The 57671-nt window shown below is 64.4% G+C and carries 41 protein-coding genes (2 of these 41 running past the window's edge); 32 read left to right on the forward strand and 9 right to left on the reverse strand.

Features of this window, described 5'->3' with window-relative positions:
* From L4X63_RS18095 to L4X63_RS18115, 5 genes are all read left to right on the forward strand, one after another.
* Nucleotides 1-1145, forward strand: the 3' portion of a protein-coding gene (locus tag L4X63_RS18095) for a glycosyltransferase family 4 protein (protein WP_250680053.1). It extends 16 nt beyond the left edge of the window; only the last 1145 of its 1161 coding nucleotides appear in the window; the start codon falls outside the window, past its left edge; it ends in the stop codon at nt 1143-1145.
* Between the two features lie 34 nt (nt 1146-1179).
* The gene (locus tag L4X63_RS18100) at nt 1180-1932 is read left to right on the forward strand and encodes a glycosyltransferase family 2 protein (RefSeq protein ID WP_250680054.1); all 753 of its coding nucleotides are present in this window, start codon (nt 1180-1182) and stop codon (nt 1930-1932) included.
* A gap of 22 nt (nt 1933-1954) precedes the next feature.
* Nucleotides 1955-3304, forward strand: a complete 1350-nt coding sequence (locus L4X63_RS18105) for a protoporphyrinogen/coproporphyrinogen oxidase (protein WP_250680055.1) — start codon at nt 1955-1957, stop codon at nt 3302-3304.
* 65 nt (nt 3305-3369) lie between these two features.
* The gene (locus L4X63_RS18110) at nt 3370-4659 is read left to right on the forward strand and encodes a nucleotide sugar dehydrogenase (RefSeq protein ID WP_250680056.1); all 1290 of its coding nucleotides are present in this window, start codon (nt 3370-3372) and stop codon (nt 4657-4659) included.
* Between the two features lie 76 nt (nt 4660-4735).
* Nucleotides 4736-5818 carry a glycosyltransferase family 9 protein gene (locus L4X63_RS18115; RefSeq protein WP_250680057.1) on the forward strand — a complete coding sequence of 361 codons (1083 nt, stop codon included), beginning with the start codon at nt 4736-4738 and terminating at the stop codon, nt 5816-5818.
* A 141-nt stretch (nt 5819-5959) separates the two neighbouring features.
* Here L4X63_RS18115 and L4X63_RS18120 read toward each other — a convergent pair whose 3' ends face one another.
* The 5 genes from L4X63_RS18120 to L4X63_RS18140 form a co-directional block, all read right to left on the reverse strand.
* Nucleotides 5960-6865, reverse strand: a complete 906-nt coding sequence (locus tag L4X63_RS18120) for a GGDEF domain-containing protein (RefSeq protein ID WP_250680058.1) — start codon at nt 6863-6865, stop codon at nt 5960-5962.
* 1 nt (nt 6866) lies between these two features.
* Entirely contained in the window at nt 6867-7571 is a 705-nt protein-coding gene (locus tag L4X63_RS18125) for a chemotaxis protein CheC (RefSeq protein WP_250680059.1), read from the reverse strand.
* Nucleotides 7568-7945 carry a response regulator gene (locus L4X63_RS18130; protein WP_250680060.1) on the reverse strand — a complete coding sequence of 126 codons (378 nt, stop codon included), beginning with the start codon at nt 7943-7945 and terminating at the stop codon, nt 7568-7570. Before L4X63_RS18130 ends, L4X63_RS18125 begins: the two co-directional genes overlap by 4 nt.
* Nucleotides 7946-8220: 275 nt before the next feature.
* Nucleotides 8221-8409 (reverse strand): hypothetical protein, encoded by a 189-nt coding sequence (locus L4X63_RS18135; protein WP_250680061.1) that lies wholly within the window; start codon nt 8407-8409, stop codon nt 8221-8223.
* A 290-nt stretch (nt 8410-8699) separates the two neighbouring features.
* Nucleotides 8700-11168 (reverse strand): FAD-dependent oxidoreductase, encoded by a 2469-nt coding sequence (locus L4X63_RS18140; protein WP_250680062.1) that lies wholly within the window; start codon nt 11166-11168, stop codon nt 8700-8702.
* A 410-nt stretch (nt 11169-11578) separates the two neighbouring features.
* Between L4X63_RS18140 and L4X63_RS18145 the strand changes: the two genes are divergently transcribed.
* From L4X63_RS18145 to L4X63_RS18205, 13 genes are all read left to right on the forward strand, one after another.
* Nucleotides 11579-12457 carry a sigma-70 family RNA polymerase sigma factor gene (locus tag L4X63_RS18145; RefSeq protein ID WP_250680063.1) on the forward strand — a complete coding sequence of 293 codons (879 nt, stop codon included), beginning with the start codon at nt 11579-11581 and terminating at the stop codon, nt 12455-12457.
* 61 nt (nt 12458-12518) lie between these two features.
* Nucleotides 12519-13589, forward strand: coding sequence for a zf-HC2 domain-containing protein (locus tag L4X63_RS18150; RefSeq protein WP_250680064.1), 1071 nt, complete (start codon nt 12519-12521; stop codon nt 13587-13589).
* Nucleotides 13590-13650: 61 nt separating this feature from the next.
* Entirely contained in the window at nt 13651-14112 is a 462-nt protein-coding gene (locus L4X63_RS18155; protein ID WP_250680065.1) for a hypothetical protein, read from the forward strand.
* Between the two features lie 124 nt (nt 14113-14236).
* On the forward strand, nt 14237-15946 hold the full coding sequence (locus L4X63_RS18160) for a M48 family metalloprotease (protein WP_250680066.1): 1710 nt from the start codon (nt 14237-14239) through the stop codon (nt 15944-15946).
* A gap of 290 nt (nt 15947-16236) precedes the next feature.
* Nucleotides 16237-17451 (forward strand): S-layer homology domain-containing protein, encoded by a 1215-nt coding sequence (locus L4X63_RS18165; protein ID WP_250680067.1) that lies wholly within the window; start codon nt 16237-16239, stop codon nt 17449-17451.
* Nucleotides 17452-17485: 34 nt separating this feature from the next.
* A complete protein-coding gene (locus L4X63_RS18170; protein ID WP_250680068.1) occupies nt 17486-18424 on the forward strand; it encodes a TP0624 family protein in 939 nt (312 codons plus the stop codon).
* A gap of 120 nt (nt 18425-18544) precedes the next feature.
* Nucleotides 18545-19666, forward strand: a complete 1122-nt coding sequence (locus L4X63_RS18175; protein WP_250680069.1) for a flagellar assembly protein T N-terminal domain-containing protein — start codon at nt 18545-18547, stop codon at nt 19664-19666.
* Nucleotides 19667-19694: 28 nt separating this feature from the next.
* Nucleotides 19695-20960: a CsgG/HfaB family protein gene (locus L4X63_RS18180; RefSeq protein ID WP_250680070.1), complete on the forward strand. Its 1266-nt coding sequence runs from the start codon at nt 19695-19697 to the stop codon at nt 20958-20960.
* Nucleotides 20961-21042: 82 nt separating this feature from the next.
* Nucleotides 21043-22812, forward strand: coding sequence for a transglutaminase domain-containing protein (locus tag L4X63_RS18185; RefSeq protein ID WP_250680071.1), 1770 nt, complete (start codon nt 21043-21045; stop codon nt 22810-22812).
* 142 nt (nt 22813-22954) lie between these two features.
* Nucleotides 22955-24745 (forward strand): transglutaminase-like domain-containing protein, encoded by a 1791-nt coding sequence (locus tag L4X63_RS18190; protein WP_250680072.1) that lies wholly within the window; start codon nt 22955-22957, stop codon nt 24743-24745.
* Between the two features lie 75 nt (nt 24746-24820).
* Entirely contained in the window at nt 24821-25741 is a 921-nt protein-coding gene (locus L4X63_RS18195) for a TP0624 family protein (RefSeq protein WP_250680073.1), read from the forward strand.
* 389 nt (nt 25742-26130) lie between these two features.
* The gene (locus L4X63_RS18200; RefSeq protein ID WP_250680074.1) at nt 26131-26517 is read left to right on the forward strand and encodes a hypothetical protein; all 387 of its coding nucleotides are present in this window, start codon (nt 26131-26133) and stop codon (nt 26515-26517) included.
* Between the two features lie 47 nt (nt 26518-26564).
* Complete coding sequence (locus tag L4X63_RS18205; RefSeq protein ID WP_250680075.1) at nt 26565-29447, forward strand: caspase family protein; 2883 nt, start codon at nt 26565-26567, stop codon at nt 29445-29447.
* 9 nt (nt 29448-29456) lie between these two features.
* Here the strand turns inward: L4X63_RS18205 and L4X63_RS18210 are convergent, their stop codons facing one another.
* Complete coding sequence (locus L4X63_RS18210) at nt 29457-29930, reverse strand: OmpA family protein (RefSeq protein ID WP_250680076.1); 474 nt, start codon at nt 29928-29930, stop codon at nt 29457-29459.
* Nucleotides 29931-30136: 206 nt separating this feature from the next.
* Between L4X63_RS18210 and L4X63_RS18215 the strand changes: the two genes are divergently transcribed.
* From L4X63_RS18215 to L4X63_RS18255, 9 genes are all read left to right on the forward strand, one after another.
* Nucleotides 30137-31012, forward strand: coding sequence for a DUF4384 domain-containing protein (locus L4X63_RS18215; RefSeq protein WP_250680077.1), 876 nt, complete (start codon nt 30137-30139; stop codon nt 31010-31012).
* Nucleotides 31013-31129: 117 nt separating this feature from the next.
* Nucleotides 31130-33484: a GNA1162 family protein gene (locus L4X63_RS18220; protein WP_250680078.1), complete on the forward strand. Its 2355-nt coding sequence runs from the start codon at nt 31130-31132 to the stop codon at nt 33482-33484.
* Between the two features lie 148 nt (nt 33485-33632).
* On the forward strand, nt 33633-34679 hold the full coding sequence (locus L4X63_RS18225; RefSeq protein ID WP_250680079.1) for a FecR domain-containing protein: 1047 nt from the start codon (nt 33633-33635) through the stop codon (nt 34677-34679).
* The gene (locus L4X63_RS18230) at nt 34676-36763 is read left to right on the forward strand and encodes a CHASE2 domain-containing protein (protein ID WP_250680080.1); all 2088 of its coding nucleotides are present in this window, start codon (nt 34676-34678) and stop codon (nt 36761-36763) included. The genes L4X63_RS18225 and L4X63_RS18230 overlap by 4 nt, the downstream gene beginning before the upstream one ends.
* Nucleotides 36764-37026: 263 nt before the next feature.
* On the forward strand, nt 37027-37785 hold the full coding sequence (locus L4X63_RS18235) for a 3',5'-cyclic-nucleotide phosphodiesterase (protein ID WP_250680081.1): 759 nt from the start codon (nt 37027-37029) through the stop codon (nt 37783-37785).
* 27 nt (nt 37786-37812) lie between these two features.
* Nucleotides 37813-38592 (forward strand): ABC transporter permease, encoded by a 780-nt coding sequence (locus L4X63_RS18240; protein WP_250680082.1) that lies wholly within the window; start codon nt 37813-37815, stop codon nt 38590-38592.
* A gap of 5 nt (nt 38593-38597) precedes the next feature.
* Nucleotides 38598-39254 carry an ATP-binding cassette domain-containing protein gene (locus L4X63_RS18245; protein WP_250680083.1) on the forward strand — a complete coding sequence of 219 codons (657 nt, stop codon included), beginning with the start codon at nt 38598-38600 and terminating at the stop codon, nt 39252-39254.
* Complete coding sequence (locus L4X63_RS18250) at nt 39247-40233, forward strand: MlaD family protein (protein WP_250680084.1); 987 nt, start codon at nt 39247-39249, stop codon at nt 40231-40233. Before L4X63_RS18245 ends, L4X63_RS18250 begins: the two co-directional genes overlap by 8 nt.
* On the forward strand, nt 40226-41398 hold the full coding sequence (locus tag L4X63_RS18255; RefSeq protein WP_250680085.1) for a tetratricopeptide repeat protein: 1173 nt from the start codon (nt 40226-40228) through the stop codon (nt 41396-41398). Before L4X63_RS18250 ends, L4X63_RS18255 begins: the two co-directional genes overlap by 8 nt.
* A 24-nt stretch (nt 41399-41422) precedes the next feature.
* On the opposite strand, the gene L4X63_RS18260 is transcribed toward L4X63_RS18255, so the two are convergent.
* Complete coding sequence (locus L4X63_RS18260) at nt 41423-41881, reverse strand: type II toxin-antitoxin system HicB family antitoxin (RefSeq protein WP_250680086.1); 459 nt, start codon at nt 41879-41881, stop codon at nt 41423-41425.
* A gap of 372 nt (nt 41882-42253) precedes the next feature.
* On the opposite strand from L4X63_RS18260, the gene recC reads away from it, so the two are divergent.
* From recC to recD, 3 genes are all read left to right on the forward strand, one after another.
* Nucleotides 42254-45448, forward strand: a complete 3195-nt coding sequence (gene recC, locus L4X63_RS18265) for an exodeoxyribonuclease V subunit gamma (protein ID WP_250680087.1) — start codon at nt 42254-42256, stop codon at nt 45446-45448.
* A 175-nt stretch (nt 45449-45623) separates the two neighbouring features.
* The gene (gene recB, locus L4X63_RS18270) at nt 45624-49235 is read left to right on the forward strand and encodes an exodeoxyribonuclease V subunit beta (protein ID WP_250680088.1); all 3612 of its coding nucleotides are present in this window, start codon (nt 45624-45626) and stop codon (nt 49233-49235) included.
* A 4-nt stretch (nt 49236-49239) separates the two neighbouring features.
* On the forward strand, nt 49240-51087 hold the full coding sequence (gene recD, locus L4X63_RS18275; protein WP_250680089.1) for an exodeoxyribonuclease V subunit alpha: 1848 nt from the start codon (nt 49240-49242) through the stop codon (nt 51085-51087).
* Nucleotides 51088-51238: 151 nt separating this feature from the next.
* Here recD and L4X63_RS18280 read toward each other — a convergent pair whose 3' ends face one another.
* Nucleotides 51239-51766 (reverse strand): DUF3332 domain-containing protein, encoded by a 528-nt coding sequence (locus tag L4X63_RS18280; RefSeq protein WP_250680090.1) that lies wholly within the window; start codon nt 51764-51766, stop codon nt 51239-51241.
* A 75-nt stretch (nt 51767-51841) separates the two neighbouring features.
* Nucleotides 51842-53083 (reverse strand): OmpA family protein, encoded by a 1242-nt coding sequence (locus L4X63_RS18285; protein ID WP_250680091.1) that lies wholly within the window; start codon nt 53081-53083, stop codon nt 51842-51844.
* A gap of 194 nt (nt 53084-53277) precedes the next feature.
* On the opposite strand from L4X63_RS18285, the gene L4X63_RS18290 reads away from it, so the two are divergent.
* Nucleotides 53278-54525 carry an exonuclease SbcCD subunit D C-terminal domain-containing protein gene (locus tag L4X63_RS18290; protein ID WP_250680092.1) on the forward strand — a complete coding sequence of 416 codons (1248 nt, stop codon included), beginning with the start codon at nt 53278-53280 and terminating at the stop codon, nt 54523-54525.
* A protein-coding gene (locus L4X63_RS18295; RefSeq protein WP_250680093.1) for an AAA family ATPase crosses the window boundary here: on the forward strand, nt 54522-57671 show its 5' portion. 564 nt of this gene lie beyond the right edge of the window; 3150 of the gene's 3714 nt are visible here — the first part of the coding sequence; the start codon lies at nt 54522-54524; its stop codon lies off the right edge, out of view. The genes L4X63_RS18290 and L4X63_RS18295 overlap by 4 nt, the downstream gene beginning before the upstream one ends.

The following is a 57671-nucleotide window of genomic DNA, read 5'->3' on the forward strand; positions in this document are numbered from 1 at the left end:
TCTTTCTCGGCATCGAGCCGACCTGGGGGGGGGCCTTCCAGTACAACCAGACCGTCCTCGACGCCCTGGCGCAGCTTCCCGCCGACCGCTACCAGGTGATCGCCGGGGTCTCCCATCCCTCCTGGGAGCCGTATCTCAAGCGGTACCCGTTTAAGACGGCGCCCATCCCGCTCGGCTACTGGGGGCGGATCTTCGGCCAGCTTCTGCACTACAGCTTTCTCGGTACCCCGCTATGGCGGCGTCTGGCCCCGCTGTGGAACCCGACCGTGCGCGCTTTTTTAAGGCAGCGGTGCGATCTCTGGATCTTCCCGTCCCAGGACCCCTGGGCCTACCTGGTGCCGGTTCCCGCTCTGGCCACCATCCACGACCTGATGCACCGCTACGAGCGGCGCTTCCCGGAGATCGGGAGGGCCAAGGAGTTCTCCTGGCGGGAGTGGCACTACGGTAATACCTGCCGGTGGTGCCGCGGCGTGCTGGTTGATTCCGAGATCGGCAAGGCGCAGGTGATTGACTCCTACGGCATGGATCCGGCCAAGGTGCATGTGCTTCCCTTCATTGCGCCCGCCTACCTGGAGGGGGGAGTCGAGCCGGAGTGCGAACTCCCGGAGAAGTTTCTCTTTTATCCCGCCCAGTTCTGGCCGCACAAGAACCACGAGGGGCTGATCCGGGCCATCGCCCTGTTGAAGGGGCGTTTTCCGGACATCAAGCTGGTGCTGGCCGGCGCCAAGAAGCGGCTCTATCCATCGCTGGTGCAACTGGTACGCGAGCTGGAACTGACCGGCCAGGTCATTTTCCTGGGGTACGTACCGGACGATCAGATGGCGGGAATCTACCGCCGTGCCCGTGCCCTGGTCATGGCCTCCTTTTGCGGCCCGACCAACATCCCCCCTCTGGAAGCGATGAAGATGGGGTGCGCGGCCGCGGTTTCCGGCGTGTACGGGATGCCCGAGCAGACCAAGGGGGCGGCCCTGCTGTTCGATCCCTCTTCGGTAGAGAGCATGGCCGCCGTTTTGGGGAGGCTTTGGCAGGACGACGGACTCTGCCGGGAGCTGGGTGCCCGCGGCATCGAGGTGAGCCGCGAGTGGACCGCCACAGAGTTCAACGCGAGAGTGGCCGCCATCGTGGCCGAAGTTGTCGGAGGCTAGCATAGGGGCCGACCTTACCGATTTTCGAGGAAGTATGCCGTCCATCTCGCTGATCACCATTTGCCGTAACTCCTCGGCCACCATCCGCCGGACCATCGAGAGCGTCCTGGCCCAGGAGTGGAAGGGGACGCTCGAGTACATCGTGGTCGACGGTGGCTCGACCGACGACACCATGGAGATCGTCCGCTCTTACGGCGACCGGATCTCGAAGTGGGTGAGCGAACCCGACCGCGGCATTTCCGACGCCTTCAACAAAGGGATCGCGCTGGCTACCGGCGACCTGGTCGGCTTCATCAACTCGGACGACATGCTCCTCCCCGGAGCGCTCGCCAGGGTCAGCGGCTACTTCGAGGAGCACCCCGAGACCGAGGTACTGCACGCCGACCTTCTCCTCTACGACGGTGAGTTTCTTCTGAAGAGGCTCGCCCCACCGCGCTACTGGTGGCTCCCGTGGCGGATGATCCTTTTCAACCACCCGACCTGCTACGTACGGCGCGAGCTCTTCGACCGCTTCGGGCTTTTCGACCTGAGCTACCGCTTTTCCCACATGGACTTCGAGCTGTTCCTTAGGTGGCAAAAGGGTGGGGCGGAGATCCGCTACCTTCCCGAGGTGCTGGTCCGGATGCAGGCGGGGGGCGCCAGCGGGCAGCACATCTACCAGGGCTTCAGCGAGAATGTCCGGGCGCTGAAGGCCCACGGCTACAACATGCCGCTCGCCTGGCTCCAGTTCTTCGCGAAGCATCTTGCCCAGCGGATACTGGACCTGCGGGGGCGGCTCGGCATCTGATGAAGAGGCACAGGTAATTCCGATGAAGATCGTCATCCTCGGCGCCGGCCCCTGCGGGCTGGGCGCCGCCTACCATCTCGACAAAATCGGCCACCGCGACTGGGTGCTCTTCGAAAAGGAGCCCCACGTAGGCGGGCTTTCGGCCTCCTTCGTGGACGGCGCCGGGTTCACCTGGGACGTCGGCGGGCATGTCCTTTTCTCCCATTATCCCTACTTCGACGAGGCAGTCGCCGAGGCTCTGGGGGATGCTTACCATGAGCACCAGCGGGAAAGCTGGGTCCGCATCCTCGGCACCTGGGTTCCCTATCCCTTCCAAAACAACGTCCGCTACCTCCCGGATGAGGCTTTGAAGGAGTGTGTGGAGGGGCTTCGTTCGCTCTCCGGCTCTCCCAACCTGGCCGCCAACTTCCGCGAGTGGATGGATGCGGTCTTCGGTGCCGGCATCGTGAAGCACTTCATGGAGCCGTACAACAAGAAGGTGTGGGGGACGCCGCTCGAGCAGATGAGCAAGGGGTGGATCGCCGAGCGGGTGAGTGTGGTGGACCTCGCGCGGATCGAGCGGAACATCTCCCAGGGGATCGACGACCTGAGCTGGGGTCCCAATAACACCTTCAAGTTCCCGAAAAGAGGGGGGACCGGGGCCATCTTCCGCGGCATCGCGAAGCGCTTCGCCGACCGCGTCCACCTCGGGAGGGAAATGGTTGCCCTCGATAGCGCCGCCCGCGAGATCACTTTCGCCGATGGGCGCGTCGAGCGCTACGACATCCTCATCAACACCTCCCCGCTCGACCTTCTCGTGGCCGCCTTGAGCGATGCACCGGAGCGCCTGCGCGAAGATGCGGGCGGGCTCGTCCACAACGGCGGGCTCATCGTGGGGGTGGGGATCGAAGGGCGCCGCAACGATTCGAAATGCTGGATGTACTTCCCTGAGAGCAACTCCCCCTTTTACCGGGTCACCAACTTCCACAACTACGCCGCCGCCAACGTCCCCGACGGGGATACCTCCCGTTATTTCTCGCTCATGTGCGAGACCACCTACTCGCCGACCAAGCCGGAGGAGAAGGGGGGGATCGTAGAGGCGACCGTGGCCGGGCTGAAGAACTCCGGGATTTTGTCGGAAGGGGAGGCGGAGCGGGCGGTGAGCCGCTACCTGATCGACATCCCGTATTCGTATCCGGTCCCCACCCTGGGGCGGGACCGGGCGCTGGAGGCGATCCAACCCTGGCTCGAGGAGCGAGGCATCTACTCTCGCGGCCGGTTCGGGGCCTGGAAGTACGAGGTGGGGAACATGGACCATTGCTTCATGCAGGGAGTGGAGGCGGTGGATCGGATACTCTCCGGCTCCGCGGAACAGACCATCAAGGGGGGCTGATGCCGGAGCACGAGGGGCGGCTTGCTGGGCAAGACTTTTGGGATAACAGGAGTGGGAAGCTAAACATGTCTCAGAAAAAGCGCGTAATTTCGGTGGTTGGTTTGGGGTACGTCGGTCTCCCGGTGGCGGTCGCCTTCGGAAAGGTCGGTTTCACCGTTGGTTTCGACATCAATCCCTCCCGCATTGCCGAGCTTAAGAAGGGTTGTGACCGCTGCGGTGAGGTCTCCGCCGCCGAGTTCGCCGATGCGCAGCTCCTTTTCACCGACCGGGTCGAAGACCTCCGCCAGGCCGATTTCCACATTGTGGCCGTGCCGACCCCGGTGGACCGGGCCAAGCAGCCCGACCTGACTCCGCTCCTGCGGGCGGCCGCCACCGTGGGCGAGGCTCTCAAAAAAGGGGATATCGTGGTCTTCGAATCCACCGTATACCCCGGGGTCACCGAGGAGGAGTGCGTGCCGATCCTGGAAAAGGCCTCGGGCCTTACCTGCGGAGAGGATTTCACCGTCGGCTATTCACCGGAACGAATCAACCCGGGGGACAAGGAGCATACCTTCACCCGGATCACCAAGGTCGTCTCCGGCCAAGACGCCGCCACGCTTGAAACCGTTGCCAGGGTATACGAAACGGTGGTCACTGCGGGAGTGTATCGCGCGTCCAGCATCAAGGTCGCTGAGGCCGCCAAGGTGATCGAAAATACCCAGCGGGACCTCAACGTCGCCCTGATGAACGAACTCGCCCAGATCTTCGACCGGATGGAGATCGACACCCACGACGTGCTGGCTGCCGCCGGCACCAAATGGAACTTCCTCAAATTCACCCCCGGTCTCGTCGGCGGCCACTGCATCGGGGTCGATCCCTATTATCTCACCCACAAGGCCGAACAGCTGGGTTACATACCGCAGGTGATCCTGGCCGGGCGCAGGATCAACGACGGCATGGGGTCCTTCATCGCCCAGCGGGCCATTAAAGAGTTGATCGCTGCGGGGCACAACGTCCTGGGATCGACGGTGACCGTACTGGGGCTGACCTTCAAGGAGCAGTGCCCGGACTTGCGGAATTCCAAAGTGATCGACATCGTCCGGGAACTTAGGGATTACGGGGTGACCGTGCAGGTGCATGATCCCCTGGCCGACCCGGAGGAAGCCCGAGCAGCCTTCCAGGTGGACATCGTGCCGTGGGATGCGCTTAAACCCGCCCATGCCGTGATACTCGCGGTTGCCCACCGCCGATACCTTGACCTTACTGTTGAGGAACTGAAGCAGTTGATGACCGAAGGTGGATTGCTGTGCGACGTCAAGGGGGGATGGGACCGGGACCGTCTCGTGTCGGCAGGAGTGCGGCTGTGGCGGCTATGACCGGAAAGCGCACCATTGCCAGCATGATCGACCGTTGGATATCTTTGCCACATCGAGCTTAAGTGAGGGATGACCGTTGAGCCGCATCAAGATTTTGAAGAAAGTCGATGCCGTCCTGGGCATCGTGGGGGCCGCGCTGCTCCCTTCCGCCCGCGAGCGGCAGCACGGAGAGATCAAACGCATCCTGGTGATCCGCCCCGGGGGGATCGGCGATGCCGTCCTCCTGGTCCCGGCGCTAAACGCCCTGAAGAGCCGCTATCCTGACGCCGAAGTTACCGTCTTGGCCGAGCGGCGCAATGCCGCCGCCTTCGCCCTTGCTCCGGCGGTGGCCAAAGTCCTGCTCTACGACGAAGCTTCCCCACTGGCTGAAGCGGTGCGTGGAAGCTACGACCTGGTGATCGACACCGAGCAGTGGCACCGGCTCTCCGCCATCGTCGCACGGCTGGCGGGCGCCCCGGTTTCCGTCGGCTTCGCCACCAACAACCGCAAGCGCCTCTTCGCCCACCGGATCCCGTACTCCCACGAGCGCTACGAGGTGGAGAGCTTCTTCGACCTCCTTTCGCCGCTCGGCATCGAGCAACCCGGCTCGCTGGAGATCCCCTTCCTGACGGTTCCCGAAGCTGCCGCCGCCAAGGCCGCCGATCTCCTTCCTGCCGGCCGGCCGTACCTGGCCATCTTCCCGGGGGCGAGCATCCCCGAGCGGCGCTGGGGGATGGAGCGCTTCCGCCGGGTCGCCGATCATCTCTCGCTGCGGGGATTGAGCATCGTGGTGGTCGGGGGGGAAGAGGATGCCGAGGAGGGGGCCTACATCGTGAAGTGGTGCGGCGGGACCAACCTGGCCGGGAAGACCACCCTGGCCGAGACGGCGGCGGTCATAGCGCGTTCCCTGCTGCTTGTCTCGGGGGATTCCGGCGTGCTGCACCTGGCGGTCGGGCTCGGGATTCCGACCGTATCGCTCTTCGGCCCCGGTATCGAGGCCAAGTGGGGACCCCGGGGGGAGTTCGACCTGGTCCTCAACAAGAAGCTCGCCTGCTCCCCCTGCACCCGTTTCGGCACCACACCCGCCTGCCGCGAAAAGGCCCGCTGCCTGACCGATATCGCTCCCAACGAGGTGGTCGATGCCGTCATGACCGTCCTGGACCGGCGCTTTCCGGCCTAGGCGGCAGTAGGAATATAAAAAAGCCCCATTTCGGCCGGCCGAAATTCGGGGTTAAGTTCACGTAATAACTCGTTTTATTTTCAAAAATGGTACCATTTTTTAATGTGAGAAAGGGGGAGCGCCCCCCCGGTTCAACAGCCTTTACGTCCGTGCAATCACCCGGTTACGGCCCGACTGCTTGGCATCGTAGAGCCCCTCGTCCGCCCGCTTCAAAAGGGTGGCGTGGGTGTCCTCGGGGCGCAGTTGGGCGACTCCCAGGCTGATGGTCACCCGCAACTCCGTGCTCCCCGCCGCGATGGCGAGCCTCTCGACGCTGGTCCGGAAGCGGTCGGCCAGTACGCAGGCGTTTTCCAGAGGGGTCTCGGGGAGGATGCAGCAGAATTCCTCGCCCCCGTAGCGCACCAGGCAGTCCGTCTTCCGGACGGTTGCCATCAGTTTCCCCGCCACCTGGGAGAGCACCTTGTCTCCCGCCTCGTGACCGTGCTGGTCGTTTACCTTCTTGAAAAAATCGATATCGATCATGATGACGCTCAAGGAGCGGTGGTGGCGGTCGTGCCTCTTGCACTCGTCGGGGAGCCGGTGGTCGAGGTAGCGCCGGTTGTAGGCGCCGGTCAACTGGTCGCGGATGTTCAGCTCCCTAAGCCTCTGCTGGGAGATGGCCCGCTCGGTCACGTCCTGCACGGTGATCAAAAGGTGCCCGATCTCCCCGTCCGGTTCGCGCAGGGGGGCGCTCGTGCAGTGCTGCTGCATGAGGTCGAACATGCCGTTGGGGGTGCCGACCACCTTGAACGGGAAGAGGTAGTGATGCAGGGATTGCGGAAAGACGGCGGGAGAGCCGAAGGTCAGTGACATGCGGGCGCCGCGGAGGAACTCCGGGGTGTTCAGCTTCGGGTAGCTCTCGAAGATCGGGGTCCCGGTGATGGCCTCCGCCGCGATCCCGCTGTGGAAGGCCATCCACCGGTTCCAGTAACAGACGCGGAACTCGGTGTCCAAGACGACGACGCCGAGATCGACGATTTCCAGGATCTGGGCAGGGAGTCCCTCCATGTCATCCCTCGTACTGGGAGAGGAACCCGGCCAGGGCCTCTTTCAGCCAGCCGATCGACTCCTGGCTGGTGACCAGGAAGAGGAATCCCTGGACCGACTCCTCGCGGAAGGAGAAATCGGTCTTCAGCACGATGGCCACCGCGTCGGGATTGCACAGGGCGGCGGGGATCGCCTTTCCCTGCGTCTTGGCCACCAGCTTCGCGGGCGAGTAACTCACCTGGTCCCCCAAAAGTTCCGCGAGTTTCCCCACGCAGGCGCCGATCAGGATCCCGCCGGTGGTGAGGAGGGCGTCGCGTTCCACCTCTTCTCGCGCTTCCCCCTCATACAGGGTCTCCTCGTCGCCAAAGAGCGGCACCAGCTGGCCTCCGGCATCGGCCGGAAAGACCAGGAAGGCGCTTCCCTCCATTTTTCCGTAGAACCTCTCCTCCACGATCGAGATCTCCGGTCCCGGCCCCACCATCTGTTCCAGGTAGACGGTGAGCTTCTCACCCTTGAGGAGCTGGACGCAGGGAACGCTCAGGCTGACGAAGATGCTGATCACCTCGGCGAGCGAGGCGGCGGCCCGGCCGAAGGCGATGTTCATCATCTCCTGGAGGGTGTCCCGCTCGTCGGCCGACATGATCCTCTGCTGGCTCTCCTCGCTCAAAAAGAGGTCGAGTTCCGCTGCGTTGGCAAGTTTTATCTCGCTTATGATTGCTTCGCTCATGCCGACTCCTCCACCCTGGTGAGCGCCTCCAGTACGCTCCCCTTGCTGGGGGGCTTGGCGAGGATCATGAAGGCACCCTTATCGGTCACCTCCTGCAGGCTCTTGTCCTGCACGTCGGCGGTGCAGACGATGACCATCGCTTCCGGGTCGAAGGCGCGGATCTCCGCGAGCGCGGTGAAGCCGTCCATCACCGGCATGGTGAGGTCGAGGGTGACCAGGTCGGGTTTGAGCTCCCGGTAGAGGTTGAGGGCCTGCAGGCCATCGCCCGCCTCGTGGAACTGGAACTCTCGCTCCTTGGGAAAGCAGCTTTTCAGCATCTTCCTGGAGATGGGGGAATCGTCAACGATCAGGACGGTCTGCAGCTTCTTGGCCATTTTCGCTCTCCTCTGACAGATGGTGAGATCGACGCCGAACGACGCCCCGAGCTCCCGGGGGGGCGGGGACTGGATGAGGCGCTGCTGCTGTTGGTGCTGCTGGAATGGGAAAGAATGAAGGATTCGTTAGAGGATTATAATATATTTTTCGGCGAGTGCTCGCGGTGGGCCATACTCCTTCCCCCCTCCCGGCTGGAGGAGGGGAGGGGGGAAGAGACGGTGCCCTGACGGCATGCAGTGCTGCAGATGGAGAAGTGGGGCCGAAAAGGGGGGGGCTACTCTTTGTGCTTGGCGCTTTCGCGGAAGAACATGATCAGGAACTCGGCGTCCTTGGGGGAGAGGTTGAACCGGAATATCGCTTCCTGGACCATGGGCGGGACCGGTTTGTCGGGGTACTCCTGGATGTTGCCGGAAACCCACTTGACCGCGCGTCTCAGCTCCTCACCTTCGGGAAGTATGCTCATCTGTTGGCCCCCTCATGAAATTTTGGCCCAGCATAACGCGAAGCGGAGGGAAAAGCAAAAAGGAAAAGGAGCCGGTTTCTTCCTCGCTGGCGGGCGGTCTTCCGTGGCCACCTTCCCCCACCCCCTGGCCCCCTCCCTCCAGGGGAGGGGGAAACGTTCCCCTCTTTGCGAAGGGGCATCGAGGAATTCCGGGGAGGTGTGGAAGTCCCCCCTTTGACAAGGGGGGGACCAGATTCCCCCGGAATTCTTCGAAGTTATCCGGTGGCAGCTGTGCCGGGAGCCGAGATCCCTTAGATGAACAGGTTGTTGTCGGCGTGCTCGGACGCTTCGAGGTAGGCGGCCACGCCGCCGAACTGGACCCCTTCGATCAGCTCCTCGGCCCTGATCCCCATCAGGTCCATCGACATCTGGCAGGCCACCAGCTGGGCGCCTCCGCGGATGGCGAGCTGGATCATGTCCTCCAGGGAGGGGACGTTCTTGTTCTTCATGATCCCGCGGATCAGCTTGCCGCCGATCCCCCCCATGCTCATGCGGGAGAGGGAAAGCTTGCGGCTGCCGCGCGGCATCATCATCCCGAAGGCCGCCTCGATCAGGTTCTTGCCGAGCCCGGAGGAGCTCTCCGGCTTTCTCAGCGCGTTGAGCCCCCAGAAGGTGAAGAACATGGTGACCTTGCGCCCCATGGAGAGGGCGCCGTTGGCGATGACGAAGGAGGCGATTACCTTGTCGAGGTCGCCCGAGAACACGATGATGGTCTTGTCGTTCCCGCCCCGGTTGGTGGTCACCGCCACCTCGTGGTGATGCCCCTTCTCTACCAGCGCGGTGATGGTCCCCTTGCTCGATTCGAGCTTTTTCACCTGGTTGCCGGTCGCCCGGGCCCAGGCTTGCACGTCGCTGTGGAAACCGGGGTCGCTCGCGCTGATCTCGATCACCCCGCCGGGGGCCACCACGTCCATCTCCTGCTTAAGCCGCATGATCGGCCCCGGGCACTGCAGACCGCAGGCGTTGACCTTGACCACGTTCCTGTTCTCTATCGGTAACTGAGGCATGATGCACTCCCTTTCGTTTTCCCGGGTGGCTTCCGAAGCCCTGGTAATACTCTGGCGGGTGGTGGCGAGGCAGTAGGTATCCCAGCCGCCGGACAGGTTCAGGCAGCCGGTGAACCCGTGCGCGGTGAGGATGCGGGCCGCCAGGTAGCCGCGGAGCCCGACCTTGCAGAAGATGACGATGGTCTTGTCCCGGGGAAGCTCGCCGAGCCGTCCGCGCAGCTCGTTCAAGGGGATGTTGACCGCACCGGCGATGGTTCCCGCGCCGAGTTCCATTTCGTCACGGACGTCGAGAACGAAGTGGGTCGCCCGGTCGAGCGAGTCGATCCGGTCCCAGGTGACGATGCCGCAGAGGCCGTCCAGGACGTTTTGCGCCACGAAGCCCGCCATGTTCACGGGATCCTTGGCGGAAGAGTAGGGGGGCGCGTAGGCGTGCTCGATCTCACAGAGGTCGTCGACGGTCATACCGGCCTTGATGGCGGTGGCGATGACGTCGATCCTCTTGTCGACCCCGCCGTAGCCCGCCACCTGGGCGCCGAGCACCTTCCGGTTCTCGGTGGAGAATACGAGCTTTAAGGTGAGTGGGGTGGCTCCCGGATAGTAGCCCGCGTGGTCGTTGGGGTGAATGATGACCGAGGCGCAGGGGATCCCTTCGGCGCGGCAGAACTTCTCGGTGGCCCCGGTGCCGCCGGCGTCGAGATCGAAGACCTTGGCGATGGAAGTCCCCATGGTGCCGCGGTAGGCAATCCCGGCGCCGTTCATGTTGTCGGCCGCGATCCGTCCCTGCTTGTTGGCCGGGCCCGCGAGCGGCACGGCCCAGCTCTTGCCGGTGAAGGGATTGGTCACCTCGATGGCGTCGCCCACCGCGAAGACGTCCGGCCGGCTGGTTCTCATCTGCTCGTCGACCAGGATGTGCCCGCGCTTGCCGAGCTCGATCCCTGAGCCGGCCAGGAAGGAGGTGTTGGGGGCGACCCCGACGGCGAGGAGCACCAGGTCGGCCTCCAGCACGGTTCCGCTCACGAGGGTTGCCGTTACCCCGCCATCAGGAGCCGGGGCGAATTCCTGCACCGCGTCTTCCAGCAGGCAGGGGACCCCCTTCATCCGCAGCTCGCGGTGGACCAGGGCGGCCATCTCGAAGTCGAGGTTGACCATGACCTGGGCCGTCGCTTCCACGAGCGTGACGCCGATGCCGAGGGCGTGCAGGTTCTCGACCATCTCGAGCCCGATGAATCCGCCCCCCACCACGAGGGCCCGCGACACCGATCTTCCGGAAAGGAGCTCGTGGAGCCGGTCGGTATCGGGAATGGTCCACAGGGTATGGATCTCGGGGAGATCGCAACCGGGGATGGGAGGCCTGACGGGAGAGCCGCCGGGGGCGAGGAGCAGCTTGTCGAAGGACTCCTCGCTCTCCTTGCCGGTGCCGGTTTCTCTCACCCGGACCTTTTTCGCATCGGCATCTACCGCGACGACTTCGTGCCCGGTCCGGACGTCGACCCGGAAACGGGCGTGGAACGACTGCGGGGTCTGGAGGAGGAGCTGGCTCCTTTCGGTTATGGCCCCCCCGAGGTAGTAGGGGAGGCCGCAGTTTGCATACGAGACGTAATCGCCCCGTTCGAAGACTACGATCTCGCTTTCTTCGTCGATTCTTCTCAAGCGGGCGGCGGCGGACATGCCTCCTGCCACTCCACCCACGATCAGGTATTTCTGGCCCATCATTTTCCTCTCGATGCCTGGAGAGCGCGGCTCTCCGTCTGTATACGGGTTCTGCGAAGCGCGGTACCATACCACTGCAATCCGACAATTTCAATATATCTATGCGAGTATTTTTTGAGCATGTTGCACACCGGCAGGGCATCTCTCTCAGGTGATCTTTAACCTGCCGCAGTACCCTACTTTTTCCTTTAATGGATCAAGCCCCATGAACGTGCAAAAAACACTCAGTAATATTTACTGTTATGGGGAGGTTGTGGCTTGACAAGTGGCCGTTACGGCTGTAGTTTTAGTGCCGAATACTCTGAAATAAAATACTGGTTGTCTATTACTGCTTTTCGCTATGCCAACTATATGCCTGGTTGGTAAATCACTAACCGTTTAAAGCTCGTTTCTTTTACAATTGGGCCCGTCAGATGCGACTATTTCAGTTCGGCACAACAACCGACAGTGAGCCTGCGTCTCCTCCTCAGACGAGTGCCGGCTATGCCGCGCTCATCACGGGCAATCTTTCCTATATCGAGAAACAGTGCCGGCGCGCCGTAATGGGGCACGGCGACGGGGACGTATCCCAGGAAAACGAGGTGGACGAGCTCCTCAACGAGGTGCTGGACCGCCTGCGGGGTGACGATTTCAAGGCCCTGCGGGAGTTCAAGGGGAAGGCGAAACTTACCACCTACATCACCACCATCATCTCCAACCTGATCATCGATCTCGTCCGCTCCAAAAAAGGACGCAGCCGGGCCAAGGAGCGGGCCCGCGAGATGGGACCGGTGGCCGAACGCCTCTACGAGCTGGTCTACCAGGGGGGCTGTTCCCTCCACGAAGCCTCCGCCCATCTCGAACATACCCACGCCATCCACGAGCCGCTCCCATCCCTGCAGTCGATGCTGGACCGGATGCGGGGCAGGGAGAAAAACCTTTCCGTCGTGGCCGATGGCGAGGCGGCCTGGATGGTCCCGGGGAAGGCGATGGTGGTCGACGAGGCGGTGGAGATCGTCGTCACCGACCCCCGGAAGACCGCGGAAGCCACCATGATCTCCGGGCAGAAGGAATCGGCGGCCAGGGAGACGGTGGCGGGGCTGCTGACCGATCTTTCCGGCGAGGACCGTCTCATTCTCAGGCTGCGGTTTCCCGACGACGAGGAGGTGGAGCCGAAGTCGGTCCGGGAGATCGCCCAGCTCCTCGATCTCACCGAAAAGAGCGTCGATGCGCGGGTGAGAAGGATGCTCCTTCGTTTCAAGGAGACGCTCCTGTCCCGCGGTCTCAAGGCCTCCGACTTCCTGGGGGAGTAGTTTTTTTAGCGACTGTCCGTCACAGGTGGCATGAGAACAACTTTGTGACGGAAGGGTACCAATGAACAGAGACAACTCACCGCTAGCCAAGGCGATCGGCAAAGGTCTCGCAGAGTCGAGCCCCGCCGGTCCCTGTCCGGCCCTGGAAGAGATAGCAGCCCTCGTGGACGGGGCCGTCACCGGGGCCGAGCGCGATCTCCTCCTTGGGCACTTCGCCAGCTGCGACTCCTGCCGGGAGACCTTCGTCAGGTCCCGCGAGCTCACCAGCGCAGGGAGTGCCGGGGCGAAACGTAACCGCTACCTTCTTCCTTCGGCGTTTGCCGCCGCGGCGGTGATGGTGCTCGCCCTCTCGGTGGCGCTGCACGCCCCCGGCCCTTCCCCCGCCGGTGCTCCGGCCGCCAAGGTGGCCGACGCGGCACGCAACTCTGCCGCCGTGGCTCCGACCGTGGCCATGGCCCCCGCTTCCCAGTCCGAACCATCTCCCGTAGCGCCGTCCACCCCGGCCCGGCCGGAAGCCGCCGGGGGGCGGCGAGGGGGGACCGCTCTTTCCGCATCTGCCATTGCGGCCAGGTTGACCGGGAGCGGCGACGCCGCCCAGTTGGCGGCCCTCACCTCGACCCAGGAAAAATCATTCGGTTTCGCCGCCGCCGGCGATGCCAAGTCCGGCGCCTTCCGGGCCGGGCGGGCAGCGGTCGATCTCGAGGTCGCCCTGGCCGCTTCGGACGGCGACCGCGCCCAGGCCGCCGCCAACCGGCTGGCAACGGTGCTTCAGTCGCTGGCACCTAACGCCGATGTCAAAGCCATCGACGATCTGAACTCGCGGCTGGAGCGCGGGGACAAGGCCAACCAGTTCGGCGGTGCCACTGCCAGGTTCCTCGTGGCGATTCCCGCAGGCCAGCAGGGGTACGTCCGGTTGGGAGAATGGGCTGAGGGGGCGCGTCTGGCAGTGAAGAGCGGCAACGCCCGTTTCTTCTCGGGCGGGGTTCCCAAGGCGCTGACGGCAGCCTCGTTGCCGGATTGCCCGCCGGAAGTTCGCAAGGCGCTCGCAGCACTCGAGAAGGGGAGCAAGGGGAAACGTGTCGATCTCACCACCATGGCCGCCCGCGTCGACGAGCTGATCCACGCCTTTTGAGCGTGCCGGGTTACGGAATGAAAGAGAGGCGCGCGAGCGCCGGGACTGAAAGGAGGATGGCATGAGGTCGCTGACCAGGATAACGATGGCTGTCCTTCTCTTTTTGCTAACCACGGCGGCTGCCGCCCTGGCTTCCGGCCCCGTGCAGCTTCTGACCGTTCAGGAGGCTGCCCTGCCCGATTCCCGGGTGTACGGGATGGCGGAACGTCTGCCGTCCGATGGTCCCGAGATCTGGGTTTCCGATCTCGAGGTTCCCGCCGCGGCGCCGACCTTCCCGTTGGTGGTACGTTTTGCCGAGAAGGGGGATGTACCGGTCGACGCCGCCACGGTGAGGCTCGAATGCCTCAAAAGCAATCCCATCGATCTCACCCCGCGCATCCGGCCGTACGCCGGCAAGCAGGGGATTAGCCTTCAGAGCGTATCCCTTCCCCCCGGGCTCTACCGCTTCCGGGTCGCCGTCGGCGATGTGAAGGGACGGTTTTCGGAGAAGGAATTCACCGTCAAGGTTTCCGTCATCTTTTAGTGGTGCCATACCATTGCCCCTTCAGGGTGGCCGAAGGCCGGGTGAGGGCAGGTTTTAGACCGACGAAACGATGCACCGGAGAGTATGTCTTAAGGCGGGTGAGGGAGGTTTTCAGGAGGTGCCGTTGTCTCGATCGCACGGTGTGGGTAGGTGGCTGGTCTTTGCCGCGTGGGTGCTCATCGCGCTCATGTTCGGGGAGACGCGCGTCCACGCCATGGACTCGCTGGCGGCCGACAACCCGAAGTACCTCCGCATCAAGGCGGTCTACGACTCCGTGGCCCGCGCCTTCGGCGAGGGGAGGATTCCCCCCCGTCTCATGGTCGTCCCGCTCGGCTCCCAGAACCGTAACTCCGTCGCCTGGTCGGATCCCGGCACCGAGGGTGCCATCGGCCTGGAGGCCGACAGTGCTCCCATGCAGGAAGGGTACATCGCCATCGAGGAGCGTGCCTACGATGTCCTCGCGCCGCTCGGGGATTTCCGCGACGACGGCCTGGCGTTTTTACTGGGGCACGAGCTCACCCACTACTTCATGCGCCACGGCTGGGTCGGGGACTTCGGAAACTCCTTCGCCTCCCTGGATGTCGGCCGCAAGATGATCAAGGCCGCCAGCATCGAGGAGACGATCAAAAGAGAGACCGAGGCCGATTACTTCGGCGGCTTCTACGGCTACCTGGCGGGCTACGACACCCTGGGCATCGCTCCGCACGCCCTCGATCTCATCTATGCCGGGTACGGCTTGAGCGAGCGTCTTCCCAACTATCCTTCCCGCAGCGATCGCAAAACCATCGCCGAGCACGCCGACCTCAACCTGAGGAAGATGGTGCCGGTGTTCGATGCCGCCACCAAGCTTCTTCTCCTCGAGCGCTACGCCGATTCCGCCCGCCTCTTCGAACAGCTCACCCACAACTTCCCCAGCCGGGAGATGTTCAACAATCTCGGCGTCGCCTACGCATTGCAGGCCTTGAGCCTCAATCCCCCGGGGCAGCGGCGCCTCGCCTATCCCTTCGAGATCGACGCCGAGACCAGGTTGAAAGGGAAGGGACTGCGGGCCAAGGGCGCGCCGGACCACTCCGCGGAGGAGCGCAGACGGCTGCTGAACCAGGCCGCCGATGCCTTCGAGAAGGCGATGCAGCGCGATCGCGCCTATGCCGCCGCCTGCGTCAACCTGGCCGCCGCCACCTCGCTCCTTGGGGACCATGACACCGCCGTCGTCCTCGCCAACAAGGGGATCGAGCTCGGAAGAAAGGCCAACGAGATGGTGTCGGTCGGTAACGGACTCGTGGTGCGCGGCATCGCCTATGCGGGGCTCGGCAACAAGGAGCGCGCCCTGGTCGACTTCGCCGGAGCGAGAAACCTCAACTCGTCGGTGGCCGCCGTCAACCTCGCCATCCTCCAGGAGGAGGGGGCCAAGCCCATCGCCGCTCCGGCCGAAGGAGAGGTGGCGTCGAAGCTGGTGGAGCGGGTAGGGGGAATCGCCTGCCGCGACCCGTTCGCCAAGGACAAGGAAACCACCACCTTCTCGCTCCAGGGGCTCGCGGGGGCGCGGACCATCGCCGTCCATGCCCGCCAGTACGATCACTGGGAAGACGCCGTGATCGTCAGCGGAGCGAGGATGGAACGCCTGCTGACCACGAGGAAGGGATACCAGGGGGAGACCGCCCGCGGGATCTCGGTGGGAAGCTCGCGGGGCGACGTGATGGCCAAGTACGGGACGCCGAGCCGCGAGGTGACGGCGCGGCAAGGTACCTATCTCCTGTACCGTAAAGGGGAGATCATCTTCTCCCTCGACCAGCGCGAGAAGGTCGCCGGGTGGACCGTGTTCGCTACGAGGTAATCGGTCCCCGCGACCAGCGTTCTCTTTTGCGAAGGGTTCATTTGGGGAATTTTGTGGCGGGTTCAAAAGTCCCCCTTGATAAAGGGGGATTTAGGGGGATTTGCCTCTGGATCCGTGAGAATCAAATCCCCCCTGTCCCCCCTTTGACAAGGGGGGAACCTGTTTTCCCACGGAATGCTGGAATTTAAGTCGCACCGAAGAGTTTTCCGTTTGCGTGTCCGTCCAACGGACATGAACCTCCGATTCCCGCGGAACGGGAAGCGGATCGCTTAACCAAAGGAGGTACCAAAATGATGAAAAGGTTAGTGGTGATGCTGCTGGTGTTGGCCGGGACCCTGACGATGCTGGCAGGCTGCACCGGTCCGCGCGTCCGCAGCATCTCTCCCGAGGACAACCCCGAGCATCATTATCTCAACGCCATGAACGCCCTCGAGGCCGGCAAGCTCCCCGAGGCACAGGAGAAGCTGGAACGGGCGCTGCAACTGGACGACCGCTACTCCAAGGGGTACGCCGGGCTCGCCATCGTCTACGCCGAGCGCTCCAAGGGGGTGGCCGATCTCAAGATGAAACAGGTCGAGGTCGACCGCGCCTACGACAACCTCGACAAGGCGAAGAAATACGCCAAGCAGCCGGACGAGCGTTTCGACTGCCTGGTGGCGCTCGTGCGCGCCAACACCGCCATCAAGCCGCAGGGGTGGCTCGAGGAGGCCGAGGAGGCCTACAAGAGTGCCGCCGACCTCAAGGTCGACGAACGCAAGCTCGTGTATTACCAGGGGACCGAGGCGCTCACATACTACATGGCGGCGGCCTACCTCGAAGGTCTCGAGTTCCAGAAGGCGCGCGACCGCTTCGCCGACGTTTTGAACTCCCGCCGGGAAGGGAAGTGGCACGAGAAGGCGGACCTCGGGTGGAAGAAGACCGACCGGATCGTCCGCGCCATGGCCGGCATCACCGTGGGTGACGTCGGGAAGAAGATCGCCGTCAAGGACAGCATCACCCGCGCCGACCTGGCCGCGCTGCTGATCGACGAGATGAAGCTCGAGAAGCTTTTGGCAGGCCGCATCCCGGTCGCCTCCGAGCTCGCCAAGATGAAGCCCGAGTTCATCCCCGCCGACCTCGTCAATTCCCCGTTCAAGGACGAGGTGATCACCATGCTCAAGTGGAGGGTCCGCGGCATGGAGCCCAAGTTCGACGAGAGCTCCCAGGCCTACCTCTTCAAGCCGTCCGATCCGGTCACCCGCGCCGAGATGGCCTTCATCCTGGAGGACGTGCTGATCAAGCTCACCGGCGACAACAAGCTCGCCACCGCCTACTTCGGGCAGGACCGCTCCCCGTTCCCGGACGTGAGGCCGACCGCCCCCTACTACAATGCGGTGATGAACATGACCACCCGGGGGATCATCGAGGGTGAGCTCTCCGGCGAGTTCCGTCCCGCCGACCCGGTGGACGGCGCCGAGGCGCTGCTGGCCATCAGGATGCTGAACCAGAAGAAAAACGTGTACTAGCTTTCGATCACACCATCATATGCGGAGGGTACCCATGAAAAAACTGCTTCTCGGATGTCTGCTCGGCCTGGCGCTGGCCGGCCACGCCTATGCCGATGACAATCTCAACGGCCAGATCGACGATACCTTCGTCAAGGCCAAGACCTGGCTCAGCCAGCAGAATCTCTCCCTGACCGGGAGCCCGTCGGCCCGCGACGACAACGCGGCCTTCACCCAGGAAGCCATCCTCTTCTACGGCGAGGCGGTCGGCAACCCCGACGCGAGGACCGATGCGCAGCGCGAGATGGGGGCGAAAAGGGCCGCCGTCGTCGTCGCCCAGCGTGCGGTCGCCGAGTACCTCAACGGCTTCGCCCTGGTCGGCGATACCCTGGTCAAGGACGGCATGCTCCAGTACGACAGCGTCAGAAGCGCGGTCTCCGGCATCGTGAAAGGGGTCCAGGTAGTCGTGCAGGACTACTCGAAGGACAAGGATACTGCCATCGCCATCCTCAAACTCGGGATGCACGGGCCGAAAGGTTTCGCCTCCTCCTTGTACGAAAAGCTCAACAAGGACCCGCACCTCAAGAAGGCGGTCACCGAGCTGGACGGCAAGCCCGCCCCGAAATACCGTCACAAGCCGGAGAAGCTCGACGAGAAATATGACGGCCTGATCGTGGACGCCACCGAGCAGGATTTCAAACCGGCCCTCATCAACCGTATCTTCAGCGCGAAGAAGGAGCTTCTCTACGATCCTTCCAAGGTGAGCCAGAAGGTCCTGGTGGAGCAGGGGTGCGGCGAGTACACCAACACGGTCGATAAGGCCAAGGCCGCTCTTGAGGCGCGCGGGATCAAGAATCCGCTGGTGATCAAGGCGGTCGCCACCGTCACCTCGGCCGACCTCCAGGTTTCCGACCAGGACGCGGTGCTCATCTTCTCGGCCAACCAGCAGACCAACTTCCTGGCCGGCGCCAAGGTCGCCTTCGTCCTGAAGTAGCACGGAAGAAGGTTTCAGGATCCCAAGAGGAGATCAGGCTTCACATCCGGCCCGGTCTCCTCTTTTCCCGTTTCTAACGAGCCCGTTTTTCGGGCAGAGATCATCGCCACGGAGAACACCATGCGTTACCTCTCGCTGTTACTTCTGCTGCTCGTCACCCTGCTGCCGGTAGCCGCCGGCGCCGAAACCCGCTGCCTGGATTCGGAAGGAGAGGCGGCCATCGTCAACGGGGACGTCCCCTCCGCCAAGGCCGAGGCCATCAACCGCGCCAAGTGGAACGCCATCGAGGAGGCGGTCGGCGTGGACGTCAAGGCCCAGAGCGTCGTGCAGAACCTGATGATGGTCGACGAGTCCATCAGCAAGCAGGTCAACGGGAGCGTGAAGAATTTCAAGATCCTCTCGGCCAAACAGCAGGAAGACACCATGAAGGTAGCCCTCAAGGCGTGCGTGGAGCCGGGCAAGGCCAAGGATGCGGTGGCGGGGCTCGCGCTCAACAACGCGGTCTCGGTCTTCGTGCTCGCCAAGGATCCTACCGGCAACGCCTCCGGCTACCAGGAGACTAACCTCCTCTCCCAGGCCCTGATCGACAAACTGGTCGAGCGCGGCTTCACCGTCACCGACGCCGCTGCGGCCCAGGCCCTCAACGACAAGGCGGTGGAATCTGCCATCCGCGGAGGGAATCTCCTCGGCCTGCGCGGCCTCATGTACAAGTTCCTCACCAACGTGATGCTGATCGGCAAGGTCGACTACACTGTCAGCACCAAGAGGGGGGAAGACATCGGCTACGGCCTTTCCATGCCGTTCAACAACGTCACCGCCCGCTTCACCTACCGCCTGATCAGCAAGGATTCCAACGGCCAGCTCGTCATCCTGGCCGCCGGTTCGGAGCAGGGGAAGGGATTGGCCGGTAACGTCGCGGACGCCGCTTCCGAAAGCCTGAAGGACGTGGCGGGGAAGGTCACCGCGCCGGTGGTGGAAAAGGTTGCTGCCCACCTGAAAGCCTCCACCCGCAAGGTGCTGGTCAAGGTCCAGGGAGTCAAGGAGCTGAGCGACAATTTCGCCGTCAAGGAAGTCCTGCAGGGGCTTTCCTGGGTGACCGGCGTCGACGAGCGGGGCTTGGGCGAGTTCACCGTCGGCTATCCCGAAAACAGCATCTATCTCGCCAACAGCATCCGGCAGAAGGAAAACTTCCGGCTGATCGGCTTCACCCCGGCGACCGTCACCGTCGAGTACCGCAAGTAGCAGGTCCAAACCCGTTTCAGGAGGGCTCATGAAAGCATGGAAGGCTGCGGCCGCTGCGGCGATGCTGCTTTTGCAGGGGGGGATACTGGGATGCGTACCGGCCGCCACTGCCGCCCGGGTCGATCCGGCCGCCTTTATCACCGACCGCCAGGAGCGTCTGAACATCCCGGAAATCTGCCGCCCCTCCTACGAGAGCGCCATCCCGAAGGTGGCGGTGGCGGAGATCTCGAACTTCACCACCTTCGACTACGCGAAGACCGTCCAGGCGCAGGTGGCCGGTAACGTCCAGCAGGATTCCGCCGGTGCCGCGGCAGCTTCCTACGGGCGGCGCGGAGGGGGGGTGGTCTGGGGAACCAGCGAGCGGACCCGTTTCCAGGCGGAGGCCTCCACCATCCAGCGCGACATCAACGCGAACCTCTCCGAGAGCGTGGGGGACGGGATCTCCGACGTCCTCTCCAACCTGGGAGGATTGAAGCTCTATTCGCGGGCCGACCTGAAGAAGGTGCTCGACGAGCAGAAGCTCCAGCAGTCCGGCCTCGTCGAGGACAAGGACCTGGTCCAGCTCGGCAAGCTTACCGGCGTCAGGTACATGATGACCGGATCGATCGACAACGTGAACCTCTCCTACCTGTCGCTGCAGAGGCTGAAGGACGCCTCGGGGCGCGACAATAACCTCCTCAACGCCCTGGTGAAGACCGCCATGGAGCAGACCGAAGGGTGGCGGGTGGAGACCGAGGTGAACGTCCGGATGCTCGACGTCCAGACCGGGGAGATCGTGCTTTCCAAGAAGGCGGTCGGCAAGCAGATCGTCGGGAGGATGCCGTATCCCACCTACGACCAGTTGATCGGCTCCATCAAGAAGGCGGTCAGCGGGAGCCTCGGCGGCGTCCAGACCGACTTCTCCAAGTTCTTTACCGTCAAGGGATACGTGATCCAGACCAAGACGAGCCCCGAAGGGAGCGAGAAGATCGCCCTGGTAAGCCTCGGGCAGAACCAGAAGCTCCAGCCGGGGCACTCCCTCTTTGTGTACGCGTTCGAGGAGATCATGGACCCCCTGACCGGCAAGACCGTCTGCGACCAGCAGAGGATCCCGGTCGAACTGGTGGTATCCGACCAGATCCAGGGTGATCGCGCCTGGTGCTCGGTGAGGTGCGAGCCGCGCTACTTCGGCTTGCTGAGACCGGGGCTTCTCGTGGAGCGGGCACCGATCGGCGGCCCCGGTGGCGGGTATCGCGGAGGCAACTCCGGAGGCGGCTCCAGCGGCAGCTTCGGCACCTTCGGTGGCGGTTTCTAGCGGGCAAAAGCCGGGAGAGGGACAGGATGGGGATGGGGGAGGACGTCATGCATCTGCGATTAAGGTTCGAAGTGAGGGGGGGATGGTGAATAAAGCACTCCGTATCGCGGTGGTACTCGCATCGCTGCTGTTCCCGGTGCTGGCGCAGGCCAAGACCCTGGTGGTGACGGGACGCCTCTCCAGCGAGGTGACCGTCACCCAGATGATTACCTTCGGGGTGGACCAGAAGCTCTCCGAGCTCACCTACCGGTTCCCGCTCCCCGCCCGGGTCGGCGTGCCGAGCATCTCCCAGCGGATGATCGATCACCGCCTCTCCTTCGATCCCGAGCCGGAAAGCGTGACCGACGAGACGGACAGCTACGGTAACAGCTACAAGGTCGTCGTCTGGAAACAGCTCCCCAGCGACGCCCGGGCCACCATCGTCTTCACGGCCGACATCGACGCGGTGCTCGATCCGCTTTCCGCCAAGTCCCGCTTCCCTCTGCGGGGGATCCCCGAGGACGCCGCGCTCTATCTCAAACCGTCCAAGCTCGTGCAAAGCACCGATCCGGAGATCGCCGCCAAGGCCGCCGAGCTGACCGCCGGGGCCACCTCCGAGTCGGCCGCGGTCGATGCCATCCTCAACTTCGTGGCGGACCAGATCCGTTACGAGACTCCGCCGAAATCGTACGACGCCCTCTTCGGGCTCCGTACCGGCACAGGCAACTGCCAGAACTTCGCCCATCTCTCCTGCGCCCTTTTGCGCGCCTCCGGAATCCCCGCCCGCGTGGCGGTCGGGCTCACCCTGAAGGACAAGTGGAAGATCCCGCTGGACGATCGCGGATCCTCACTCGTGCAGGGGATGGGAGAAGGGCTCCATGCCTGGGTCGAGATCTACTACCCGGGCCTTGGCTGGCTTCCCTACGACCCGCAGCAGTCCAAGCAGTTCACTTCCACCAGGCACATCAAGTACGCCCACGGTCCGGAAGCGGCCGGGATCGGGACCTCGTGGCGCTCGTCCCCGGTGCTTCCCCGCTACAGCGCGCTCATCTCCTCGAGTTTCAGCAAGGACGTGGTGGATCTGACTCTGAAGGGCTCCGGGAGCGACCCGCGCGGATACATCACCAGTAACGAGATGATCGCCGCGGCCCCGGAGGTGATTCCGGTCCCACCGCCGGTGACGACCCACGAGCCGGTTCCGGTTCCCCAGCCCGAGCCGGTACCGGAGCCGAAGAAGATTGTGAAGAAGCCGGAGCCGATCCCGGAGCCGCCCCGGCACGTGGTGAAGCCGAGGAGGCCGTCAGGACCGCCGCCGCTCAAGCCGGACCGCAACGGGATGGTCGTCTTCGGCAATACCCGTTTCCCGGCCAACCTTTCCTTCTACACGAACAGCGGCGATCGCGGCGAGGCCTCTCTCGAGAGGGAAACCGCCGAGTACGTGACCTCCACCGGGGTCTACGCCCAGGCCTTCGTGCTGGACCGCCCCTTGCGGATCGAGAAGGTCTCCCTGGCGATGAAGAAGTTCGGAGGCGACGGGACCGTCTACCTCGACATCGTAGCCGACGACGGCGGAAAGCCGGGCCTGGTCAACGGGGTGCGCTCGAAGCCGGTCTACCTGGAGAACGTGAGAAAGACCCCCGGGTACGGCTGGCTCGACTTTACCGTTCCGGAGGACAGCGATCCGTTCCCGCCGGGAAAATATTGGATGGTGCTCCGCCGGTCCGGGGAGGCGATCATGAACTGGTACTACACCCCCGGCAAACCGTACGGCGGCCCCGACGACACCCGTTCCACCGTTCGAGGGTGGCAGTGGGAAGACGTCCTGACCTACGACTTCGTCTTCAAAGTCGCCGGCCGTGTCGTCCGCCGGTAACGTGCAGCGGTAACGTCCACTGGTGACGTCCACCGGTCCGCAGGAGTAAGGGCGGTGGCAAGTCCCCCTTGTTAAAGGGGGGGACCTATTTTCACCGCGGAGTTCGTATTTTGTGATGCATTTGCCATGACCGGAGGACCCCGTGATCAAGCGGATGATCGTTGGAATCTTGCTGCTGGCTCCCGTTATCTCGGAAGCTCGTACCCTCGTTGTTTCGGGCCGGCTCTCCAGCGAGGTCAACCTCACCCAGCAGGTCGTTTTCGGTGTCGACAGCAGCCTGTCTGAGCTCGTCTACCGTTTCCCGGTTCCGGCCAGGGTCCAGACCGCCAGCGTCACGCAACGGGTCGGCGCACTCCAGGCGAAGTTCGATCCCCAGCCGGAGTCGGTACAAGACGAAGACGACACCTTCGGCAACCACTTCAAGGTTGTTACCTGGCGCAACGTCGGGCATGACTGCCGGGCCACCATCGTCTTCAACACGGCAATCGACGCTGTCCTCGATCCCCTGAGCTCGAAAGCTCCCTTTCCCCTTCAGCAGGTAAGCGAGGAGGCCCGTCTCTACCTGAAGCCGACCAAGCTGGTGGAAAGCGGCAGCGGTGAAATCGTTTCCAAGGCCTCCCGGCTGACGGAGGGGATCACCACCGAATCGGGCGCCGTCGACTCCCTGCTCAACTTCGTCGCCAACAATACCCGCTATCGCCCGCAGCCCAAATCCTTCGACGCCCTCTACGCCCTCTCTACCGGGAGCGGCAACTGTCAGAACTACGCCCATCTCTCCTGTGCGCTCCTGCGTGCGGCTGGGATCCCGTCCCGCGTCGTGGTCGGCTACACCCTCAAGAACAAGTGGAAGATCCCGCTGGATGGCCGCGGATCGTCGCTCGTGCAGGCCATGGGGGAGGGGCTCCATTCCTGGATCGAGGTCTATTATCCCGACCTTGGCTGGCTCCCCTATGACCCGCTGCAGTCGAAACTTTTCACCTCGAGCCGCCACATAAAGTACGCCCATGGTCTCGATGCCTCCGGCATCGGTGCGGCCTGGCATTCCTCTCCGGTGCTGCCCCGTTACCAGTCCGCCATCACCAGCAAGATCGAGAAGGACCTGGTCCAGCTCAGCCTGAAAGGGGAGGGGACCGAGCCGCGCGGCTACCTGGCGAGCAGCGAGATAGCCGGGGTGAGCGATGCCGGCGGTTCTGCGCGGACCGTTACCGCCGAGGTACGTGCCGAAGCCGCCCCGGAACCCTCTACCCCGCAACCTCAGGCCGGACAGACGGTCGCCCCACAGCCGGCCGCGCCGGTGCCAGCCGCACTGGAGCCGGTGTCTCCGGCACCGGCACCGGCGCCGGAAAAAGGCCGCTCCTTTACCGCAACGCTCCCGCCGCCGGGAAAGGATGGTGTCCTCGAATTCGGCAACATCGCCCTTCCTCAGCAGGTGGGCGCCTACGTCGAAACCGAGACCGGCGGAGAGGCGGCCTTCTCCCAGGAAACAGCCGAATACGTCACATCGTCTGCGGGCGTCTATGCGCAAGCCTTTAAGATCGACCGGCCGGTCAAAGTCGAGAAAGTTTCCCTGGCGATGAAGAAATTCGGGGGCGATGGCAGTGTCTATGTGGACATCCTTGCCGACGACCAGGGTAAACCCGCCCACAGCAAGGGCGTTCGCTCCAAGCCACTTTTCCTCGACAAATTAGGCAAACAGTCCGGCTATCAGTGGGTCGATTTCTCGCTGCCGCCGGAGAATGAGCCTTTGAAACCCGGCAAGTACTGGATTGTCGTCCGGCGTTCCGGCGAGGCTGTCGTGAATTGGTACTACTCCCTCGGCAAGCCCTACGGCGGCCCGGACGACACCCGTTCGACCGCCCAGGGATGGCAGTGGGAAGACATCCTCACCTACGACTTCGTCTTCAAGGTCTCCGCAAAAGAGGTGGCTAAATAGTCCGGTACGTAGTCCCGGTTCAGGAGAGCCGAAAGCTGGGTGAGGGAAGGTTTTAAGCAGTTGCAGGAGGCGGCGATGAGGTACCTGAGATGGCTGTTATTGTTCCTCCTTCTGGCGGCCCCTGCCTGGGCGGGCCAGCTCCGTCAAGGCCCGCCGTACGGAGAGATCAGCCGCTGGCTCCAGTCACGCCAACTCGTGCTGGCGGGCTACAACGGGGTCACCAACGCCGACCTCATCGCTTTCTTCCGCGGCAAAGCCGCCTGGTATGGTGAGGCCGCCGGTAACCCGGCTTTCACCTCGGCCGGACAGCGCCGGGTGACCACCGAGCGGGCCGCCGAGGTCATGGGGTACCGGAGCGCTGCCGAATTCCTCTCCGAGATTCCCTTCGCCGGCAATGCCCGTCTGGGCGATATCGCCAAGGAGAACGAGGCCGCCCGGGGCTGCCTCAACCGTTTGCTCCCCATGGTCCGCCCGGTCACCTTCGCCTACTCTCCCGAGACCGACATCGGGGTGGCGGTGCTCCATGGCGACGCCGGCGGAGACGACGGGATGCTGGCAGAGGTCTACCAGACGGTGGCCGGTAGCCCCAAACTGAAACGGATGGTGGAGGGGGATCTTCCCTACCGGCCGTCCGCGGCGACCGGCGCCTCATCCTACGATGGCGTCATCGTCGACGTCAGCGCCTTCAACGTCCACCCGGCGCTCTTCAACCGGCTGTTCACCAGCGCCGGCGAGACGGTCTACACACCGCTTTTCCTGCCGCCGGAGCGCTACGCGGAAACGGGGGGCGTGCTGCTGGCAACCAGCCAGGGACAGGCGAGAAAACTCCTTGCCAGCCGTGGCTCGCGCAATCCGCTGATGGTGAAGGCCCTTGAGGGTTCCCGGGGGGCAGACGTCAGGATAGGCGACGCCAATGCCGCCCAGATATTGGCCACCGAACGCACCTCGGGGATTTTCCGCGCGGGGAGAGTCGCCCTCGTTTTTCGCGTGAAATAAAGGGGTTACACCACATTTTTGGCAAGGAGCCGTGCGGTAGCTCTAGTGAAAGTTGCTTTCAGAATGACGTATTACGTATTGATTTCGTATATTTAAGTGAGGTTCGGCATGCCGAACCTCGGGGGCGGCCTGGGCGCAGGTTACGTCAATTAGAGCCGAAAGGGGGGCGAGGGGTGAGGATGAAGGTGCTCTCGGTCATGGTGTCCGTCCCGCTGTTAGCGGCTACTGCAGCCGCTGATGAGACTGAGATCGTCTGGCCATTCATGAGCCGAATGAGTCCGCCCGGTGTCGCGCCCCAAAGCATTTTCTCTCTCGGACGTGGGAGCTCGCACTCACCAGATCCTGAACTACGGCGGCGGGAATCATGCACGGTCGCTTTTGTCGCGGCGGTGGAAGGGGTAGGGCGAAGGCTGGGCGGTATCGCCTTTTCCGGCTCGACCGTCATCAACGACGGCATGATGGCGACCGATCGCGTGCGTATGACCTCGTTGGCCAGCTTCGCCACCGGGGTGACGGTGGAGCGCGAATCGCTGGTGGTCGATGCCATCGCCCAGGAGGATCGCATGGTGCTTCGGGTGCCGGGCGGTGTTCCGGGGGAAGGCATGCTGGAAATCAGGACGAGGCTTGGAGTGCCGGATGGCGAGGCTTTTCCCGTTCTCGACCTGGACATGCTGCCGAAAGGGTTCCGGGTGGTGGAGATCGAGAGCGTCAGCTACTCAAGGGATGAAAACGTCTGCACCGTCACGGTGGGCTACCATGACCCGAAAGCCCGGTAGGGCGAGGGCAAGGGAGACGGGTGGCACCGATCAGGAAGGATAAATTGATGATCATAAAATGGATAATCGGGCTGGCGGTGGTGGCCCTGGTGCAATTGTTCCCCCAGCTGGCTTTGGCCGGGCTTTCCCAGGAGCCGATCCTCCGGGTCGAGACCGGGATGCATACGGCCATGATCAAGAAGATCGCGGTGGACGCTTCCGGCCGCTGGCTGGTCTCGGCGTCGGACGACAAAACCGTCCGGGTCTGGGAGTTGACCGAACAGGCCAAGGGGGCGGCGGCGCAGGTCCTGCTCCCCTCGCGGGTGCTGCGTCCTCCCATCGGCGCCGGTAACGAAGGAAAGATCTTTGCGGTCGCCATCTCTCCCGACGGCTCCACCGTGGTCTGCGGCGGCTGGACCGGGTGGGACATCAACCGCTTCGCCTCCCTCTACTTCTTCGACCGCGCCTCCGGGAAGCTCCTGAAGAAGGTGGACGGCTTTCCCAACGTGATCCAGTCGCTCGCCTGGTCACGCGACGGCAAGTCCCTGGCGGTCGGCCTCGGGGCCGGAAAAGGGGTCTACCTCGTCAGGGCCTCCGATGCCAAGCTCGCGGGGATCGACTCCGAGTACGGCAACGACTGCTACGCTCTCGATTTCGATGCCGGTGGCAGGCTGGTCACCGCCTCCTGGGACGGCTTCGTCCGGCTCTACGATGCCAATTTCAAACTGATCGCCAAGGAGCGCGCCCCCAACGGCGAGCGCCCCTATGCCGTCGCCTTCTCGGCAGACGGCGCCCGCGTAGCGGTAGGGTGCGACGATGCCCGCAAGGTTACCGTCCTCTCCGGCAAGGACCTCTCGCCGCTCTACACCGCTCCCGGCGGAGCCGACGGCGGAACCCTTTTCAGCGTCGCCTGGTCCGCGGACGGGGCCTACCTCTTCGCCGCCGGCAGCCACCAGGGAGACGGGAAATACCTGGTGCGCCGCTGGGAACAGGGGGGACAGGGGATCTACCGCGACTTCCCGCTGGCGGAGGGAGACGTCATGCAACTGCTCACCCTTCCCGGTGGGCGCATCGCCTTCGCTTCCGCCAGCCCCGAGGTGGGGATCGCCGGAGCGGACGGCGCCCTCGCCATCCGCCTGGGCTCCGGTACCGCCAGCTTCCGCGACAGTCAGCTCCTGGTCTCGGCCGACGGCTCCACGGTCGGCTTTTCTTACGGTTCCGGTGCGGCTGGCCCCGCCGCCTTCTCCGTCCTCGATCGCAGCTTCTCCGGACGGGAGATCAAAGCAGGCCTCAAGGGGCCCAATACCGCCGCCCAGCGTTTCGGCCTCGCCCGGACTCCCGACGGATTCCTGGCGGTGCATGGAGTCAGGCTGCCGCTGGAAGAGCACGAGGCGGTCCGCAGCCTCGCCATCTCGCCCGACCGTTCCCGGCTTTTGCTGGGCACCGATTGGAATCTGCGCTGCTTCAACAACGGCGGGCGGGAGATGTGGCGTATCGCCGCGCCCGGCAACACCTGGGGGGTGAACGTGGCGGGCAATGGGATGGTGGCGGTAGCCGCCTTTGCCGACGGTACCATCCGGTGGTTCCGCCTTGCCGACGGCGCCGAGCTCCTCGCTTTCTTCCCGCACGCCGACCGCAAACGCTGGGTCCTCTGGACCCCTTCGGGCTACTACCAGGCCTCCATCGGTGGAGAGGAGCTGGCCGGCTGGCACCTCAACAACGGCGGTGAGGCAGCGGCCGACTTCTTCCCGCTGGCCCGTTTCCGTTCGGTGTACTGCCGTCCCGACGTCATCGCCCGCGTCCTCGAGATGGCGGACGAGGGGAGGGCGATCAAGGTGGCCGATCTGGCCGCCGGACGTTCCCCTGCTCCCGTTTCGCTCAGGACCCTGCTGCCTCCCATCGTCACCATCGCCGGTCCCGCCAGCGGGAGCCAGGTCGAGGGAGGGGAGGCCACTGTCTCCTTCGCCCTTCGTTCTCCCTCGGGCGAAAAGGTCACCGGCGTCAAGTTCCTGGTCAACGGCCGTCCCGCCACCTTCCATGAGAAGAGCGCCAAGCCCGGCGGCGATCTCCGCGAGGCGTCGGTGAGCCTACCGGAAGGGGAGAGCGAGATCACCGTCATCGCCGAGAACCGCTTTGCCGCCAGTGAACCCGCCACCGTCAAGGTCGTTCGCACCAAGGCGCCCGAGGCTCCGGTGGAACAGATATCGTTTCTTCCCCGGCTGTTCATACTTGCCATCGGGGTCGGCGCATACCCCGACAAGGAGCTCACGCTCAACTTCGCCTCCAAGGACGCGCAGGATTTCGCCGCGCTGATGCAGGGGCAGAAGGGGGGGCTCTACGGCGAGGTCAATACCAAGGTCATGACCGACGCCGGGGCGACCCGGGAGGCCGTCCTGGACGGGCTGAAATGGCTTCGCCGCGAGGCGGGCGAGCGGGACGTGGCGGTGGTCTTTCTTTCCGGCCACGGCATCACCGAACCAAGCGGCGCCTATTACTTCCTCCCGGTGAACGGCGATCCGAAGAAACTGGCCCAGACAGGGGTGGTCTTCACCGAGATCCGCGACACGCTCATGTCGCTCCCCGGCAAGGCGGTGCTGTTCGTCGATACCTGCCACTCCGGCGACGTGATGGGAGGGCGTAGCGCGGCCAGCGACGTGAGCGCGGTGGTGAACGAGCTCTCCAGTGCCGAGAACGGCGTGGTGGTCTTCGCCTCTTCCACCGGGCGGCAGTATTCGCTGGAGGACGAGTCGTGGGGAAATGGGGCCTTTACCAAGGCGCTCGTTGAAGGTGTGAAGGGAAAGGCGGATTACACGGGGAAGGGGAAGATCTCGGTGACGAGCCTCGATCTCTGGATTTCGGAACGGGTGCAGGAATTGACCGACGGGAAACAGACCCCCACTACCGCCAAGCCGAGGACCATCCCGGACTTCACGCTGGCGGTCAAACGGTAGGGGATCCCCTCAGCGGACCGGCCGGAACTCCACCCGCCGGTTCTCAGGATCGCGCCCGTGGGCGACCGGTTCCTCCTTGCCGCGGGATACGTAGGCGACCCGGCAGGGGGCGATTCCCAAGGAGAGGAGATGATCGTGGACCTCGAGGGCGAAGCTTTCCCCCAGTGCCAGGCACCGCTCCTCGGATCCCCGGTCGTCGCTGTGGCCGATCAGGATCACCTTGAGATGGGGGTCCGCCCGCAGCAATTGGGCGTTACGGGCGACGATGTCGCGGGCCTCCTCGGTGATGGCGTGGGCGCCGGTAGGAAAATGGACGGTTTCCATCGGGGGCAGGGGCTGAAATTCCCCGGTTCTCCTCCTGGAGGGAAACATCCCGTGCAAGACCGCGGTGGCCTTGGCTCCCGCCCGGGAGAAGGCTTCCACCATACGCTCGGAAAGAACCGCTACCTGGGCTGCGTTGCGAACTCCGTCATTCCTCGACATGGCATCCTCCCGTGACCGGTGCTTTTCATTAGCTTGGACGGACAGCGGCCTCATTCCCCACGCGGGGAAAACCGCCCGCTCGTCCGTCTTTAAAGGACAGTACTTACCAAACCACATTCCCCTTTCCCCTCCCTTAAGCCGGAGGGGAGGCCGTCGGCCCGCCGTTGAGAGGGCTATGGCAATGGGGCATTAACCTTGAGGTGCTCATGAAACGTCTTCTGCTCGCCCTGATCTGTGCAGCCCTTCTCCTTCCGGCCGTAGCCCGCGCCGCCCAGTCGGTCATCATCGAGACCGAGGGGTACTCCTGCATGGGGGACGACAAGTCCCGCAAGCAGACGGAAAGCAGCGCCTACCAGGACGGCAAACGCAAGGCGACCGAATCCGCCGCCACCTACATCGAGTCGGAAACCAAGGTGAAGGACGCCATGCTGGAGAAAGATCTCCTTTCCGCCTACGCGAACGCGCTGGTGAAGGTGCTCCAGGAGATCATGAAGGAATGGTACAAGGACGCCGGCTCGGGGGACTGCTACCGCGTGAAGCTCAAGGTCGAAGTGGTTCCCGACGAAAAGGCAATGGCGGCCCTGGCCAAGAAGGGGGCCGAGGCGCTGGAGAGCGACCCTTCCGCTCCGCTCAACGTGAAGATCTGGACCGACCGGCCGAAGTACTCCGAGAAGGAACCGATCCGCATCTTCGTGAAGGGGAACAAGCCCTTCTATGGCCGGGTGGTTTACAGCCAGGCCGACGGCGGCCATGTCCAGCTGCTGCCCAATCCCTACCGCAAGCTGAACTACTTCAACGGCGGCGTGGTCTACGAGCTTCCCGGCGGCGAAGACCGCTTCAACATGGAGACCTGCGCCCCGTTCGGCAAGGAAAGGATCACCCTCTACGCGAGCACGGCACTGCTTGGGGATATCGAGGTAACCGAGGCCGACGCCGTGTACGAGGTCCGCTCCAAGCCCGCCAGCATCCCCGTTGCCACCCGGGGAATCAAGCTGGTGGCGGGTGACCGGAAAAAGCCCGTGGCGGCCGAGTTCGCCGAGTCGGCGGCCGAGCTGACCACCTCCAAGAAGGCCGAAAAGTAGCGAAATAGTTTCCGGATCAGTCACCATTGTTCGCTCAGCCCACTTCTCCCTCTCCGTCAAGGGGAGGGCAGGGGGGGATGGGGGGCAGCCGTTAGACGTAGAACCCGAGGACGTTCCATGAAAAAAGTCTTGTTGCTCGTTGTTGCCCTGTTCCTTGCCGCCTGCGCCCCCACCTTGAAGATGGAGCAGCACTCCGGAAAGCTCCAGTTGAAGGATGACGAGCTGCCCCGCCAGGTGGCGATCCTTCCCTTCTCTAACGCCACCCAGGAGCCCGGGATCGACGCCATCGTCCGCCGCAACTTTGCCAACCACTTCTCCTCCAAGGCCTACCTCGACATGAAATTGCCGGTGGTGGACGAGAAACTCGTCCTCATGGAAAAGACCACCGGTAAAAAGCCCGACCAGGCGACTCCGGCGGAGCTCTCCGCGGCTCTCGGCTCCGATGGACTCCTCTACGGCAAGGTCACCGACTACAACCGGCTCTGGGCAGGCGTCTACTCGCAATTCGGCGTCGAGGCCGAGGTCTGGCTGGTGAATGCCCGCACCGGCAAGGAAGTCTTCCGCTTCAGGGAATCGGTCCGCTACCACGAAGGGGGCGTTCCCACCTCGCCCCTTTCCATCGTGGTCACCGCGGTCTCCACCGCCATGAACCTCCGCGAAATCCAGAAGGTCCGGATGGTGAACGAGCTCTGTTACAAGTTTATGGAAAAGATCCCCGCTCCCGCGAACCTGGCCCAGGATGGCCGCCCAAGGATCAAGGAAGTGCTGACCAATGCCGCCGACGGACCGTTTGGTCCCCGCAAGGTGATCCACGTCGGCCTGGAAGGGGAGCCGGGCCTGGTAGCAAGCTTCGACATCGGCTCCTTTAAGAAGGGGATCCCGATGAAGGAGGTGAAGCCGGGGATCTACAGCGGCGAATATGCCGTCCTTCCCGGCGACACCACGAGCGACATGCCGATCACCGTCACCTTGAGCCGCCCCGGCGGCTACGACACGACCTGGGTCGACCCCGGCGGCTATGTCGCCATCGACACCACTCCCCCTCCGCCGGTCGCCTCGGTGAAGGCCAAGGGGTACGCCGACCGCGTGGAGCTTAACTGGGAGCCGCTGAAAAACGTTCCCGATCTCAAGGGGTACCGGGTGCTGCGGAGCGACTCCCCGCTTTCCGGTTACCAGGAGCTCGCCGTGGTGGAGGTTCCCTCCTTCGTCGACAGCAAGGCCGAGGCCGGGAAGAGCTACTACTACCGGGTCGCCTCGTTCGACCGGGTCGGCAACCAGGCGGAGCCGGGCGACGGCGTGCGCGGGGGGAGGACCGGCGAGCCGCAGCAGCTTTCCGGCGTCCTCAACGGCGACACTGTCCTGGAGGGCTCCTACCGCGTAACCGCTCCGGTCACGGTCCCCAAAGGGGTCACCCTCACCGTCGACGGCGACAGCCGGCTCTACTTCGCTCCCGATGCCGGGCTCCTGGTCCAGGGGCGCCTGGTCGTCAAGGGGGGCGAATCCCCCGTCCTCTTCATCCCCGCCGCCGATGGGAAATGGGCGGGGATCTCGCTGGATGGGGGCGGGGCGGCCATGAGCCGCTTCACCATCAAAGGCGCGGCCACCGGTATATCCTCGAAGGACGCCGAGCTTCAGGCCGACGGCGGAGTGGTGACCGGATGCCAGACCGGCCTCGCGGTGAGCGGGATGCCGGCGGTGGATATCAAGGGAATGAACGTATCGGGGAACGTCACCGGTCTCAAGCTGACCGGCACCGCGGCCCGCATCACCGGTTCGCTGATTACCCAGAACAAGGAGGGGATCGTCGCCGACGGGTTCTCCGGTGAGATCCGCGACAACAATCTCCTCGAGAACGAGACGAACATCCGTTCCGACAAGCCGCTGGCGGTCGGCCCCAACTGGTTCGGGTCGGTCCAGGGGGATGCCTTGAAGCTTACCCAGGCGAGCGCGGCGCAGGTGTACGACGCACGGGTGCCCGGCGGCGCCCTGGTAGCGCCGGTGGTCGATCCCTACCTGAAGCTCACCCCGGAGGAGCGCCAGCGCAAGGGGACCGAGTACCTTATCGAGGCCGGCAGCTTCTTCCGGCAGAGGAACTACGGGAAGGCTTCGGGGCTCTTCCAGGAGACCCTGAAACTCTCCCCCAGCCCGGAAACCTACTACTACCTGAGCCTCTGCCACCAGGAGATGCAGGAGCAGGACAAGGCCATGAGCGTGCTGAAGGAGGGGACTTCCAAATACTCCCACGACCCGCTCCTGTGGAAGTCGCTCGGCATGCTGCTGTATGAGAAGGGGGACCAGGACGGGGCGCGTAAGGCGCTGGAAGAGGTGATCCGCCTCTCCCCGGAAGATCGTCAGGCGAAGTTCGTATTGAAACGGCTGGTTCCGCCTTCGACGGCACCAGCTCCTGCAGCCTCTCCGACGGCTCCGGCCCCGCAGATGCAGAACCCACCGGCTCAACCGGTGCAGAAATAATAATCGTCCATCATCCCCCCTCCCCAGGAGGGAGGGGGCGAGGGGGTGGGGGAAGGTGCCACGTAAGTGCCGTACTCCGCCTTCCCCCCCACCCCAACCCTCCCCCTCAGGGGGGGAGGGAGATTTTGATTACATGCAAGGGGGCATCATGATCGGAAAGCTTCTCTTTATCTTCATCTCTATCCTGCTGGCCGCCTCCCAGGCCTTGGCCGCCCAGGCCGGCAAGGTGACCAAGGCCAGCGGGACCGTCCTCTATCGGACCGTCAAGGCCGCTTCCTACCATCCTCTCCACGCCGGTCAGCACATCGACGAGGGGAACTGGGTGAAAACCGGCAAGGACGGCTGGATCGAGCTCACCCTGGCCGACAACAGCCGCTTCACCATCGCCAACAACTCCGAACTGGAGATCCAGAGCTACCTGGTGAGTAAGACCAAAAAGACCGGCTCCTTCGGCCTGACCCAGGGGAAACTGAGGGCCAGCGTGATGAAGATCGCCGGGCAGCAGACTGACATCAAGGTAAAGAGCGGGACCGCGGTGGCAGGGGTGAAGGGGACGGAGTTCCTCATGCTCTGCCAGGGGCCGGCCAACATCTTCTTCGGCAACGAAGGGGTCGTCTCGGTCTCCGGTCCCCCGGGCTCCGGGGTGGCGCTCCCTGCCGGCACCATGACCCAGAATACCCGCGGCGAGAAGCCGACCGAAGCCGTCAAGGTCGAGCCCAACACCCCGCTTGCCAAGGCCAAGGACGCCTTCGAGGCCTCCACCGGTGTGCTCCCCCCTGCAGAGTGGGAAGCGACCGACAACCTCCCCAACATCGTCGCCCGCTGGGACATCAGCCATGGCCACTACCTCGCCGATTCCGGTAAGAACGAGGCGGCACTGCAGGTCTTCCAGATCGCCCTCGACCTCACCACCCTGGCCGATATCCGCGCCGACGCCCGGCTGGAGCGCGGTTCGGTGTACGGCCGCCTGATGAACCGCCCGGAGGAGGCGCTGGCCGAGTTCCTGCTGGTCCTCGAGGAGTATCCAAAGATCCCCCAGAAGGAGACCGCGCTCTTCAACGTAGGCGAGACCCTGATGCAGATGGGAAAGAAGGATCTCGCCAAGATGCGGCTCAAGCAGTACCTGGACGAGTATCCCAACGGCCGGTACCGCTCCAGTGTTGAGACGCTTCAGAAGGTGCTCGACCGGCAATGAAGAAGGCGCTGATTTTCGTTGCCATCGCGCTGGCCGCCGCTCTGGCGACCCTTTCCCTTTACCGCGCCAAGTTCCCGTTTGTGGAACAGGTCGACCTGCGTCTCAAGGATGCCCGGTTTCGCGTGAGGGGGGCGGTTAAGCCGCCTCCCGATATCGCCGTGGTGGCCATCGACAACAAGAGCGTCAAGGAGATCGGCCGCTGGCCCTGGTCCCGCGAGATCACCGCCCGGCTTCTCTCCAGGCTGCAGGAGGCGGGCGCCAAGGTCGTCGCCCTCGATATGGTCTTCTCCGAGCCGCAGGGGGTACCGCAGGACCGCGCGCTGGCGCAGGCAGTGGCAAGCTCCCCCAGCCTCGTTTTGGGGTACTTTTTCAGAAACGAAAAGCAGCAACCCGACCCGCGGGCGGTGGAGCAGACCGCCTCCTCCAAGATCAAGTTCCTCAAGCTCGACCCCGGCGTCACCTCCGTCCCTCTCACCGAGTTCACCGACATCGAACCCAACATCGCCGAGATAGGCGCCGGGGCCCGCTCCTTCGGTTTCTTCAACCAGGTCCCCGACGACGACGGGCTGTTCCGGAAGGCCCCGCTCCTTCTCCTCTACGACGGCGACATCTACCCCTCCCTGGGGCTCACCGCCTTGAGCCGCTACCTCGAGAAGGAGCCGATCGTCGAGGTTGGCAGCTTCGGCGTCCGCTCGGTCTCGCTGGGGGATCTCCCGCTCCCGGTCAACGAGCAGGGGCGCCTTTCCCTCAACTACTACGGCCCCGGCGGTACCTTCCCGACCTTTTCCGCCTCCGATGTCATCAACGGGAAGGTCTCCGGCCACGAGCTGAAGGACAAGCTGATCTTCGTCGGCGCCACCGAAACGGGCATCTACGACATGCGCGCGACCCCGTACGACCCGGCGCTCCCCGGGGTGGAGATCCATTGCACGGTGGCAGGCAATACCATCGAGAAACGTTTCCTGATCCGCGACGGGAGGACCATCGGGCTCGAGATGGGATGCATGTTCCTCCTCCCTCTCATTCTGGCCCTTCTCCTCAATACGACGCCGCGCACCCTGGTGGGATTACTCTATTTTTCTCTGTGCAGCGGCTTCTATTTCGTATTAAACTACGTCCTCTTCCGGCGGTTCTCATTGGACCTGAGTGTCATCTTCCCGGTGGCTCCGGTCGTGCTGACCTATATCGGCGCCGAGGCCTACCGTAACCTCGTCATCGAGAAGAAGGGGCGCTACCTGAAGAAGGCGTTTGGCAGCTACGTCTCGCCCGAGCTGGTGGAGGAGATCGTCAGGGATCCGGGGCGGCTCAAGCTGGGCGGGGAGAAGCGCGAGGTCAGCATCCTCTTCTCCGACATCCGCGGCTTCACCACCCTGTCCGAGTCGCTCACTCCTGAGGCGCTGGTGCGGCTTCTCAACCAGTACCTCTCCCCCATGACCCAGATCGTGATGGAGGAGCGGGGAACGCTCGACAAGTTCATCGGCGACGCGGTGATGGCCATCTACAACGCCCCCCTCGACGTCGAAGGGCACGCAGGCCACGCCTGTCGCTCTGCGCTGAAGATGGTGGACCGCCTGAAGGTCCTCAACGAGGAGTTCGCCAAGCAGGGACTGCCGCGGATCGAGATCGGCATCGGGATCAACACCGGCGACGCCGTCGTCGGCAACATGGGCGCCGACATCCGTTTCGACTACACCGCCATCGGCGACAACGTCAACCTTGCTTCGCGGCTGGAGGGGCTCAACAAGCTCTACGGCACCCACATCCTGGTAAGCGAGACCACCCGGGCGCAGTCGGGGGAGGGGTACCACTTCCGCGAGGTCGACCGGGTGAGGGTGAAAGGAAAGCACGAGCCGGTCGCGGTGTACGAGCTTCTCGCGGGCGAGCCGGAATTTGCCGCCAACTATTCCCGGGCGCTCACCCTCTACCGGGGCGAGCATTTCAGCGAGGCGATGGCCATCTTCGCCGAGCTTGCCGCCGCGAAGGAAGACAGGGTCTCCGCCCTCTACGAGGAACGCTGCCGCGAATACATCGCCACCCCCCCCGCCACCGGCTGGGACGGCGTTTACGTGGCGAAGACGAAATAAGGGTGGGTTGTTGCGTTTCACGGTTAGGCCGTTCAACGCAACCTACGAGGTGGGGCACAGGTCCCCCCCCTTTGCGAAGGGGGGACAGGGGGGATTTTGAAGAGGCCGGCAGGTCACTCCGTAGCCGGTTTCCCCCACCCCCTCGCCCCCTCCCTCCAGGGGAGGGGGGATTATGGGTAGGTCGCGTTGAGGAACGAAACGCGATGGGTTCTAAAGCCGGTCCGTCCGGAAACAGTAACTAGTTAGGAAGGGAGTACTGGGCAGTGAAACTACGCGTGCTTGGCTGCTCGGGAGCGGAATTCCCCGGCCATCATCCATCGGCTTTTCTGATCGACGGCTGCCTCCTTTTGGACGGCGGGACCATCGGCGCCGTGCTCGATGAAGAGGACCAGTGGCTGATCAAGGATATCCTGATCACCCACCCCCACCTGGACCATATCCGCGGCATCCCGCTCTTGGCCGACAACATCGTCATCAAGGGGCTCTCCGGCCAGGTCAACGTGATCGGAACCGCCGAGACCTTGGGCGCGCTCAGCTCCCATCTTATGAACGGGCTGATCTGGCCCGATTTCACCAAGATACCGACCCCCGAAAATCCGGTCCTGAGGTTCCGCGAGATCGCCCCCGGCAGCGAGTTCGCCGTCGGTGACTACCGCGTGACCGCCTGCCGCGTCAATCACACGGTCCCCGCGGTCGCCTACCGCATCGAGGGTGGCGGCTCGTCGCTCCTTTACACCGGCGACACCGGTCCCTGCGCACCCCTGTGGGAGATGGCGGGGCACCTCTCGGCCCTCGTCATCGAGGTCTCCTTCCCGAACGAGCTGGAGGAACTGGCCAGCATGACCGGTCACCTCACCCCGCTCCTTTTGCAAAAGGAACTGAAGAAACTCCCGGCTCCCCCTGGACGGATCCTGATCACCCACCTAAAGCCCCAGTACTATGACCAGATCACCGCCCAGCTCGCGGCGCTCGGTCTGGCCGGAGTCGAGGTCATGCGGGACGGGGATGTCTATGAGCTGTAATTCCCGGTCCGGCCAAAAGGACTCCCGATGGTGACCGCGCTGCTGGACGGGCTCGTCACCATGATCGTCTACCTGTACGATCTCACCGAGATGATCCTCAAGGCGTTCCGGGATTCGTTCCTGGTGATCCGCGAGGGGGCCCGTCCGGTCCTCAGCGTCTACCTGCGGCAGGTCTATTTCACCGGCCTTGAGGCGGTGAAGATCGTCATCAGCACCGCGCTCATCATCGGCACCGTGGTCATCACCCAGATCGTCAGCATCGCCGGGACGGGGAGCGAATCTCTCACCGGCAAGGTCCTGGTCTGGATCGTGGTACGGGAACTGGGGCCGCTCTTGACCGCGATCATCGTGGTCGCCCGCTCCGGCACCGCCATCGCCGCGGAATTGAGCCAGATGAAGATCGGCGGCGAGATCGAGTCGCTGGCATTACTGGGGATCCCCCCGGAGAAGTACCTCATCCTCCCGAGGATTTTCGGCGTCGCCACCGCCGTGGTGGTGCTCACCATCTACTTCGAGATAGGGGCGGTGCTGGGTAGCTTCCTGGTCGCCTCCTTCGGGTGGCACGTTCCGTGGGAACAGTACTCCCAGGGAGTCTTCGCCGTGCTGACCATCTGGGAGCTGGCGCTGTCGCTTTTAAAAAGCCTCCTCTTCGGGCTTTTCATCGGGGCCATCTGCTGCCGCCAGGGGCTCTCGGTCGGCAAAAGCGTTACGCAGATCCCGCAGGCCGCCACCAAGGCCGTCATGCAGAGCCTCTTTTTGCTCTTCATCATCGACGGCATCATCTCGCTCTTCTTCCTCATCAGGTGACCGCCATGGATGCCATCGTATTCGACCAGGTGAGGGGAGGGGAGGTGCTGGAGGAGGTAACTCTTTCGGTCCCGCAGGGGAGCCGGGCGGCGGTGATCGCCTCCCGCCAGGAGGAGTGCGACCTCCTGCTGAGGATAATGCTGGGGCTGGCCGCACCCGATTCCGGAACGGTCACCGTGCTGGGGCAGGAGGTCGGGATTCTCTCCGAAAAGGCGCTCAACCATTTGAGGCGGGAAGTGGCCGTGGTCCAAAGCAGCGGCGGGCTGGTCTCCAATCTGAAGGTCTGGGAAAACCTGGTGCTCCCCCTGGAGTATCACTCGAAGCTTTCCGCCCCGGACATCGAAGAACGCGGGACAGCCGCCCTCCAGGATGTCGGTTACACGGGCCGGCTCATGGAGCTCCCCGCCCATCTGTCAGTCTACCAGAAGCGGCAGATCGGGCTGGCCCGGGCCATCATCACCGATCCCCCGCTGGCCGTCTACCAGGGGATCTTCTCGGGGCTGAGCGGGAGCGAGCGAAACGCCCTGGTTGCCGCCATCAACCGGTTCAATAGGCGCAACCCCGAGCGCACCGCACTCTTTCTGTCCACCGACGAGGCGGCCTTAAAGGACCTGGACATCAACCTTCGCATCTCCGTCAAAGGGAGTTCGGCACATGATTAAGCAAGAGGACCCCCGCTTCAGGCACCTGAAGAAGAAAATCACCGTCTTCACCGCGGTGGCTGTTGCCGTCATCGTGGGGGTGGTGGTGCTGATCGGGAAGGAGAACGACCTCTTCACCCAGAAGTACGAGCTGATGTTCACCGTCGACAAGGGTACCGGCTTCAACCGGGGGATGCCGGTCAAGCTCTCCGGCTTCCGGATCGGCCGCATCAAGTCGATCTCGCTGAACGAGACCGCCAAGGTCGACATCGTGCTGCAGATCGACACGGAGTACCGGAAATGGATACGGAAGGATTCGACCGCCAAGCTGGTCAAGGAAGGGCTGGTCGGCGACTCGGTGATCGAGGTCTCGGTCGGTAATCCCCAGCTTCCCGAGCTTAAAGACCGCGAGCGGCTCGCCTACGCGAAGACCAAGGCGCTTGATGAGCTGGCCGACGAGCTGGCTGAGAAGGTCAAGCCGGTCCTCATGGACGTCAAAGACATCATCGGATACATGAACGATCCCAACGGGGATATCAAGACGTCGCTCAGGAACTTCGCCACCCTCTCCGGGAACCTGGAGCTGACCAGGCAGCGGGCGGATCACCTTTTGGACAAGACCACCGACAGCGTCGGGACCATCAGTACCCATGCCGTGAAGGCGGTGGATCAGACTTCCTCCAAACTGTCTTCCGTTCTCGACGACACCTCGGTCACCGTTAAACGGGCCAACGCCTCGCTGCAGAAAGTGGACGAGAAACTGCCGGTTATGCTGGGAAACATGGAGAGCTCCCTGAAGAACGTGGAGGCGATCAGCAAGGACCTCCGCCACACCGAGGAGCAGGTGCTTCCCAAGGTCCCGGCCATGGTGAGGAAATCGGACGAGGCGCTTGACGGAGCCAACACCGTCATCAAGGCGGTCAAGGGTACCTGGCCGATCAGCGGCAAGATCCCGGAGCCGAACGAGAAGCAGTTCGTGGAGGGAGACAGCCATGAATGAGCCGCGGATGATGGCCGACGAGGCGGGCTTCCCCCACCCCCTGACCCCCTCCCTCAAGGGGAGGGGGGGTGTTTCTGCGACGCTGCCCCAGCGTCCCCCCCTTTGCGAAGGGGGGACAGGGGGGATTTTAGCGCTGTCGGAGCCGCGGGCCATGGTTGGCGAGGCGGGCTTCCCCCACCCCCTGGCCCCCTCCCTCAAGGGGAGGGGGGATGTTCCTGCGACGCTGCCCCAGCGTTCCCCCCTTGTTAAAGGGGGGACAGGGGGGATTTGCATCATCGCTCTGCTCACTCTCCTACTCTCCGGCTGCGGCGGCGGAGCCGCGAAACGTCTCCCCCAGGCGCGGCTCGATGCCGTCGCCTGCACCGAGCGCGGGATCGCCGCCCAGGCCGGCGGCCACCAGGACGATGCCCTGGCCCAGTTCGGCGAGGCGCTGAGGCTGCAAAGCTCGATCGAGAACAACGAAGGGATGGTAGTCGCGCTGGTTAACATTGCCAGGACCGAGCGGCTCAAAGGTATGCTGGCCCCGGCACGGGAGTCGATCGACCGGGCGGTTTCCCTGCTCCCGGAATCGTCGACCGTCGCTTCCGAGGTCTGCTTCGAGAAGGCCAAGATCCTCCTCGCCGCGGGAGATCTTGCCGCCGCCAAGGAATGGGCGCTCCGCGCCGAGGGTGCCGAGAAGGGGGATGCCGCCGGAAGGATGGCCAACCTGACCGCGCTCATCTCGCTCAAGCAGGGGCTTCGGGATCAGGCGCGGGAACAGGCGGAGAGGGCGCGTAACCTCAACCGCTCGGTGTCGGCGACGCAGGAGGAAGCCAATTCGCTGAGACTCTTGGCGGAGATTTCGCTGGCAAAAGGTGAGGGGAAGAGTGCGCGGGAGCTGTTCGGGCAGGCGCTTGGGCTCGACAAGGATCTCGGGCTGGGAAGGAAAGTGGCAGCCGACCTGCGCGGCGTAGCCTGCGCCGCCGCCGTCGAGGGGGACAAAGCCTCCGCCATCGCCTATTACCGCCGTTCCATGGAGGCCAGTCTCAACGGCGGTGACCGTTCCGCTGCCGCCGGCGACATGGCCCGCCTCGCCGGCCTCTACCGCGCCACCGGCCAAGAAAAGCTCGCCCGTCAGATCGAGGAAGACCTTAATAAACTCCCCCCGGCGACCCCGCCCAATTGACAGAGCAACTGCGGCAAACGATACTCAGATCTCGTCCCCCGGCAGAGGGGTGCGGTCCTTCACCTTGGCCAAGACCCGATCGAAGTCGTCTCTTGTTCGTCCCATGCTTTCGGCGATGAGAGTCAAAACCAAGGTGTTGAGGCTGACGCCTTCCTGTTGAGCCATGGAGACTAAACGGGCATGCATGGACTTCGGAAGTCGCGCCACGAATTTCCCCGATACCTGGGCCAACTCCACAGGTCTTGCGGTCGGTTTAGGAATAGGTCTTCCCATGTCGACCGCTGCAGCGACCCATGAGGAAAAGGCATCCCGGCCGTTGGCGACCGCCTCCTCCACGGTAGCACCGTCAGACATGCAGCCCGGGAGGTCAGGAAACGTTATAAGAAAGCCTCCACCATCCTCCACTGAAAGGGGGGAGACTTCATGCATGTATTCTTCAAAGGCATGGGGAGGGGGGACGGGTTTTATTTTCTTGATGCTCATTGATTGCTTCTCCTTGCCAGGTCGATCAGAGCGACCAATTGCCTTATATAAATCGGCTTAATCGGCCGATGGGCCGGAACTGTGACGCTTAGTTCAATTCCGGGAAACGAGAATGTGTGATGGCTCCCGCCGTGATTGCGTATCTCGATGCCATATCTGGCCGCCACGGAAATCAGCTATTCGCCAATCCCGAGGGTTGGTGCGCATTTTTTGGAGTATTTTTCCCGCAGTGGTCATAGCTTGATGGTACTGGATATAGTACTACGCGTCAACGGCTGAGGTGGTGGAGGTTTGCTGCGACTTTTCCTGTCGCCCCCTCCCGCTACCCTGTAACAAAGGAAGAAGTCCCAAGACTCCTCAAAGGATCCCGTCATGTCCCTCAATATCTACACGAGCAACCGGTTGGAAAACCTGGTGGAGGCACTGGCCGAAGTTCTGCGCCAGCCGCTCGCCTCGCCGTTTACCCCGGAACTGCTGGTGGTGCAGAGAAAGGGGATGCAGCGCTGGATCGCCATGGAGCTGGCCGGGAAGCTCGGCATCTGGGCCAACTGCGAGTATCCCTTTCCCAACAAGATGGCCTGGCAGCTCTTCGCCCGCACCCTCCCGGGGATCGGCGACACCTCCTTCTTCTCGGCCCCCATCATGACCTGGAAGATCGTCGAGATGCTCCCCGCTTTCCTCCACCGGGAGGAGTTCGCTCCCCTGCGCCATTACCTGGCGGACGACCGCGACGGTCTCAAACGCTTCCAGCTCGCTTCCCGTGTCGCCGACACCTTCGACCAGTACACCTTCTTCCGCCCGGAGATGCTCCTTGAGTGGGAAGCGGGGAAGGGGGGCGATTGGCAGGAAATCCTCTGGCGCGAGCTCTCCCGCTTCGGCGGCGGTCAGCATCGCGGCAGGCTCAAGTACGAGTTCTCCCGGCTCCTCCAGGAGTCTTCGCCGGGTGACCCCGCGCTCCCCGAGCGGATCACCGTCTTCGGTGTTTCCTATCTTCCCCAGTACCATCTCGATATTCTGGCCGATGCCGCGCGCCATACCACCGTCAACCTCTTCCTGTTGAGCCCTTGCCGCGAGTACTGGGGCGATATCGTCACCCCCCGCGAGATGGCCCGCCTGAGGGCGGACGAGCAGGAGTACGTGACCGAAGGAAACCCGCTCCTCGCCTCGCTCGGCAAGCTGGCCCGCGACTTCTCCAACATGGTGATCGACGGCGGCAGCGCCGTGGTGTCCGAGACCGACCTCTACCGCGACCCCGGCGACGCGACGCTCCTGGCCGCCGTCCAATCCGACATCCTGAATCTCCGCGGAGCGGGGCTGGAGGAGAAGCGGATCATCGCGCCCGAAGACCGCTCGTTGCAGATCCACTCCTGCCACAGCCCGTTGCGCGAGATCGAGGTGCTGCACGACAACCTGCTGGATCTCCTCGCCTCCGATCCCACCCTGGAGTGCCGCGACATCGTGGTGATGACCCCCGACATCGAGAGCTACGCTCCCTACGTCTCCATGGTCTTCGACGGGGGCAGCGATCCCTCCAAGAAAATCCCCTTCTCCATCGCCGACCGAAGCCTTGCCAGTGAAGGAGCGGTAGCCGCCGTCCTCCTGAAGCTCCTCACCCTGGCGGGAAGCCGCCTGACCGCCACCGCGGTCTTCGACCTCCTGGAATCCCCTCCCGTCCGGGCGCGCTTCGGGCTCGATCTTCAGGAGTTGGAGCTGATCCGGGGGTGGATCGAGGAGACCCGCATCCGCTGGGGGATCGACGAGCAGCATCGCGCGAGCCTCGGGCTCCCCGCTTACCGCGACAACTCCTGGAGCGCCGGGCTGGACCGTCTGCTCCTGGGATACGCCATGCCCGAGGATGATGATCTCCTCTTCAACGGCGTCCTTCCCTACGGCGAGATCGAAGGGAACAGCGCCCGCACACTCGGTAAGTTCGCCGACTTCCTGCGCCACGTCCTCGACCTTTCCCGCACCCTTACCCATCCGCGCGCGCTTCCCGAATGGCGACGGGAACTGATCCGCCTGCTGGGCGACTTCGTGGAGGCCGGGGACGAGTTGGCCCATGAGCTTTCCGCCATCACCAAGGTGGTGGGCTCTCTCGACGAGGGTGCCGAAAAGGCCGGCTTCTCCGGCCCGGTCGACCTCGCGGTGATCCGTTCCTGGCTCACCTCGCGGCTGGGCGAAGAAGAGCAGGGAACCGGCTTTTTGACCGGCTCGGTGACCTTCTGCGCGATGCTTCCCATGCGGAGCATCCCGTTCCGCGTGGTGGCGCTGATCGGCATGGACGACAAGGCGTTCCCGCGCCAGAGCCGTCCCCCCGGTTTCGACCTCATCGCGCGCCACCCGCGCAAAGGGGACCGCTCCGTGCGCGACGAGGATCGCTACCTCTTCCTCGAATGCCTGATGTCCGCCCGCGAGTACTTCTACCTGAGCTACGTCGGGCAGAGCATCAAGGACAATAGCGCCATCCCTCCCTCGGTGCTGGTCAGCGAGCTGATCGACGCCGTCGGTAAGGGATTCGCCGTGCCTGAAGGGAAGGTCGAGGAGCGGCTGGTCATCCGCCATCGGCTCCAGGCTTTCAGCAAGAGCTATTTCCTCCCGGATTCCGGCCTTTTCAGCTACTCCACCGAAAACTATGCCGCCCTGGTGGAAGCCGCCGGCCACGCGGCGCCGCCGTCGCATTTCATCTCCGCCGGGTTGAAAGAGCCCCCCGAGGAGATGCGCAACGTGACGTTAAAGCAGCTGGTGAGCTTCTTCGCCAATCCCTCCCGGTTCCTGTTGGAGAGCCGCCTCGGGATCAGGCTGGAGGATCTCGCCGTGCCGCTGGAAGAGCGGGAGGCCTTCGCCGTCGATCACCTCGACGCTTACGGTATCAAGCAGCAGATTCTCGCCCGCAGGCTTTCCCGTTGCGACCTGGAGCCTCTCTTCGCCGCGACCAGGGGGAGGGGGATGCTGCCGCCCGCCCGCCATGGCGACCTGGTGCTCGCCAAAACTGTGGCCGAAGTGGACGAGCTCGCCGCCGCCATCGAGACCTTCATCGACGGGGAGGAGCAACTGGAGCCGGTGCGCTTCGAGAGCAACCTGGGGCCGTTCCTGTTCAGCGGGCAGCTGGCCGGGATCTGGCCCTCCTGCAAGGTGAGTTACCGCTGCGCGAAGATGAAGGCCAAGGACGAAATCTCCTGCTGGATCGAGCACCTGGTGCTGAATGCGATGGCCCCGGAAGGATATCCGCGCGAGAGCGTGCTGGCGATGAAGGACGGGGCGGTACGGTTCAAGCCGGTGGACGGGGCAGTGGAGATGCTGGCCTCGCTGCTCGGCTGTTACTGGCAGGGACTTAAGGCGCCGCTGCGCTTTTTCCCGGCCTCTTCGCTTGAGTACGTATCCAGCGGGTGGGACCTCTCCAAGGCGCTCAAGAAATGGGAGAGCGGCTACAACTACGAGGGGGAGCAGGAGGACCGCCACTTCCAGCTCTGTTTCGGCCGCGAGGAGACCCCCTTAAACTGCGATTTCGAAAGCTGCGCCCGCCAGCTCCTCGACCCCCTGATCGCTCACCGAGAGACGATCAAGTAGAGTGTTTAGTTCCCTCCCCCCTTGAGGGGGAGGGCTAGGGTGAGGGGGAGGCCGGCATCGGCACTCCGTTGACGTTTCCCCCACCCCCTCGCCCCCTCCCTCCAGGGGAGGGGGGACGTGAAGCAGGGTTCTCTCCCTACAGGGGAGGGTGGGATGAGGGACGTAAAGGACTGAGATGAATGAACTTGATCATATAAACGTCGAGCTGGCGGGGACGAACCTCATCGAGGCCAGCGCGGGGACCGGCAAGACCTACGCGATTGCCTGCCTCTACCTGCGCCTGCTGGTCGAGCTCGACCTGACCCCGGAGAAGATCCTGGTGGTGACCTATACCGAGGCCGCCACCGAGGAGCTGCGGGGCCGCGTCCGCGCCCGCATCCGCGAGACCTTGGAGCTTTTCGAAGGGGGCGTAACCGACGACGATTTCCTCCGCGGCTTGCTGGAAAACACCAACGGGAGAGGGCCGGAGACCGCCGTAGCTCGCGAGCGGCTCGACCGAGCTCTCAAGTCCTTCGACCAGGCCTCCATCTTCACCATTCACGGCTTCTGCCTGCGCGCATTGCAGGATAACGCCTTCGAGAGCGGCTCGCTCTACGACACCGAACTCCTCACCGATCAGCGTGAGCTTCTCCGCGAGGTAGTGGACGATTTCTGGCGGCAGCGCTTCTTCACCGACCCGGCGCCACTCCTTGGCTACGCGTTGAGAAAAGGGCTTACCCCCGATTACTTCATGGACTTCCTGAAGGGACTGCTGGGCGATCCCAAGCTGACCATCCTCCCCGAACTGGACCCCGCCGGCGTCGAAAAGCTCGAGTCGCGCGTAGAGGCTGCTTTCGTCGAGGTAAAGGGCGCGTGGCAGCAGCACCATGACGAAATCCGCGAGCTCCTGGAAACGAGCAAGGCTCTTTCACGGGCCCAGGACGCTTACAAGGCCGAGCTCCTTCCCGCGATCCTGGAGGGGATGGACCGCTTCGTGGCGGGAAACGATCCCTACGACCTCTCCGCGGATTTCGCGAAGCTCACCACGGCGGGGATCGCCAAAGGGACCAAGGGAAAGTCCACCCCGCCCGAGCATCCGTTCTTCCTCGTCTGCGACCGGCTCCACTCCGCCGTCTCCGAACGCTTCCTCGCCCTGCGCTCCGAGCTGATCTCCTTCGCCCGCGAAAGGCTTCCCGAGCTGAAGCGGCAGCGAAACGTCCGCTGCTTCGACGACCTCTTGACCTCGCTCTACGACGGCCTCCATGGCGGGCGCGGCGACGACCTCGCCGAAAGCCTCCGTAATCGTTACTGCGCGGCGCTGATCGACGAATTCCAGGACACAGACCCCGTCCAGTTCGACATCTTCCGGCGGATCTACGGAGACTCCGGGCTCCCCCTGTTCCTGATCGGGGACCCGAAGCAGGCCATCTACTCCTTCCGCGGCGCCGACATCTTCGCCTACCTCGAGGCCTCGCGCGACGTCGAGGCGGAGCGGCGCTTCACCTTGACCCGTAACTGGCGCTCGGCTCCGCGTCTCCTGGACGCCTTTAACCTTGTCTACCGAAACGGGGATAATCCCTTCGTTTTTGAAGAGATCCAGTTCCACGCCGCCCAGGCCGGAAAAGCGGACCAAGCCTCCGCCCTCACCGTACCGGAAGGGGAGGAGGCTCCCCTCAAAATCTGGCATCTGCCGGTGGACGAAAACGGCAAGGAGGCGACCGTCACCCAGGCCGGGCAGCGGATTCCCGGTGCGGTGGCCGCCGAGATCGCACGACTGCTGGCGGCCGGACGGGAGAGCGAGCTCTCCATCGGCGACAAGCCGCTCCTGCCCGAGCACATCGCCGTCATCGTAAGGAAGCACGATCAGGGTGGCCAGGTCCAGGAGGCGCTTCGCAGGCTCGGCATCCCCAGCGTGGTCCGTAGCGACAAGAGCATCTTCACCACCCGCGAGGCGGTGGAGGTCTGCACGGTGCTGAACGCGGTGGCCGCCCCCGGCAACGAATCGAAGCTCCGCGCCGCCCTGGTGACCGATCTCCTCGGGCTTAACGGCGACGACATCCACGAGCTATTGGAGGACGAGCCGGCCTGGGAAGCGTGGCTGGAGAAATTCCGGGAGTACCACCAGCTCTGGCTGGAAAAAGGCTTCATGGTGATGGCGCGGGCGCTGTTGGCTTCGGAAGGGGTGCGCGGCCGCCTGCTGGCCCGCCCGGACGGCGAACGCTCGCTGACCAACATCCTCCACTGCTTTGAGATCCTCCACAAGGCGTCGCAGGAGCGCGGGCTCGGCGCCGAGGGGCTGGTGACCTGGCTCGGCGAGAGGATCAGCGCCCAGGACCGCCACGAGGAGTACCAGATCCGCCTGGAGACCGACGAGAAGGCGGTGAAGATCCTCACCATCCACGTCAGCAAGGGGCTCGAATACCCCATCGTTTTCTGCCCCTACCACTGGGCAGGGCTGCGGGAGCCGGACGAGGTCATCGCCTACCACGACGGCTACCGCCTCACCAAAGATTTCGGCTCCTCCCAGCGGGCGTCCCGGGTGGCGGCAGCCCAGAAGGAATCCCTCGCCGAAGAGCTGCGCCTTCTCTACGTCGCGCTGACCCGCGCCAAGTACCGCTGCTACCTGGTGGGGGGGAAGATCTCGGGGGCGGCCAAGAACCGGCCGGAAACCTCGCCTATCTCCTATCTTCTTCACGCTTCCGAGGGTGCCAGGGGGGCCAAGGAGCCGGTCGGGGTGCTGGCCGGAGAGGTGAAGAAATTATCCGCCGCCGAGGTGCTCGAACAGCTCGAAGAGTTGGCCGCGCAGGATGAGGGAACCATCTCCATCGATCCGCTCCCCGGGGACGAGATCGCGGAGGGGTATCGCCCCGAGCAGGATAGACCTGTCGTCTATCGCTGCCGAGATTTCGACCGTGCCATCGACCGCGAGTGGAGGATCTCAAGCTTTACCTCGCTGGCCGCCCACGACCAGGCACCCCACGAGCTTCCCGAGCGCGACCAGACGGTGGGGGACGATCCCACCGCCGCCCCGGCACCGGTCCGCCCCGATGGGCAGCAAAAGAACATCTTCACCTTTCCCCGCGGGGCGAGCGCCGGCATCTTCCTGCACGAGATCTTCGAGAAGCTCGACTTTGCCGGCTGCAACGGCGAGAAGGCCGCCGGCCTGGTCGGCGCCTGCCTGGAAGGGCACAACATCGACCCCGAGTGGGCCCCCTCCATCCGCGACATGGTTGACCACGTGGTTTCCACGCCGCTGTCGGCCCCGGAGGGCTCCTTCACCCTGGCCGATCTCCGTCCCGGACGCTGGCTCACCGAGCTGGAATTTTTCTTTCCGCTCAAGTTCGTTACCTCGGCCACCCTCAGGGAGTTCTTCAAGAAGTGGAGCGGTGTGGAAGGGTGCTCGGATCTGCTCCATCTCTGCCAGTCGCTCCGTTTCCGCCCCGTGAAGGGGATGGTCAAAGGTTTCATGGACTTGGTCTTCGAGCACGGGGGGCGCTACTACCTGGCCGACTGGAAATCGAACCACCTGGGATACCGGGCGGAGGATTACCACCGCGACGCGCTGCAAGGCGCCATGGCGCAGCACATGTACACCCTGCAGTATCTCCTCTACACGGTGGCGCTCAACCGCTACCTTTCCCTGCGGGTCCCCGGCTACCGCTACGACACCCACTTCGGCGGCGTCCTGTACATCTTCCTGCGCGGGGCCGCCAAGGAGCAGGGTGAGCGCTACGGCATCTTCCGCGACCTCCCCCCGGCCGCCATGATCGATGAGCTGACCGGCTGCCTGATCCAGGCGGGAGGGTGACCCTATGACCATCTCTTTTCAACTGAACCCGACCGACCGGCACTTCGCCGACTTCCTGCAACGCCAGGGTGGGGGCTCTTCGCCGCTCTTCTCGCTCGCCTCCTCGCTGGTCAGTAACGCCGTGGTGGGGGGGAACGTTTGCCTCGACCTGGCGGATATCGCCGGGACCACCATCGAGGTGGACGCCGCTCACGTCTCCCTGCCGCCGCTGGAGGAGATCAAGGCGGCCCTTTTGAAGAGCCCCTGCGTGACCGCTGCCGGGGAGTTCCGGCCGCTGGTCCTGGACGGCGACCGGCTCTACCTCTACCGTTACTGGCGCTACGAGCGGGACCTGGTGCGGGTGCTCCTGCACCGCTCGGCTCCCGCCCCGGGGGATCTCGACCTCCCGCTTCTCAGGGCAGGGGTGGAGCGTCTCTTCGGTTCCGCCCGGGCAGGGGAGACCGACTGGCAGAAAGTGGCGGCCCTGGCCGCCCTCTGGAAGCCGCTGACGGTGGTTTCCGGCGGCCCGGGCACCGGCAAGACCTCCACGGTCATCAAGATCCTGGCGCTGCTTCTCGAACAGGCCAAGGGGGGCCATCTCCGGATCGCCCTGACCGCTCCCACCGGGAAGGCGGCTGCCCGCCTGAAGGATTCCATCCGGGGGATGAAGGAGCGGCTCGATTGCTCCTCTGAAATCAGGAACCTCATTCCGGAAGAGGTCACCACCATCCACCGCCTCCTGGGGGTGCGCGGGGGCTCGCTCCGTTTCCGGCACGACGCCGACAACCCGCTGCCGCATGACGTGGTGATCGTGGACGAGGCCTCCATGGTAGCCATGCCGCTCATGGCGAGGCTCGCCATCGCCCTTCGCCCGGCCACGCGCCTGATCCTGCTGGGGGACCGTGACCAGCTGGCCTCGGTCGAGGCGGGTGCGGTGCTGGGGGACATCTGCGGCGGCGGGAGGAGCGAGCCGTTCTCGGCAGCCTTCTCCGCCTTCGTGAGGGAGGTGGGCGGGGAGGAGCTTCCGGTCCCGGTCGCTCAGGGCGAGGATGTGACGGCTTCCGTTACCGGGACGGAGATCCCGCTCGCCGACTCCCTGGTGGTGCTCAAGAGGAACTACCGCTTCGGCGCCGACAGCGGCATCGGGGCCGCCGCCCGGGCGGTAAACGGCGGTGAGGGGATACGGGCCCTGGAGATCCTGACCGGAGATGAGTTTGGCGAGGTAGAGTGGCAGGATATGCCGGCGCCGGAGCGTCTGAAGAAGGCGCTAGCCGCCAAGGTCGAGGAGGGGTACGCGCCGTACCTCGCCGCCCCGGCTCCCGGGGATGCGCTCCGGCTTTTCGACCGTTTCCGCTTGCTCTGCGCGTTGAGAAACGGTCCGGCCGGCGTGGCCGGGGTGAACGAGATCGTCGAAGAGATCCTGGCCGAGAAGGGGCTCATCGACCGGAGCTCCCGCTGGTACCGGGGGCGCCCGGTGATGATCACCGTCAACGACTACAACCTCAAGCTCTTCAACGGCGACATCGGCATCGTGCTGCCGGACCCCGACTCGGACGGGATGCCGCGGGTCTGGTTCCCCGCCCCCGACGGAGGGGTGCGCAAGGTCTCCCCCGCCCGGCTCCCCGAGCACGAGACGGTCTTTGCCATGACCGTTCACAAGAGCCAGGGTTCCGAGTTCGAGTCGGTGCTGATGCTCCTTCCCGGTCACGAGAGCGAGACCCTCACCCGCGAGCTCATCTACACCGGCATCACCCGCGCAAGGAGCCGGGCCGCCATCTGGGGCGAAAAGCCGGTCTTCCTGGAAGGGGTCTCCCGCCGCGTCGAGCGGACCTCCGGGCTGAGAAAGGCGTTGTGGAAGGATGATGGGGAATGATTCAAAGTCCCCCCTTTTACAAAGGGGGCTGGACTACCGGGATTCCCGGAAGATTCTTTGCGAAGGGGAGACCGGGGGGAATGACGGGGCGGACGCAAAAAGGGCCGGTCTTGCGACCGGCCCCCTTTGGTTAGGCTGATGCTCCTGCCGGTTAGCGGTAGAAGGTGTCGGTTGCTTCGTTGGCTGCCATGCCGGTGCCGCTCTGGACACGGACGCCACCTTTCTCGACGAAGGCGAGGAAGTCGGTGATCTTGCCGTGCTGGTCGAGAGTGGCCTGGGACTGCCCGCTCTTCGCGTTCCAGTTGATGGCCATGGTGTCGACGTGGCTGCCGCTGCGGTAGTGGTCGATCAGGTAGGAGACCTGGTCGCCATGCTTGGTGGCTTTCACGTGGTAGGTGTCCGCCTTATCGGTGTACTGGAACTCCTTCTCTCCCTCGGCGACCGGGTTCTTGCCGCTCCAGAACTCGATGGTGTTGAACACCACGAAGTCGGCAAGGGCCGAGACGCCGTAAACCGGGACGATGATGAACACCCAGGTCACCAGGCTGCGCAGGAACTTGTCCTGGACCTCGCCGTTCACCTGGTATACCTTGCGGGTCAGCGCAAATTTGCCGTAGCACCCTTGCAGCGACGTCATGGCGATGGCAAGGGCCAGCGTCAGGGAAATCATCCTATTCATGTGGTTCCTCCTGGTTGTGGAATACGACTCTAATGCAAAGTTTACCTGACGCCGCTCAAATGGCCATCCCCTTCATTAATTGCACGAGAAATTAGCCTCGATCCGGCGGTTCTTGGCCCTTCCCGCTGCGGTTTTGTTGTCCGCGATTGGCTTTTTGGGGCCGTAACCGGCCGCCTTGATCCGGTCGGGGGCGACGCCGAACTTGTCGATCAGGTATTTCCTGATGCTGTCCGCCCGCTTCTGGGAGAGGGACATGTTAGCTGCCCTGTTGCCGACGCTGTCGGTGTACCCTTCGATGGTGCCGGTTGCGGCCGGGTACCGCTTGAGGAAATCCGCCACGCTCAAGAGGGCGGTGCTGTACTGCGGCTTGATGTCCCACTTGTTGGTATCGAAGTGGATGTCGAGGACGGTCGGCTTGCAGAGGTCGACGACCGGCGCGGCCTGGGGCGGCGGCTCGACCGGCGGAGGAGTGGTCACCGCCACCCGGGCGGAACTGGTCACCGAGCCGCCGGCTCCGTTGCAGGTCAGGGTATAGGAGGTGTCCTCGGCCGGGGTGACCGGCATGCTCCCCTGCAGGTTGACGGCGCCGACGCCTTGGTCGATCGCGCAGTCGGAAGCGTTACGCGAGCTCCACATGAGGGTGGCACTCTGTCCCTTCATGACCGTCTGGGGCTGTACCGCCAGGTTGTTGCTCGGGAGGAGCGGTTTCGGGGCGGGGGCCGGTACCGGTGCCGGGGGCGGCAGCTGCACGGTGGCGCGGGCGGTGTCCTTGGCGGTCCCGCCTTCCCCGGTGCAGGTCAGGGTGTAGACCATGGTGTCGTCCGGGGTGACCTGCATGGAGCCGGAGGCCGGTACCGCCCCGATTCCCGGCTGGATGTCGCAGTTGGTGGCATCCTTCGACGTCCAGGAGAGGGTGGCGGAGTCCCCTTTGGTCACCGTCGCCGGGGTGAGGGTCAAGGTGTCGCTTGGCACCGGGTACACCGCTTTGGGAACCGCCGGGCAGAGGGCATTGGCCTTGGCGGTCGCCTCCTTGGCCAGCTGGGCGCCTTCCTCGGTGAAGCAGGCCCGGTAGACGTCGTAGGCGTGGTTCTTGGCATCTTCCGCGGACTTGAACTCATTGGGGCACTGCTTGTCCTTGCCTGCGGCGCGAGCCGATTCGACGGCGCGGTCGGCCTCCTGCATCTCGTAGCGAATGTAGTGGCCGGGGATGCTCCCACGATGGGTGTTCACCTCGTAGTTGGCGCATCCGGCGATCATCCCGGACGACACCAGCAAGGCGGAAAGTACAACTCGAGTGACAAAAGTTCTTTGTTCCATTTCATCCTCCTTTTTGATAGGTCCCGTTTCCAACGAATAACAATTGGAGTGTTGGTAAATACTAATGTTGCTGTTACCCAAAGATTTTACTCATTTATATCAAACTAATCTTTGTTTGCAACCCCCTCGTATTAACAGAGTGATTTTTTTCGTTGTCAGATGGCAGCTGCCGAAATAGAAAAGGTCCTTTTCCTATGAGATTGATCCATACCTCCGATTGGCATCTCGGCCACACCCTCCACGATGTCCCCCGCGATCAAGAGCACAAAGCCTTCCTCGACTGGCTTCTCCAGCTGATCGGGGACGAGGCGGTGGACGCCCTGGTGGTCTGCGGCGACATCTTCGACACCGCCAATCCTTCCTCGCAGGCCCAGGCCCTCTGGTACGGCTTCATGGCCCGCGCCCGGCGCCTTTTCCCGGCCCTGGACGTGCTCGTCATCGGCGGCAACCACGACTCCGCGGCAAGGCTGGACGCTCCCGAGCCGCTCTTCCGTGCCTTCGGCGTCCGCGTGGTGGGGGGATTTCCCACCGATCCGCAGGGAGCGCCGGACTGGGACCGCCTGATCGTCCCCCTGCATCGGGCGGACGGCTCGGTCGGCGCCCGGGTGGCGGCGGTTCCCTTCCTGCGTCCGGCCGACCTCGCGCCGGTCGCCGAAGAGGGGATGGATCCCCTGGTGGAAGGGGTGCGGCGCGCCTATGCGGAGGTGCTCGTCGAGGCGCGCAAGCGGTGCGGCAAAGGTGAGGCGCTGCTCGCCACCGGGCACTGCTACATGACCGGGGGAGTCCTCTCCGAACTGAGCGAGCGGAAGATCCTGGGGGGGAACCAGCACGCGCTGCCGGTGGACATTTTCGACGGCGACGTTGCCTACGTGGCGCTCGGCCATCTGCACTATCCCCAGGCGGTCGGCGGCCGCAAGCATGTCCGCTACAGCGGGAGCCCGGTGCCGCTTTCCCTCTCCGAGGCCCGCTACCCGAGCCAGGTCTGCCTTGTCGAGTTGGAAGGGGAGCTCTGCTCCTCGGTTCGTGAGATTGCCGTCCCGCGCACGGTCGACATGCTGCGCATCCCCGATCGCGGGGCGCTTTCCATCGACGAGCTTCTCGAGCGGCTGGCAGCCCTTCCGGACCGCTCTCCCGGCGACGAGGGGGCGCTTCCGTACCTGGAGGTCGCGGTCCAGCTGGATAAGCCGGAGCCCGGCTTGCGGGCGCGGGTGGCCGAGGCGCTGGAGGGAAAACGGGCGAGACTTATGAAGATCACCCCGAGCTACGGTGGGACCAATTCTCCCTTGGCCGGGGCCGCCTCGGGAAAGGGGCTCCATGACCTGACCGCCGAAGAGGTCTTCGTCCGCCGCTACCAGAGCTTCTGCGGACAGGACCCTTCCGCCGAGGTGCTGGAGGCCTTCCACGAGATCATCGAGCAGATCGGCCAGGAGGAGCGGGGATGAGGATACTTTCGGTACGGGGAAAAAATCTGGCCAGCCTGGAGGAATTCCACCTGGACCTCGCCGAGGGGCCCATCGGGCGCGCCGGCCTCTTCGCGATCACCGGTCCTACCGGGGCGGGCAAGAGCACCATCCTCGACGCCATCTGTGTGGCGCTCTTCGACAAGACCCCGCGGCTTTCCGAGAAGGGTGGGGCGGTGATCGGCAGGGAAGGGGAGGAGGACCGCCTCCCCAGTAACGACGTACGTTCGCTGTTGCGCCGGGGAGCCGGTTCCGGCTTCGCGGAGGTGGTCTTCGTCGGCAAGGACGGCATCGCCTACCGCGCGCGCTGGGCGGTGAGAAAGGCCCGCGAATCGTCAACCGGCCGTTTTCAGGACCAGACCGTCGAGCTCAGGAACGCGGTGACAGATCAGCAGATGGGACGCACCAAGAGCGAGACGCTGGAGCGGATCCAGGAACTGGTCGGGCTCAACTACGAGCAGTTTTGCCGCTCGGTGCTCCTCGCCCAGGGGGATTTCGCCGCCTTCCTGAAGGCGGGGGAACGGGAGCGTTCCGATCTCCTCGAACGGGTGACCGGGACCCAGATCTACGGGAAGATCTCCATGGCCGCTTTCCGCCGGATGCGCGAGGAGGAGCAACTGCTCGCCGACCTCGACCGCCAGCGAAACGATATCGCGCTGCTGACGGCCGAGGAGCGGCGCGAGGCCGAGGAGGGATTGGCTTCCGTCAACGGCGATCTGGAGCGGCTCAAGGGCCGGATGGATGAGATCGAGAAGGCCCAGGGGTGGTACCAGCAGCGGCAGACTCTCTCGGAAGCCGTAGAGGCTGCCCGTACCGCCAAAGAGGAGGCGGACCGGAAGTACCTGGCGGGTGAGGAAGGGCGCCGCGAGCTTGCCGGTATCGAACAGGCCCAGGGGCTCCGCCCGCTGGTGCAGGAGGCGGACGGTGCCGCGGCGCGTGCAGCCGACGCCGCCCGTGCCGCTGGGGATCAGCAAACGAAACTTGCCCGGCTGGCGGAAAGCCAGGAATCCGGGAAAAAGGAGCTGGCAGCGGTCGAGGAGCGCGCTCAGGCCGTAGATGACGAGCTGGCCGCGGCGAGACCCTTGATCGCCAAGGCGATCGAGCTCGATACCAGGCTGGCCCAGGCGGCCTCGCTGGCGGAGAGCTCGCGGCGCGAGTACGAGGTGGCCGCTACCGCCGCCGCCGAGACCGGCAAGGAAGTGGCCGTCATGGCGGAGGAGCGCGAGACACTCGACGCCGAGCTCAAGCTCGCCGAGGAGAAGCTCGAGCATTTCCGCCCGGTGGCGCCGCTGGCCGCCGAGTGGAACCGGTGGCAGCAGGAGCTGCAGCGCTACGTCGCAGTGAGCGCGGCCCGGCAGGAGGCCTTCGACCGGCGCCAGACCCTGCTCGACGACGAGGATCGATTGGCCGGAGAGGCCGAGGCTGCGGCGGGGAAAGTCGCCCAGGCGCTGGAGGCGGAATCCTCCGCGAAACAGGCGCTGGAAGAGGCGGAGCGGGCGGCTTCCGTCATCGACCCCACCGTTCTCACCGCGCAGCGCCAGGAGTTGGACGCACGCCGCGACGCCTTGACCCTTCTTGCCCAGCTCAACCGCGAGGCGGTGACGGCCCTTGCCGACCGGGGGAGGATCGAGGACGAGGCGCGGCAGGCCCGGGAAGAGGAGGGCGAAGCGGGGCGGAAGTGGCGCCAGGACCAGGCCGAACGGGAGAAGCGGCAGGCGGCCCTTGAGGAGGCGGAGCGGGCCCTGAAAGGGGCGCGGGCGGCGGCCACCCTGGAGGATCGCCGGGCGGAGCTGGCAGATGGCGAGCCCTGCCCCCTCTGCGGTTCCCTCGACCATCCCTGGAGCTCGGCCTCGCCGGTGGCGGCCATCCTGGACGAGCAGGAGCGCCGGGTGGCGGAGCTGCGGGAGACGGTGGCGGCGCTGGGCCGCTCGGAAGGGGCGGGGCGCGAGCGCGAGGCGCAGATGGACGCGCGTGCCCGCGAGCTGACGGCCCGGGCGGAACTCGTGGCCAAGAGCCTTACTGAGCGGGAGGAGGCCTGGAAGAAGAACATCCCCTCTCTCTCCGGGCTCGGTCTTCCGGAGAGCCCGGCGGCGCCCGAGGCGGAAGGTACGCTGGCGGCGGAAAGGGTGCGTGTTGATGCGCAGCTGGGCGATCTCCTCGCCAGCGAGCGGGCGCTCCAGGAGACCGCCCGGACCGCGCGCAGCTGCCGTGAGCGCTGCGACGGCGCGGTGGTTGCCCGCGAGAAGGCCGCCGAGGCCAAAGGACGGACCGAGAAATCGCTCGCGGAGACCGTGGAGCGCCGGAAAGGGGCCGACCGGGATCTCGCCCGCACCGAGAAGGAGATCGCCGGCGTGCTTGCCGTCCTCGCCGAGCCTTTCGCCGGCCGGGAAGGGTGGGAGGCCAAGCTGGCCAACGATCCGCAGGATTTCGTGACCCGCTGCGGCGCGGTGGTCGCCGAATGGAACCAGTGGAGCGCCCGGCGCGACGGCGCCAAGGAAGCGCTGGCCGCCCTCGATCCGAAGCTTGCCGGGGCCCGGGGACGCCTGGAAGGGCTGAGCCGCGAAGAGGCCGGGAAGCTGGAGAACAGCAAGGCGCACGCGGCCGCCTTCGAGCAGGTGAGCGTTGAGCGGCGTGGCTGCTTCGATGGCCGGCCGGTCGAAGCGGTCGAGCGGGAGCTGGGGGAACGGCAGCGAAACGCCCACTCCGCGCTCCAGGTGGCCCGTGAGGAGGCGGAACGGCGGGGGCGGGAGGTTGCCGGAGCCGAGCAGGCTCTCGCCACCCTCAAGGCTCAGCTGAGCCAGGCGGAAAGCGCAGCGGCGGCGGCCCGATCGCAGCTCTCCGCCGAACTGGCCCGGCAGGGGCTCGAGGAGGGCGTTCTCCGTCAGCGGCTTGGCCACGACCATTCCTGGATCGTGGAAGAGCGGGAGCGGCTCCTGCGGCTGGAGAAGGAGGCCCACACGGCCCGCACGGTGGTGGAGGAACGGGAGCGCTCGCTTCGCCTCCACGAGGAGAGCACGGCTCCATCGATGCCGGTAGAAGAGGTCGCGGCGGAACGGGACGCTGCCCTCGATGCCAAAAAATCGCTCGACCAGCAGCTCTTCGAGATCCGGCACCGGCTGCAAAGCGAC

The sequence above is a fragment of the Geomonas sp. Red32 genome (assembly GCF_023652955.1).
Lineage (GTDB): Bacteria > Desulfobacterota > Desulfuromonadia > Geobacterales > Geobacteraceae > Geomonas.

What these genes read in the sequence shown, in the direction of transcription:
- L4X63_RS18100 (WP_250680054.1), top strand. Translation starts at nt 1,180, where the DNA reads ATGCCGTCCATCTCGCTGATCACCATTTGCCGTAACTCCTCGGCCACC.
- L4X63_RS18105 (WP_250680055.1), top strand. Translation starts at nt 1,955, where the DNA reads ATGAAGATCGTCATCCTCGGCGCCGGCCCCTGCGGGCTGGGCGCCGCC.
- L4X63_RS18110 (WP_250680056.1), top strand. Translation starts at nt 3,370, where the DNA reads ATGTCTCAGAAAAAGCGCGTAATTTCGGTGGTTGGTTTGGGGTACGTC.
- L4X63_RS18120 (WP_250680058.1), bottom strand. Translation starts at nt 6,865, where the DNA reads ATGGAGGGACTCCCTGCCCAGATCCTGGAAATCGTCGATCTCGGCGTC.
- L4X63_RS18125 (WP_250680059.1), bottom strand. Translation starts at nt 7,571, where the DNA reads ATGAGCGAAGCAATCATAAGCGAGATAAAACTTGCCAACGCAGCGGAA.
- L4X63_RS18130 (WP_250680060.1), bottom strand. Translation starts at nt 7,945, where the DNA reads ATGGCCAAGAAGCTGCAGACCGTCCTGATCGTTGACGATTCCCCCATC.
- L4X63_RS18135 (WP_250680061.1), bottom strand. Translation starts at nt 8,409, where the DNA reads ATGAGCATACTTCCCGAAGGTGAGGAGCTGAGACGCGCGGTCAAGTGG.
- L4X63_RS18140 (WP_250680062.1), bottom strand. Translation starts at nt 11,168, where the DNA reads ATGATGGGCCAGAAATACCTGATCGTGGGTGGAGTGGCAGGAGGCATG.
- L4X63_RS18145 (WP_250680063.1), top strand. Translation starts at nt 11,579, where the DNA reads ATGCGACTATTTCAGTTCGGCACAACAACCGACAGTGAGCCTGCGTCT.
- L4X63_RS18150 (WP_250680064.1), top strand. Translation starts at nt 12,519, where the DNA reads ATGAACAGAGACAACTCACCGCTAGCCAAGGCGATCGGCAAAGGTCTC.
- L4X63_RS18155 (WP_250680065.1), top strand. Translation starts at nt 13,651, where the DNA reads ATGAGGTCGCTGACCAGGATAACGATGGCTGTCCTTCTCTTTTTGCTA.
- L4X63_RS18165 (WP_250680067.1), top strand. Translation starts at nt 16,237, where the DNA reads ATGATGAAAAGGTTAGTGGTGATGCTGCTGGTGTTGGCCGGGACCCTG.
- L4X63_RS18170 (WP_250680068.1), top strand. Translation starts at nt 17,486, where the DNA reads ATGAAAAAACTGCTTCTCGGATGTCTGCTCGGCCTGGCGCTGGCCGGC.
- L4X63_RS18175 (WP_250680069.1), top strand. Translation starts at nt 18,545, where the DNA reads ATGCGTTACCTCTCGCTGTTACTTCTGCTGCTCGTCACCCTGCTGCCG.
- L4X63_RS18180 (WP_250680070.1), top strand. Translation starts at nt 19,695, where the DNA reads ATGAAAGCATGGAAGGCTGCGGCCGCTGCGGCGATGCTGCTTTTGCAG.
- L4X63_RS18185 (WP_250680071.1), top strand. Translation starts at nt 21,043, where the DNA reads ATGGTGAATAAAGCACTCCGTATCGCGGTGGTACTCGCATCGCTGCTG.
- L4X63_RS18195 (WP_250680073.1), top strand. Translation starts at nt 24,821, where the DNA reads ATGAGGTACCTGAGATGGCTGTTATTGTTCCTCCTTCTGGCGGCCCCT.
- L4X63_RS18205 (WP_250680075.1), top strand. Translation starts at nt 26,565, where the DNA reads ATGATCATAAAATGGATAATCGGGCTGGCGGTGGTGGCCCTGGTGCAA.
- L4X63_RS18210 (WP_250680076.1), bottom strand. Translation starts at nt 29,930, where the DNA reads ATGTCGAGGAATGACGGAGTTCGCAACGCAGCCCAGGTAGCGGTTCTT.
- L4X63_RS18215 (WP_250680077.1), top strand. Translation starts at nt 30,137, where the DNA reads ATGAAACGTCTTCTGCTCGCCCTGATCTGTGCAGCCCTTCTCCTTCCG.
- L4X63_RS18220 (WP_250680078.1), top strand. Translation starts at nt 31,130, where the DNA reads ATGAAAAAAGTCTTGTTGCTCGTTGTTGCCCTGTTCCTTGCCGCCTGC.
- L4X63_RS18225 (WP_250680079.1), top strand. Translation starts at nt 33,633, where the DNA reads ATGATCGGAAAGCTTCTCTTTATCTTCATCTCTATCCTGCTGGCCGCC.
- L4X63_RS18230 (WP_250680080.1), top strand. Translation starts at nt 34,676, where the DNA reads ATGAAGAAGGCGCTGATTTTCGTTGCCATCGCGCTGGCCGCCGCTCTG.
- L4X63_RS18240 (WP_250680082.1), top strand. Translation starts at nt 37,813, where the DNA reads ATGGTGACCGCGCTGCTGGACGGGCTCGTCACCATGATCGTCTACCTG.
- L4X63_RS18245 (WP_250680083.1), top strand. Translation starts at nt 38,598, where the DNA reads ATGGATGCCATCGTATTCGACCAGGTGAGGGGAGGGGAGGTGCTGGAG.
- L4X63_RS18250 (WP_250680084.1), top strand. Translation starts at nt 39,247, where the DNA reads ATGATTAAGCAAGAGGACCCCCGCTTCAGGCACCTGAAGAAGAAAATC.
- L4X63_RS18255 (WP_250680085.1), top strand. Translation starts at nt 40,226, where the DNA reads ATGAATGAGCCGCGGATGATGGCCGACGAGGCGGGCTTCCCCCACCCC.
- L4X63_RS18260 (WP_250680086.1), bottom strand. Translation starts at nt 41,881, where the DNA reads ATGAGCATCAAGAAAATAAAACCCGTCCCCCCTCCCCATGCCTTTGAA.
- recC (WP_250680087.1), top strand. Translation starts at nt 42,254, where the DNA reads ATGTCCCTCAATATCTACACGAGCAACCGGTTGGAAAACCTGGTGGAG.
- recB (WP_250680088.1), top strand. Translation starts at nt 45,624, where the DNA reads ATGAATGAACTTGATCATATAAACGTCGAGCTGGCGGGGACGAACCTC.
- recD (WP_250680089.1), top strand. Translation starts at nt 49,240, where the DNA reads ATGACCATCTCTTTTCAACTGAACCCGACCGACCGGCACTTCGCCGAC.
- L4X63_RS18280 (WP_250680090.1), bottom strand. Translation starts at nt 51,766, where the DNA reads ATGAATAGGATGATTTCCCTGACGCTGGCCCTTGCCATCGCCATGACG.
- L4X63_RS18285 (WP_250680091.1), bottom strand. Translation starts at nt 53,083, where the DNA reads ATGGAACAAAGAACTTTTGTCACTCGAGTTGTACTTTCCGCCTTGCTG.
- L4X63_RS18290 (WP_250680092.1), top strand. Translation starts at nt 53,278, where the DNA reads ATGAGATTGATCCATACCTCCGATTGGCATCTCGGCCACACCCTCCAC.